Consider the following 56,235-nt stretch of genomic DNA (forward strand, 5'->3'; position numbering starts at 1 on the left):
TGCAGCGTCGTGGCGACGAGGTCCACGGTGTTGTGCGCCAACCGCAGGCCGCTGTGGCCGGACAGTCCGCCCAGGTTCTGGGCCAGGTGCGTCAGGAACTGCCCCACCATGCTGCCCAGTCCCCGGGTCCCGGAAATCCGGGTGGCGGTCAGCTGACCTGCCGAGTCCGGGGGAAGCGCCAGCCGGTGCTTGGGAAAGACCAGGATGATATTGCGGAACTTGTCGTCCAGGGACAGCGAGTACGGCTGGTCGGCGTCGTAAAAGGCCAGGTCACCGGGCTGCAGGACGGTTTCCCGGCTGCCCTGCCGCATGATGCCGGCACCGGAAAGCTGCAGATGGAGGATGTAGGTGCTACGCACCGCATTCCCGGCCAGCGGCCCGGTGCGGGCCACCTGGTGCTGGTTGGCACGCACATCGAAGACCTCGACGTCGCCCAGTCCCTTGCCGCGGATGGCGCCCCGGAACTTCTCCCCGCGGTCGCTGTCGATCCTGACCGGCGCGAACCTGTCGGAGACCATCCGCGCATACTCCCCGACATGCCCGGTGGCCACCAGTTCAACACCCTTCGAGGCACCGGTGCTCCGTTCCACCATGCACCTCCTCGGGATCCCTCCTTGGCAGGGCGGTGCCCCTGCCTGTTCCAGTCAGCAAGGGTAGGACAGGGACGGCAGCCGAACCATCAGCAGGCTTAGGGATATGCCTTCCGGCAGGCGGACTGCCGCCGCCGTCGTGCCCTGGACAGGGTCGGCTCTACGTCGCCTGGCCGCTCAGGTCCAGCACCGGACGGACCTCAACGTGGGCATACTGGGCATCGGGGATCCGGGCCGCAATCTCAACGGCCCGCTCCCGGCTGGCGCACTCAAGCAGGTAGAAACCCGCCACCTGTTCATCGGCGTCGGCGAACGGCCCGTCCGTGATGACGGTCTTCCCCTGGCGGACGGTCACGATGGTCGAGTAGGACTGGTCCAGGGCCTCGGCCATCACCAACTCGCCCGAGGCTGCCAGTTCCGCATTCAGCTCGGCATATTCGCCGAAACCCTCGCTGCGCTGGGCGTCGGAGAGTCCGGCCCATGCCTGCTGGGACTCCGCATCGCTGTAGATCAGGATCAGATACTTCATGGCCTCTCCTCCGGCAGGGAAATCCCGCTACTCATCATGTCGGACGGGGCTGCGGGTGGCTAGCTCGGCCGGTCCGGATCGGCCGGGCCGGCGTCCCTGCCGGGTTATCCATCCTGGTCCCGTGCGGCCGTCGCTTAGCTCAGGGCAGGCCGGAATAATTCACGGCACTGCCCCGTTGAACAAGATGGTCCGGAACAGCAGTCGCTGGTTCGGGCCGGACAACTACATATGGGGATGACAGGTTTCGACGATGTTTGTCGCGGCAGGAGAAGCGGGCCGAGGATGCAGAGTTATCTCGTAAACGCTCTCTGTCAAAAAAATAAGTGCCAAACCTATGCGCACTGACTTCGAACTCGCTGCCTAAGCAGTAGTTCAGTCCGTCAGCCCGGGGACGCCCTCGCCCCGGTCGCTGGCGTCGTTCAGGGGGCCACTGCCCTAAGCCGCCGCCGTAGCGGTTTAGGGGACACTCTTACGGCTGGGCCCGGATCAGCCACTGGTTTGCGTAGATGGCTGGGGCCGAGAAAATCCGACGCAAACTGCGCCCGGAGAAGTCCTGGCAACACGACATCGGACGGGGGTTCAATTCCCCCCATCTCCACGAATGTGATGTCGCGGAACATTGGTTACGGATGTCCCGCGACATCGTGAACACCCCGGTCTTCGGACCGGGGTGTTCTTCATTGCCGGGGACCTGCCCGGCACCGGCCTGCTCGAACCGGTTATTCTCCGACGCACTGTTACGCCCGCCTCGCTCACGAATGGACACCTGTCATTAGGTGAGGCTAACCTGCAGTGGTCTTTTCGGCTTCCGGCCGTTCGGTGATGTCAAGCTTAGGTGGTTCTTTTGCGCGCTCTGCTCCGGTTATCTGCAGCTGGATTCGCGGCCCTTCTCACGCTCTCGGGCTGCGGCTTCAGTGGCGGGGGTGCTCAGACCGGACAGGCCCCGGACCCTGACCAGCGGATTGTGGTGGACAACTTCCGCGCACCCGTGGCGGACTGGGCCTTGGAGAGCGACGCCGCCTACATCCTGTCCTTGTCCGGGTGCCTCGAAACCCTCACCAAGTATGACCATGCCCAGGGGAAAATCGTGCCCTCGTTGGCCACCGAGTGGAAGCAGTCCTCGACCCGCGACTGGGATTTCACCCTCCGTGACGGGGTGCGGTTCCAGGACGGCACCGACCTGACGGCGGAAGCGGTCGTCACCTCCTTGCAGAAGGTGCTGGATGCGGAAGTCCCGGCCCGGGCCTTCAACCCCACCGTCGTCAGCGGCGTGCAGGCGCTGGATGAGCACACCGTGCGCATCACGACGCCGGTCGAAAGCCCGCTGGTTCCCTATCGCCTGGCCAGTGTCAACACGGGAGTGTTGTCTCAGGCTGCCTATGAGGACGGGGCAGTGGATCCGTTCGGGCACTGCACCGGACCGTTCACTCCCGTGTCGGAAAAGCCGAAGCAGTCCCTGACCTTGGACCGGAACGAGGACTACTGGGGAGGGCCGGTACAGCTTGCCGGTGCCGAGGTCCGGTTCATTACCGACGGAGCCACCCGTGCCGCGCAGGTCCAGACCGGCGAAGCGGACGTCTCCCTCTCCGTCCCTGTCTCCAGCCTGTCCGCCTTGGACGGGCACTCCGACGTCAAGGTGCTCAAAGCTGATTCCCCGCGCACCGCGACCCTGTACATGAACAACAGCCGGGCCCCGTTCGACGACGTCAACTTCCGCAAGGCCATCCGCTCGGCCCTCGATTTGGACGCACTCGCCAGCAGCGTCTACGAAGGCGCCGCCATTCCGGCCAGCGGGCCCTTCGCCTCATCCGAACCGTGGGCGACGCAGAGCACCGGGGCTGCGCGGCAGGACGTGAAGGCAGCCAAGGATCTGCTCGCCGCCGCCGGATATACCCCCGGGCGGCCGCTGGAAATCATCGCGATCGTGGAACGGGCGGAGTTCGCCGATGTGGCCACCGTCATCCAGGAGAACCTGAAGAACGTCGGCGTTCCAGTGACTATCGAGACCAAGGAGTACGCCTCGGTGGAACCGGACCTGCTGGCGGGCGACTATGACATGGTGCTGAGCCAGCGCAACCGCCTGATCGACATCGCTGATCCGATTGGCTTCCTCACGGCGGACTACACCTGCGACGGATCGTACAATCTCAGCCATTTCTGCAACAAGGAATACGACCAGATCATCGCCAAGGCGGCCGGGACCGGCGATGCTCAGGAGCGTTACCGGCTGTACGCCGAAGCGGGGAAGATCCTCGAGGAGCAGGCCGTCAACATCTGGCTGGTCAACGAACAGGCCATCGACGCGGTCCGTTCGGATCTGCAGTCCTATGTCCAGGACCCGCTGTCCCGGTACGTGCTCACTGCTGATACCAGCAAGCCCGGCTCGTGAAGGTGAGCCGTGTGGGAAGACCGCAAGGTCGATGAAGGCGTTCCTGGCCAGGAGGACGGCCACCCTGGGGGTGGCTGTCCTCCTGGCGTCCTTCGTAGTCTTCCTGATTCCCTATGTGACGCCGGGCGACCCGGTGCGGAAAATCATCAGGTCGCGCGTGGCCGGGGACGTGATCGACGACGCCACAGTCCAAAGGCTGGCGGTTGAGCTGGGGCTGCAGGATCCGTTTTGGGTGCAGTACGTCCGGTGGCTGGCCCGGTTCTGCAGCGGTGACATGGGCCTGTCCCATGTCAGCCGGACGCCGGTGATTGACCAGGTGCTCCCTGCGCTGTCGGTCACGCTGAGCCTGGTGGTTCTGACCCTGGGAACGGCCGCCGTCGCCGCCCTGGTTTTGGGGATTACCGCCGCCCTGCAGGAGGGGCACGTGGCCGACAGGTTGATTACGACGACGACCCAGGCGTTCATTGCTATGCCGGAATACTGGCTGGCACCGGTGCTCGTGCTGGTCTTCGCGCTCAAATTGTCGGTGCTGCCTTCCGCCGGGTGGACCGGGCCGGCATCGGCGGTCCTGCCGGTCGCGGCCCTGGCCCTGCGCCCGACGAGTTACTTCACCTCGGCGGTGCGCGAGGGCGTGATCGACGCGCTGCGCGCCGAGCACATCGCCGCAGCGCGGAGCCGCGGACTCACCTACGCGCAGGCCGTCTGGAGGCATGCGGTGCCCAATGGCATGCTTCCCCTGACGACCATGGTCTCCGTGTGGTTCGCCGGCCTGCTGGGCGGGTCGGTCATCGTGGAGGTCATCTTCGCGATCCCGGGCATGGGCCGGCTGCTCTACGACGCAGTGCTCAACAGCGACATTCCCGTGGCGCAGGGCGGCGTGGCGGTGGTAGTGGGGCTGGCGGTGGTGCTGACCACGCTGGCAGACCTGGCCCACCGGCTCCTCAACCCCCGGCTGAGGGAGCATCATGCGTGACCGGTCCATATCCACCTGGTTGGCGGTGGCGGTCCTGGCGCTCATCGTGCTGTCGGTAGCCGCCTCCCCCTGGGTCGCACCGTACCCGCCCGCCGAACAGAACCTGGCCCTCAGGCTGGCCCCGCCCAGCGGGGCGCACTGGGTGGGGACGGACCATCTGGGCCGGGATATCCTGAGCCGGCTGCTCGACGGCGGACGCTTCTCGCTATCGATCGCCGCCCTGGCCACGGTGCTGGCGGGTCTGGTCGGGACCGCCATCGGGGTGCTCAGCGCCCGGCGGCGGGGCTGGGTCGACGAGTTCTTCACCCGGACCAACGACGTCCTGCTGGCCCTGCCGGAGATGGTCATCGCGCTGTTCATCGTCGCGGTGCTGGGCACCGGCTTCCCGTCCCTGCTGTTGGCGCTGATCGTGACCGGCTGGACTCCCTTTGCCCGGCTGGCCAGGGCACTGGCCTATGACGTCTCGGCCCAGGGCTTTGTCCAGGCAGCGCGCGTGCTGGGCTGCCCGCCGTCCTTCATCGTCTTCCGGCACGTCCTGCCGCATCTGGCCGCGCCGATGCTGGGCCTGGCCACGCTCCGGTTTGGACACCTGCTCATCAATGTCGGCGCCCTCTCCTACCTGGGGCTCGGGGTCCAGCCGCCGCAGTCGGATTGGGGTTCGATGCTGGCCGCCGCACAGCCCTATGCCATGAGGGCCCCGCTGACGATCCTCGCTCCGGGCCTGGCGATCTTCGCCGTCGCGCTGTGCGTCACCCTGCTTGGCCAGCGCCTGGCACACATGACCGGCAGCCAGCTGCTGCTGTCCCGGACTCCGTCACGGACGCCCGCCGATGCCTGAAGACCTGGTCATCGAGCACCTGCACGTGCGGCGCCGGACGGCCCTCCACTTCCGCGGCGCCCAGGCGGCGTCCCCGGCCGGTTCCGTTTCCCCCTCCATCCTGTCCGATGTCAGCCTTTCCGTTGCCCCGGGCGAGTTCGTCGCACTGGTCGGTGGATCCGGAAGTGGCAAGACGATGACCGCGATGTCCATCCTGCAGCTGCTTCCTCCGCAGGCGGCCGTCGATTCCGGGACGATACGCCTGGGCGGCCTGGACCTGACCAGGGCCACGGAGGCCGAACTCAACAAAGTCCGCGGGGGCCGGATCGGCATGCTTTACCAGCAGCCCAAGCGGATGTTCAATCCCCGAAAGACCATCGGCGCGCATCTTCAGGAATCGTTGAAGCTCCACCGCGGCCTGAGGGGAAGAGCCGCCGCTGTGCACGTGCTCGACCTGCTGGCCGAGGTCGGTTTCGAGAATCCGGCCTGGTGCGCCCAGGCCCGTGCACACCAGCTCTCGGGCGGCATGGCCCAGCGGGCCATGACAGCCCTCGCCCTGGCAGGACAGCCGGACATGCTTTTAGCGGACGAGCCGACGTCCGCACTGGACAAAGTGCTCGAACGGCAGATCCTGCAGTTGCTCGACAGGGAACGGCACGAACGCGGACTGGGGATCCTCTACATCACGCACAACATCGCCACGGTCTCCGCCTTCGCGGACCGCGTCGTGGTGATGGAAGCCGGCCAGGTCAGGGAATCCGGGCCTGCCGCGGCGGTACTGAACGCCCCTCAGGCGACCTACACCAAGCAGCTTCTGGAAGCAGCGGCCCTGTCCCGGGGCAAGGATCTGCCCCCCATCCAGCAGGCGCGGAACGTCCTGGCCCTGGACGGCGTCACGAAACAGTTCGGGCCGCACAAGCGGCGCAGCCGCCCGGTTTTGAAGGAGGTCTCCTTCACCCTCCGGCAGGGAGAGATCCTCGGCATCCTGGGGCAATCCGGCTCCGGGAAAAGCACCTTGGCCCGTGCGATTGTTGGCCTCGAGGTCCCGGACGGCGGAACCATCACCCGGACCCTGGCAGCGGAGCCGGGCAAGCACGCCGCAGCAGGCACGAAGGTCCAGCTCGTGTTCCAGGAACCGCACGACTCGTTCGACCCGCGCATGAAACTGCTCACCAGTCTGGAAGCGCCCCTGCGGCAGCGGCCTGACCTCACAGCCGAGGAACGGCGGCAACGCATCCTCGAGGTCATGAACGACGTGGAACTGGATTCGGGCATGCTGGACAGGTACCCGGGCCAGTGCTCGGGAGGCCAGCTCCAGAGGGCGACCATCGCCAGGGCGCTCCTGCTGGAGCCCGAGGTCCTGATCTGCGACGAGGCTACTTCCGCCTTGGACGCCTTGACCCAGCGCAAGGTCCTGGACCTGCTGCTGCGCCTGCACCGGGACCGCCGGCTGTCCCTGATCATGATCTCCCACGACCTGGACGTCATCCGCTACATGAGCCACCGGGTCGCCGTACTGTTCCAAGGCGCCCTGGTGGAGGTTGCCGAGACCCGGGATTTCTTCTTCTGTCAGCAGCACGAGCACAGCAGGAAACTGGTGTCAGCCGTCCTCCCTTTCCGAGGGCAGGCACCCCAGGACGGTCCGCGTCGTCCGGCGGCCGGCCTTCCGGGCAGGGAAGCGCCGCGGGAACAGCAGGTCACCGACCAACTGGTGCAGTGAGATGGAAGAAATAAGTGATGCCCCGCCCGTGCCGAGGCGCCAGCCCGGACGCAGGAAGCCGCTGATGCCGTTCCGCGACTACCCGCCTGAGGCGCGCACCCTGCTGGGAGCCCAGCTGGTGTTCAACCTGGGCTTCTACGCCGTGGTGCCCTTCCTGGCCGGGGCAATGCAGACGGAGTACGGGCTGGGGGCTGCGGCAATCGGGCTGGTGCTCGGGGCCCGTACCTTCAGCCAGCAGGGGATGTTCCTGCTTGGAGGCATGCTCGCCGACCGATGGGGCACCCGCCGGTCGATCCTCACCGGATGCCTGGTCCGCATTCTCGGTTACGCTACCTTGGCAGCGGCCGCCGACTTCCCCCTGTTCCTCCTTGGAGCTGTGCTCACCGGGGCCGGCGGGGCCCTGTTCTCCCCAGCCCTGCAGGCGCAGTTGTCCCATGCCGACCGGCTGGCCGCGGGCAAAGAACCGGCCGGCGGGAAACCGGGCCGGCGGTCGGTGTTCGTGTGGCTGGCGATCACCGGCGAGATCGGTGCCGTGCTGGGCCCGGTACTCGGATCGGCCCTGTGGGGGTGGGGCTTCGACGCCGCTCTGGCCGCCGGCATCGCGGTCTTCGCTGCCGTCACGGTCCTGCTCTGGTACCGGCTGCCGGCGCCAAACGCCTCCGCTCCGAAAGAACCGCGTCTGCGCAAGACCCGCACCGCACCGGTTCCGGACCACCCGGCTTTGGGTTGCCTGCGGAACCGGCGCTTCGTGGTGTTCTGCCTGCTCGCCAGCACAGACCTGCTGGCCTACAACCAGCTGTATTTCGCCATCCCGATCGAGCTGAACCGCCGGGGCCTGGAGCCGGCATGGCTTGGAGCACTGTTCCTGCTGGCCTCGGCCCTGACACTGCTTCTGCAGCTGCCGGTCTCCGCCGCGGGCAGGCGCCTCGGCACAGGCGCTTGCCTTTCAGCCGGCTTTGCGACCCTGGCCGCCGCCTTCACAGTGGCTGCCGTGTCCTCGGTGCACTCCGGGACATCCGGGGGTTCGATACTGCCGGTTATGGGCACGGTCGCGGTCCTGGTCCTGGGCCACATGCTGCTCGCCCCCACGATCCTGTCCCTGGTCCCCGAGTTCGTCCCAAACACCAGGGCCGGGACGGGCAGGGGTGCGTACTACGGACTGGTAGCAACCTGCGGCGGGATCGCAGTCCTGGCAGGCAACGCCATCATGGGGCGATTGGTCGAGCTGACCGGCCGGCACCTTTGGTGGCCTGGTGCCCCGTGGGTGCCGCTAATCCTGCTCGCCCTGCTGGCCGCCGCAGCACTGCCATGGGTGCTGCCCAGAAACTCCCCGAGTCCGTTGCCGGCCCCGGCAGGACATGCAGGATGAAGCCGGACGAGCCGGGGCATCTTCGCTTTCCGGCGTTCACTCCACGGCATACCGGGTGGCCAGCATGTCCGGCGCCAGCTGTTCTGAACTGACCAGGCTGAACCGCACTTGGGCTGCGGCCGGCGGGCAGGCTGCCAGACCGGCGCCGATGGCCGCCGGCACCACGTGCAGCTGCAGCTCGTCCACCAGCCGTTCGCGGAACAGCAGGTCGGTCAGCTGCAGGCTGCCCCAGACGATCACGTTGCCGGGTTCGCGCTCCAGAAGGCTGCGGATCCCCGCGGCGTCGCCGGAAATGATCCGGGCCTCGCCGTCGTCTCCCCACGGGGCCTTCTCCAGGGTCGAGGACACCACGTACTTGGGCAGCCGGTTGATGGGCCCGGCCACGGATTCCTCCTGCGGGTCCGCCTTGGGCCAGTAGTCGCTGAACATTCCGTAGGTGACCCGGCCGAGCAGGATGGCCGAACAGTCCTCAAGCAGCCGGCGGTTCGCGTCATTGATGGCGTGCCAGTCCTTGACCCGCCCGAAGAAGTCCAGGCTGCCGTCCGGTGCTGCGGCGAATCCGTCCATGCTGACGATCTGCTGGACCAGCAGCTTTCCCATGAGTCTGACCTCCCGTTCGGTCTGTACCGGCTATTGGACGACGTCGAACCCGGCACTCGGCGATAGCACCCCGTTGACCTGTACCTGCAGGGCGTGCCGGCCCGGGTAGTGCACCCGCGTGGTCATCGGGCGGAAGGCGTGGGACTTGCGGAACCGGCGGGTCTGTCCCGGCTCCAGGTCCGCGACGGCGAGCTTGAAGACTTTCGGGGCGAGCGCGCCGTTGGCCTTGACGTAGTGGACCAGATAGTCGACGGCCACCCGTGCCGTGTGCTCCGAGCCGTTGGTGACCTCGACGGCGAACTCCAGCTCCCCGGGCAGCTCGACCACGCTCCGGTCCAGCTCCGGGGCCGATACGGAGACCGAGCCGTTGGAAAACCCTAGCAGGGCGAGCGCGCCCGGATGGGCCTTCTTGACCAGGGTGCGCAGCCCGTGCCGCACCACCCACGCCGCGCCGTCGTCCGGGTCTTCCATCCAGCGAGCCGCCGCCGACACCACCTCGCCGGGGGCGTGGCGCGCAAGGTCGTTGAGGTGGTTGGCCACGGAGCGCCGGACCAACTGGCTCGGATCCGTGTGCAGGGCATCGAGGATCGGGAAGGTCGAGTCCGGCCGGGCGATGATCTCCGGAACGCGGATGGCCCAGGGCAAGTACGGCCTGGTCCCTTCGCTGGCCAGGCGGCGGACGTGTTCGTCCGGGTGCGCCGTCCAGTCCCGGGCTGCCGCCAGCGCCCGGTCCAGGTCCTGGATGAGCAGGCGGCGGATGGCGAATTCGGCGGTGAGCCGCGGGGTCAGTTCGGCCAGCAGGGCCAGCACGTCGTCGAAGGCCCGGGTGCTGCCGTCCCGGAGCGCGAGGTCCACGGCTGCCTCGCTGACCGGCCAGATCATCCATCCGGTGAAGGCTTCGTCGGCCAGGGCGGCGCGGAAAACCGCTGCTGCGCCGTCGTAGCCGGTTCCCAGATCCGCCGTTAGGGCTTCGGCCAGCAGGCCGGCCCGGGCACGGATTGCCAAAGGTTCGAGCTTGGCTTCCGCCGCGGCGAGCGCGGGCCAGGCCGGACGGCCGGTGACGCGCAAAAGCGAGGTCCGCAAGCCGTCAACGGCTTCCGGTCCCAGCAGGTCATTCATCACGCCCATGCGGTCCTCCGGTGGCGCCGGGCACCCGGCGCCTCACATTGAATGCTACGGCGTCCTGCCGACAATCCGGAGGCAGTCTGCGGCAGCGGCGTGAGATGCAGGCCTAGTTGGAAGAAATCCCACTCCACCGTGCCACGGAGTGGGCGAACACTCGAAGCCAGTGACCGTAGATTCGTCCGCCTACTCGTAGGCCGATTAGGGCGTTTTGATTAGCGGGTCAAGTTTCCGCCGACGCTGGCCGTACGGCGAACTCGGCATGCGCACGCCGGTCGAGTCGAGCACAGGCGCTACACTGAGGCTGAATCAGCCCACCCGGCACCCGTCGGACAGGCAAATCGATAGGAACGGCCCCAGGGCGTTTCAAGGGCTAGAAGGGGCCAATGATCGTCAAGCTTTTCAAGCGCATCGCGTTCGTGGTGGTTGGCGCGCTCGTGGCGCTGGCCGTGCTCGGTGCAGCGAACACGTTTGGGTTCAGCCCGTTCCAGTCGCGCCAGACAGACCGGAGCCAGCCCGCGCTGCTGACGTCGATCAAGGACATCAGCCAGTACCACGCCGCGGTCGGCAACTTTCAGGTGGTGCTCGACCGAGAAGACGACGACATCGCGTGGATGCCCGACATCATCGCCGGACGTCGGACGCTGTTTGTCGCGGCAGGCACCGTCAACGCCTATGTCGATCTGTCAGGTCTCGCCGAGAAGGACTTGAAGCTGTCCGCGGACGGCAAGTCGGCGACGGTACGGCTGCCCGAGCCGCAGCTCGACAAGCCCAACCTCGACCACGACCGGTCCTATGTGTTCATGCAGGACCGCGGGGTGCTCGACCGGATCGCCGACGCGATCGAGACGCCCCAGCAGGCGCAGTTCTACCGACTCGCCGAAACGAAGATGACCGCAGCCGCGGAGGAGTCGGAGCTACAGAAGAGGGCTGCCGAGAATACCAAGGCCATGCTGACCGGCATGTTCGGCTCGCTCGGAATCCAGGTCACCTTCCTCGACGACGCGTCCGGCTAGGCCGTGTTGATCAAGTCGGTAAGAAGCACCTGTGTCGTCCAGAAGACGAACTTGGTTGTCCATCTGCTTTAGGCCCCACATCAGCCCCCGCTTGTCAGCCCAGCTGGAGTCTTCCAACTAGGGTGCGTTTCTTCCAACTAGGCCTGCATCTCACAAGCGGCTAGGAACCGGTGGGGGCGCGAGGGGTCAGGACGAACAGGCTGCCCACCACGAGCGCGGCCCCCAGCCAGCCCGCTGCCGGCAGCCGTTCGCCCACGACGAGAACTGCCAGGACGGCGGCGACAACGGTTTCCACGAGGGAAAGGCCTGTCGCGGTGCTCGCGCGGACACGGGCCAGGCCCCACCCGAACAGCAGGTACCCGGCGAACATCGGCACGAGCGCCATGTACGCTCCCACCGTGAAATTCTGCCAGGAGTCCAGCAGCGGTCCGCCGGTGATGGCGAGGACGGGCATCAGCAGCAGCCCGCCCAGTCCGAAGACGGCACCCATGGCGGCCCGGGAGGGCACGCCGCTGCCGATCAGCCGGTGGGCAGCCCAGGAATAGAGGGCATAGGTGGTGCCTGCAATGAGGCCGAGGGCGATGCCCAGCGGCATGGCCGCCGAACCTGCGGCCTCCGGACCCTCCTGCCCCTCGCCGGCGAAGCACAAGAGCCCGGCGCCGGCCAGACCGACCAGCGCGCCAAGCATCCACCGACGGGTGAACTTCCTATTGTCCGCAACGCGCTCGATCACCACCGACGCCAGCGGGGCCGACCCGATCGAGACCACCGTGCCGACCGCCACGCCGGCAAGGTGCATGGAGGTGTAGAAAGCCAGCGGATACGCCGCAACTGCTGCCGCTCCCACAGCCACCAGCGGCCATTGGCCTCGCAGGGGTGCGGAAAAGTCCGCGATCGGCCGCGCCGCGGACAGGGCCTGGAGGATTCCGCCCAGGCCCATGGCCACGGCTCCGATGGCCAGCGGGCTGACGGCCGGGGCAAAGGTGGCAGCGGTTCCCGTGGTGCCCCACAGCACCGACGCTGCCACGACGAACAAGGCACCCAGGACGGGTCCGTTCACGCGTTCAAGTGCAGTGCTCACAGCTCCTCCAGCAGCCGGGCGGCGATCCGCCGTCCGTCCTGGAGGCATTTGTCGCCGCCCTCGAGGCCGGCCCGTGCCATGGAACCTTCGAGCAGGAACGCCAGATGCCGCCCAAGCTCGCCGGCACGTTCGTCCTGCCCCGGCAGCAGTTCCGCCAGATGCCCGGCCAGGAGGCCCTCGACCTCTTCCTTGTGCCGCCGCACAGCCAGCCTGCCCGGATCACCCGCCGGCAGTTCCGCCGCGGCATTAAGCAGCCCGCAGCCCCTGAACCCGTGGTCATACGCAAGGGCAGCGTGGTCGATGTAGGCATCGAAGATGGCCAGGATCCGCTCCTGCGGTGTGGCCGCAGCCGCAACGCGGGCCCGGTAGAGGCCGAGCCACTCCTCGTGCCGGGCCTCGAGATACGCTGCCACGAGCTCGGCCTTGGAGGCGAAGTTGTTGTAGAGGCTCTTCTTGGCCACGCCGGCCGTGGACGTGATGGTGTCGATTCCCGTCGCCACCACGCCGTCGGAGTAGAACAGGCGTGCGGCAGCCTCCAGCAGCAGCTCGCGGGCCGGCCGCTTCCGGGCCACTGGACTTCCCGGTGCACTCATCGAAGGCTCCTAACGCTCAGTAGGTAGACCAGTATACCTACTGAGCGAATAGCTTGCTTCACGTCACTTCGGGAGCCGGCGCCGGACACCTTGGCGCTTCATGCGCTATCCGTACTGCGCCATGATCGAATGTGCCCGAGCGGGCTGCCCCATCAACGCAGGATCTCCACCAGCGCGATCCAGGAAAACATCACGGCACTGATAATGGACAGCACACTGCCAGCTGCCACCCAGACATACCCGCCGCCTGCCCCTGTTACAAGCAGCACCGCGCCAACCGTGAACGCTGCGGGCGGCAAGGACCCTGTCAGGATCTTGATCGCCCGGAAGGCGGGGCGCTGTCCTTCCTCACGCAGGATCGCACGGGCGGCAAACACCTCGATCAACCAGACGACCGCCACCCCGACCAGCACTGCCATACCCAGCAACCACACCGGCTGGCCCGGAATCAGCGCCAGGCAGGAAGCCGCAACGGCCAGCACAAGCGCCCCGATCGAGGAGCCAGCACGCACCGGCAGCGTCACCGTTTTGAGGATCTCGACGATGTTGACCGACATCGCCACGATCAGCAGGCCTGCCAGCGCCGCGCCGGCGCCCGCGACGGCGACGTTGAAATCGGACCAGCCCACGAGCGTGCTTTCCATGGCGGCACTCTACTGGTTCCGCTGCCGCCGGAGGTACGGGAAGGCCGTCTGCGCCCGACAGACCGCCTTCCTCGTAAGCAAGAGCTGTTTCTTGTCCTCTGGTTGCAGCAATCCGCCGGTTGGAGAAATTCTGCCTGATCAGCGCCGGGTTAGTTCCCTAGCTCACTCCACACGTGCACTCCGGCCTGCAACCGGGTCATTCCCTGCATGAGTCGGCAACAGATGCAACAGACCTCGTCAGCAACCTATGTCGCTTCCTGATGCCCAGTTCGACTCCGGCGACGCCGAGTGCACATGCGGCAATGATGTCAAGGACGAGTCCCGGTCTTCCGGCTGGGCTGACCGGGCCCTGCCGTCCGTCGATGGCAGCCCGGCTCACAGCGCCTTCACCGCGCTGAGCAGCTTGTCCATGGTCTCCTTCGCGTCGCCGAAGAGCAGCGTGGTCTTCGGGTCGTACAGCAGCTCGTTTTCGATCCCGGCAAAGCCCGGCCGCATGGACCGCTTCATGAAGACGATCTGCTGGGCCTCGTCCGCCCGCAGGATCGGCATGCCGTAGATCGGGGCGCCCGGGGTCGTCTTCGCGGCCGGGTTCACCACGTCGTTCGCGCCGACCACCAGCACCACGTCGGTGTGCTTGAACCGGGGGTTGATCTCGTCCATCTCCACCAGCTGCTCGTACGGGACCTGTGCCTCGGCCAGCAGGACGTTCATGTGCCCGGGCATGCGCCCGGCCACCGGATGGATGGCATAGGCCACTTCGACGCCGCGGTCGGTGAGCACGTCGGCCAGTTCGCGCAGGGCGTGCTGGGCCTGGGCCACCGCCAGGCCGTAGCCCGGGACGATGATGACCCGGCTGGCGTAGCCGAGCATGATGGCGACGTCCTCGGGGGTGGCCGAGCGCACCGGGCGGTCGCTGGCGGTGCCGGCCCCGAGCGTCGAGCCACCCTTAAGGGCTCCGAACAGCGTATTCAGCACCGACCGCCCCATGCCCCGGGCCATCATCACGGTCAGCAGCGTGCCGGAGGCGCCGACCAGGGTGCCGGCGATCAGCAGCAGGACGTTGCCCAGGACGTACCCGCCGGCCGCGACGGTCAGCCCGGTGAAGGCATTCAGCAGGGAGATGACGATCGGTACGTCGGCTCCCCCGACGGGCAGCACCAGCAGCACGCCGGCCAGCAGTCCGAGTGCGGCCAGGATGGTGCCCGGCAGCAGGCCCGGGCCGGCCGCCGTCATCACGGCAATGGCGACGGCGGCCAGCACCGCGGCCCCGAACAGCACCGGCAGGCCGGGGAAGACCACCGGCCGGGTGGTCATCAGTCCCTGCAGTTTGGCGAAGGTAACCACGGAACCGGCGAAGCTGACCCCGCCGACGACGGCGGTGAATGCCGCCGCTGCCGCCGTCACCACCGCGGAACTGTGGGTTCCGGAGAGTCCGTGCAGTTCGACGACGGCGACGATCGCGGCGGCCGCGCCGCCGACGCCGTTGAACAGCGCGACGAGTTGGGGCATTTGCGTCATCTGCACGCGCCGGGCCCCCACGGCGCCCAGCACGGTGCCGACGCCGACCGCGGCGAGAATGGGCACGATGTTGCCAAGGGGACGCTCGAAGAAGACGGCGGCGGTGGCCACGACCGCCGCTGCGGCGCCGAGCAGGTTCCCGCGCCGCGCCGTCTTCGGCGAGGAGAGCCCTTTCAGCGCGAGGATGAAGCAGACCGCCGCGAACAGGTACGCCGCCTGCACCCAGACCGGGATCACGCGGCACCGTCCTTCTTCGCCGGTGCTTTCCCGGGCGTCTTCTTATTTGGGGCGGAGAACATTTTGAGCATCCGGTCGGTGACCACGAAGCCGCCCACGAGGTTGACCGCGGCGAGCACGGTGGCGGCCAGGCCCATGACCAGTACCGGCGCTGAATCCGCGGTCCCGGCCACGAAGATGGCGCCGATCAGGATGATGCCGTGGATGGCGTTGGTCCCGGACATCAGCGGTGTGTGCAGCGTGGAGGAGACCTTCGAGATGACCTCGATGCCCACGAAGATGCTCAGGGCCAGGATGGTCAGCCAGATAATTGCCTCGTCCATCACGCGGGCCGTTCGGCGTCCAGGGGCCCCTGCAGGAGGGCCTTGGTGGGTTCATGGCGGACCTGCCCGTCATGGGTGACGCAGGCGCCCGCGACGATCTCGTCCGCGAAGTCGGCGCTGAACCTGCCCTCGGGGCCGGTCAGCAGGCCGAGCAGGTTCACGATGTTCTGGGCCAGCAGCCGGCTGGCCGGGCCGGGCAGCTGGCCCGGAACGTTCCGGCCGCCCCAGACCCGGGCCCGGCCGATCCTGACGGTTTCCCCGGGCACGGAACCTTCCACGTTGCCGCCGGTTTCGGCCGCGAGGTCGATCACGACAGAGCCGGCCTTCATCCGGCGGACGTTGTCCGCGGTGACCAGCCGCGGGGCCTGCCGGCCGGGGACCGCCGCCGTGGTGATCAGCACGTCCGCGGCGGCAATGTACGGCTCGAGCAGTTCCTGCTGCCGGCGTGCCCGATCCGCCGTCATCTCCCGCGCATACCCGCCGCTGCCCTCCAGGGTTTCCAGGTCGAGCTCAATGGGCTTTCCGCCAACGGAGGCGATTTCCTCGGCGGCCGCCGCCCGCACGTCGTAGGCCCGGACGACGGCACCCAGGCGCCGGCAGGTGGCGATGGCCTGCAGGCCGGCGACGCCGGCACCGAGGACGAGGACCTGGGCCGGCTGCAGCGTGCCGGCGGCCGTCATGTTCAGCGGGAACATGCGCGGCAGCATGTCCGCGGCGATAATCGCGCAGCGGTAACCGGCCACGAGCGCCTGCGAGGACATAGCATCCATGGCCTGCGCCCGCGAGATCCTCGGCACCAGCTCCAGAGCGAAGGAGGTGATGCCGGCGCCGGCCAGTTGGCGGACCAGCTCCAGCGACTGGGCCGCGGGCAGGAAGGACACCGTGGCCGTGCCGCGCCGCAGCCTGGCCACCGTGTCTCCGGTCAGCGGCCGCACGGACACGGTCAGGTCCGCACGCTCGGGTCCGTCGTCGGCCAGTTCGGCGCCGGCCTGCACATACTCCGGGTCACCAAAGTCCGCCCGCTCCCCCGCGCCCGGCTCCACGAGGACGCGGTGCCCGGCGGCGGCCAGCTTGGCGACGGCATCCGGAACGAGGCCGACCCGGGTTTCCTCCGGTGCCCGTTCCCGCACCAGTGAAATCAGCACCCCTGCGACCCCTCTTTCCCACCCGTCGTGGCCGGCGGCAGTCCGGCTGCCGGGCACGACGGGAGAACCTGAAGTCAAGGTAGTCCTCGGAGGGATGCTGGTCGAGGGGTTCGGGGAATTATTTTGCGTACTCCATGCCACTGCGGAACCCGCTGTGGCAACAAGGGAAGATAGATCTACCCACATCCCTCGAAGGAGTCCCCCATGCCCCGCGGCTATTCGCACATTGTCATCGGAGCCGGAGCCATCGGCTCGGCCACCGCCTACTGGCTCGCCGCCCGGGGCGCCGAGCGCGTGCTGGTGCTGGAGCAGTTCGACCTGGTCAACACCTTTGGCTCCTCCGGGGACCATTCACGGATCATCCGGCATGCCTACCACAGCACCGCCTACACGAAGCTGACGCCTGCCATGTTCGAGGCCTGGAAGCAGGTCGAGGCCGAGTCCGGGCTGAAGCTGGTGACTACCACCGGCGGCCTGGACCTGGCCGCGCCCGGCAAGGGCGCGGCGGAGCTGGCCGGCTACCAAGCGCCAATGGACGCCGTCGGGATCCCCTACGAGAAGCTCACCGCAGACCAGATTCGCGAAGCTTGGCCGCAGTGGCGGATCGACGACGACGTGACCGGCATGTTCCAGGCCGACGGCGGCCTGCTGGACATCCGCAGGTCGGTCTCCGCGCATACCTCGCTGGCGCTGGCCCGGGGCGTTGAGTTCCGGCCGCACACCAAGGTCGAGTCCGTCTCACTCAGGGCCGGCACTGTGGAGGTGGCGACGTCGGCCGGCCGCTTCACCGCCGACCATCTGGTGGTGGCCGCGGCCTCCTGGCTGGGCGAGCTGATGCCGGACCTGGGCCTGAACTTCACGCTGGCGCTGTCCCAGGAGCAGGTCAGCTACTTCGCCTCCCGCGAGCTGGCCCGGTTCACGCCGGAGAAGTTCCCGATCTGGGTCTACCACGACACCGAGGTGCTCTACGGCTTCCCGGTCTACGGCGAAGCCGGGGTGAAGCTGGCCCGGGACATGCGCGGGCATTTCATTGCCAGCGAGGACCGGGTGTTCGAGGGCGATGACACCGAGGCGGCGATCCTGCGCGGCTTCCTGGAGAAACATCTGCCCGGGGCCGCCGGGCCGGCCCTGGCGAACAAGACCTGCATCTACGATATGGCCCCGGACCGGGACTTCGTGCTGGACGCCCTGCCGGAGCATCCGAATGTGGCGGTGTTCAACGGGGCCGGGCATGCGGGCAAGTTCGCCAGCCTGATCGGGCAGATCCTGGCGGACCTGATGCTCTCGGGCAGCACCGGGCACGATATCAAGCCGTTCAGCCTGCTCCGGCCGGCCATCACGGATCCGGAGTTCGTTCCGGTCTACCGGTTGGGAACTGCCTGAACCCTGTAAGGTATGTACACCGTTCGAGGGGTGAGGAGTTCCCGGGTGACTGGAGCAACCGTGCTGGAACCGGGCCTGCTGGTGGGCCAGCGGCCGATGGACCTGGACGAATGGGCCGTGAAAATCCGCAACTCCTTCATGCCCATGGACGTCCGCAGTGCCGATCCTTCGCTGCTGGACCGGGAATTCAGGGCCCGGATGGGCGGGGTCAGCATCGGGGACCTGCGGATATCATGCATCGATGCCGATCCGCACAGCGCGCATTCGCTGGAGCCTTCCCGGGGCGGCGTTCCCCCGTTCTACAAGTTCACGCTGCAGCTGAACGGCACCTCGATGATCATCCAGGACGGCCGCGAAACCGTGCTCCAGCCCGGCGACATGGCCATTTATGACGCGGCGCGTCCCTGTTCGCTGATTTTCACCGAGTCCTTCTCCTGCCTGCTCGTACAACTCCCGCGCCATGCCGTTGAACTGGGCCCGGCTGCCGTCCGGGAGCTGACCGCCAGGACCCTCTGTTCCGATTACGGGCCGGCCGCCCTGGCCAAACCTTTCCTGGCCAACCTTGCCGGGCAGATCGGCAACTGCCATCCCTCCGCGCTGGCGCCAATGTCCGAAGCAGCCGTCCGCCTGATCGGCTCGGTGCTCATCGAGGAACACTCCCGGCTGGGAGCCTGCACGGAACCAACCGCCGGGCTGGTCGGCCGGGTGATGCGGTACCTGGACGGGCACATCGCCGATGACACGCTCGATGCCAAAACGCTTGCGGCAGTGCACAATGTGTCGCTGCGCAGCCTCCAGCGTGCCTTCACCAAGGAGGGCCTGACCGTCAGCGCCGCGGTCCGGCTCCGCCGGCTGGAACACGCCCGCCGCGCGCTGCTGGACCCGGCCAACGCCTACCAGACGGTCGCAGGCCTGGCCGCCCGTTCCGGTTTCACCGATCCGGCCCTGTTCAGCCGGCTGTTCCGCCAGCAGTACGGCACCACGCCGTCGGACTACCGCGCCGGGAAGCGCCCGGCCTGAATGGCACAAACCGACAATAACTTGTCACCCCAGTCCAAGACGGCCCGGCAACCTGCTTGGAACGATGGAGGGAAAGCCAGAGCGGCTCCCACCCATCGAACCGGAGGTCAGTGTTGTCGGTCATTGAAAATACCGGAAGCGTAGTCCACATCCGCGCCGCCGAAGCGGACGGAAACTGGGCACCGTTCGAAGCCGGGGACCGCGTCGTCGGCGCCGCCAGCCGGCTGACCGCTGCCGCCCCCGCCGCAGCCCTGGCCAGCGCCGGCCTGTGGCGGCACGAGGCGGAACCGCCGGTCCCCTACGCCCGGCCCAACAGCCACGAATTCGTCTACCTGGTCGAAGGCCGCGCCGTGATCACGGCCTCCGACGGCACGTCCTGGACCCTCGAAGCCGGCGACATGCTCCATGTCCCCCAGGGCTTCACGGGTACATGGGAAACCCAGGAAGACGTCCTCAAATTCTCCGTGGCCTGCTGACCCCTTGTTCCTGCACGCCGGCCGTTCGAGGCCGGCCGGCTCCTCACGAAGGGAGAAAACCGTGGCCCATGCACCACGCCACATCGAAGATTCGCCCATGACGCCTTTCCTCTGGCGGGTGACCACGTTCACCGTCGGAGGCATGTTCTGCGACGGCTTCATCCTGGGCGGCATCGGCGTCGCCCTCACCCTGGCGGCCCCCGCCCTGGGACTGTCCGACGCCTGGATCGGGGCCATCGGCGCCGCGTCCCTGTTCGGCATCCTGTTCGGCAGCCTGGCCGCCGGCTACCTGTCCGACCGCTTCGGCCGGCAGAAGCTTCTGATCGCGGACCTGCTGCTCCTGCTGGCCGGTTCGCTCGCCCACCTGGTGGTCACCGACGAGGTCCAGCTGACCATCCTGCGTTTCATCATGGGCATCGCCATCGGTGCCGAATACGCCATCGGCGCCGCCCTGATGTCGGAGCTCATCCCGCGCAAGGGGCGCGGCGCACTGCTGGCCAGCCTCAATGCCGGTTGGATCCTCGGCTTCGTGGCCGCCTACGTGGTGTCGTTCCTGATGCGCGACGCCGGCGCATCGTGGCAGCTGATCCTGGCCTCCAGCGCGGTCCCGGTGGTCGCTGTGCTGCTGCTGCGCATCGGTTCCCCCGAGTCTGTCCGCTGGCTCATCACCCAGGGCCGGACCGCGGAAGCGGAGGCCATCGTCCACCGGTTCTACGGGCCGGAGTACGGGGTGCAGGGCTTGGAACCGGTTACCCGCGGCCAGCGGAACTTTAGCCGCCTGTTCAGCCCGGAGTACCGCAGCCGCGCCATTTTCGCCGGGGTCTTCTGGGCCTGCCAGGTCATCCCGCTGTTCGCCCTGACCATCTTCCTGCCCCAGGCCCTGGGCGCCCTGGGCGTCGAGGATGAGTTCGCCGCCTCCATGCTCGTCAACGGCATGCTGGTCCTGGGCGCCGCCACCGGCGTCCTGGGGGTGCAGAAGTTCAGCCGCCGCGGATTCGTCATCTGGACGTTCGTGGCCACGACGGCGGCCCTGGCTGTCGTTTCCTTCGCCGACTACATGCCGCTGGCCATCGGGCTGCTCGCCTTTGCCTTGTTCGTCCTGATCGGCAGTGCGGCGTCCAACCTGGAATACGTGTACCCGAGCGAAATCTTCCCCACCGAGATCCGCTCCTCCGGCATCGGCTTTGCCACGGCGGTCAGCCGCATCGGTTCGGCGGTGAGCACGTTCATGCTGCCGATCGCCCTGGGCGGGCTCGGCAACCAGGTGACCATGCTGCTGCTGGCGGCCGTCTCCCTGGCCGGCGTGATCGTCTCCGCGCTCTGGGCACCGGAAACCAAGAACCTGTCCCTGGCCGAATCGGCAGCCGCCGGCACGGCCCGCCGCATGCAGGACCGGACCGAGGTGGCCTCATGAGCGCTCCCCGGGTCGGCGTCGTCGGTCTGGGTGCCATCGGCAGCATGACGCTGTGGCAGCTGGCCCGCCGCGGCATCCCCGCCGTCGGCTTCGAGCAGCACTGGTCCCCCAACGATCGCTCCGCCCACGCCGGGGAAAGCAGGCTCTTCCGCAGCCTGCCGTACCTGGAAAAGGCACCGGGCGACCGGGCGATACTGCGTGCCGCCCGGGGACTGTGGCAGCAGCTGGAGCAGGAATCCGGGCACCACGTCTACTTCCAGAACGGCGGCCTGGTCATCGGGCGCGAAGACAACCCGGGGCTGCGCAACGTCGCGGCCCTGGCCGCCGGGCGCGACGGCACCGAGGCGAACATCCTCGACGCGCATGCTCTGCGCGGCCGGTTCCCGCAGTTCCGGATCAGCGACGGCGAGATGGCGGTCCTGGATGTCCACGGGGGCCTGCTGAAGCCCGAATGGGCAGTGGCGGCGGCGGTGCGCACCGCGGTGGCGCACGGGGCACAGGTCCGCACGGCCAGCCGGGTGCGTGGCTGGCGGGAAGCGAACGGACAGATCCTGGTCGAAACCGGCCAGGAGTCCGTGGCCGTGGACAAGCTCATTGTGTGTCCCGGCCCCTATGCGGGCGAACTCCTCCCGGACCTGCCGCTGAAGGCCCGGCGGCTGCTGCTGGCCTGGTTCGCCCCGGATGACGCTTCCCGGGTCCCGGCCTTCCAGGCCGAGGCGTTTCCCTCGTTCGTGCGGGAATCGGAGCTGGGATTCACCTACGGCGGGCCCTCGTTCGACAACACGTTCATCAAGCTCGGCGGGGACTTCGACTGGGGCCGGGCCGAAGAGCCTTCGTGCATGGACCGCAATATCACTGCCGAGGACCTGGCCGGGGTCCGGGCGGTGGCGGCGCAGGAACTGGTTGGCATCGATTCCTCGCCAGTCAGGGCAGAGATGTACATGGATGCCTGGTCCGATGACGGCACGGCACTGCTCGGCGCCCTGGATGCGGACGCGACGCAGATCCTGGCCGCCGGATTCACCGGCTACGGCTTCAAGATCTCCCCGGTGATCGGTTCGATCCTGGCCGACCTCGCCGGGCGCGGCGAAACGGACTTCGACATCGGGTACATGTCGCCGGCCCGTTTCCGCCGGGAGCCGGCCGCGGAGGAGTTGTTGCCCGAACGCGCCTAGCACGGACCCGGCGGGCAGGCGGTGTTCCTGCCCGCCGGGCTGCCGGCGTAGAGTTCAGCGCCGGGAATTAAGCCGGGCGATCGCCGTCGTCAGCACGGTGGCGAAGCCGCACCACAGCGCATACGGGGCCAGCGCAGCTCCCGCATGCGGCGAGACCTTGGCGGTGCGCCGGACCAGGTCCGCGCTGCTGGCAGCCAGCACCGCGCACTCCGCCGCAGCCACCCACGGCCGGCGGGAGCGGAAGAACAGCCAGCTCCAGCCGGCATTGAGCACCAGGTTGGCGGCCAACGCACGGCGGTAGCGGCGCCGCTCGGCGGCACGCGACTGCTCCTCCAGCCCACCCAGGGCAGCTGCACTGGCTGCTGCCAGATCCGCGTAGAGCGTAGTCCAGACAACAGGGAAGGCCGCCGACGGCGGCTGCCAGGCCGGTTTGCGCAGGCTGCGGTACCAGCGGCTGGACGGATCGGTGGCAATCGAACCGGCCACCGCCGTCGCCGTAGCGGCAGCGGCGGTCCAGGCCAGGGTGGCGGGGCGGATGCTCATGACGGTCCTTTACCCCTTGGCTTCGGCTTTCAAGCGTGCGAGGTTGGAAATGACATCGGAAACCTGCGACGGCAGACAGATCCGGAAGGAGCGTGGTCCCGGTGCCGAAGACCAACAAGGGTGGCAGCGCGAAGAAAAGCGAACTGCCGAGCACTTTGAAAAAGTCCGGCAAGAAGGCGCAGGACACCTTCGCCAAGGCGCACGATGCGGCGCTTGAGAGCTACGGCGAGGAGGACCGGGCCTACCGGGTGGGCTACAGCGCGCTGAAGCACACGCACGAGAAGGTCGGTGACCACTGGGAGCCCAAAGAAGAAGCCGGGCCCTCGGACAAGCAGGCCAAGGGCGGGCAGGACACCTCCCGGCCGACCGCCGGCGGCGTCGATGCCAACGCCTCGAAGCAGCACCTTTACGACCTGGCCAAGCGGCTCGAGGTGCCGAACCGGTCGAAGATGAGCAAGGACGAACTGGTGGAGGCGATCCGCAAGGCCAATGACAAGGAGACCCGGAAGAATCGGTAGGGGCCTGCCGGGTTCGGGACGGCGCGCCTTAGCTATTGCAGCTGCCCCACGCTCAGCGTCTGCAGCCCTTCAGGAACTTTGTCGTGGGCGCTGACAAGCCGGAGCCGGAAGAAGGCGCTCCAGCTCATCACCCCGGTAATGATCATGGCCAGCGCCGTGAAGGGAATGACATAGTTCAGGATCACTGCAACCCGGAGCATGAAATTCTGGTCAAAACCCCAGTAGATGCCCAGCATGAGGAACGCATAAATCAGGGCCAAATTGCCCAGGAACAGGATGGCGGTGATAGCAAAGGCATGCTGCCACCACTCCCGCCGGGCGGTCAGCCGTGACGAAATGTCATCCACATTCACCATGGCAATGTCGCTGAGGCTGTTTTCCGGATCAGGCGCCGGCTCTCCGTCGCACAGGAAACTCAGGCGCAGGTAGAAGTCGCGCTTGAGCTGGCAGGGACCGATCTCGATGACCGAGGGCTTCGGGCCCTCCTCGATCCTCACTTTGGTACCGCGTGCCGCGTGGCCCTCCCCCGGACCCAGGGTCCCCACAATCCACGTGCCTAAATCCAGGCGAATCGGATTGCCACCGTCAAAACTCGACGTCGGGATGTCTGCGCGCCCCAGCGACCGCAGGGTCAGCGTGGCGAGGTATGGTTTGTCGAGCGGCTGGCCTTCGTACTTGACCGAGAGCTTGTCCAGGCCCGGGACCTCCGAGGTCATCAGCGGGACGCCGCTGACCCTGTAGGTCAGCTGCCGCTTGGGGTGGGCCTTCCAGTACAGAATGATGGTGACCAGAACACCCAGGATCGTTGCCACCGGCCCCAGCTTGGCGATGTCCATGGTTGAGTTTAATCCCGGCATGATCAAGGGGAACAGCAACGCGGCGGCCGGGTACCCACGGGTAAACCCGGCCGCCGCCGTCGTGCTGCCGGTCAGGCTGCGGCAGTCGGGGCGATCCCCTCGTCCGCCAGCGCGGCCATGCCCTCGAGCATCGCCACGGTCAGCGAGTCCTGAAGTTCCTTGAACTTCGGCTCGCCGGCCACGTTGTTCAGTTCCTCGCGGTCCAGCACGTGGTCGTACAGTTCGGTGATGTCGGTGCCGAAGTACCTGGTCAGGCGGCCCTCCTTGGTCAGTACCGAGCGGGTGCGCACGGGCCCGGGCAGGCCGGGCAGGCCGAAGGGCTGGTCCTCCTCGATGATCAGGGCGTCCCGGACCGAGTCCGCTTCCCCCTTCAGCAGCGGCACCAGCGAAACACCCTGGATGCCGCGGTAGAACCGGGTGCCGGTCAGTTCCAGCAGGGTCGGGGCCAGGTCGGCGGTGGAGACCAGCGCGTCACTGGTGCCGGCCGGCTTGCCGGGAACCTTGACGGTCAGCGGCACATTGGTCACGGCGCGGTAGTGGCTGAAGTGCTTGAGCATCAGCCCGTGGTCACCGAACAGGTCCCCGTGGTCGCTGGTGAAGATGACGATGGTGTCCTCGGCCAGCCCGTTCTCCTCGAGCGCGGCCAGGACGCGGCCAATCTGCTCGTCCATCAGGGTGATCAGCCCGTACTGGGCGGCCAGTGCCTGGCGGAACTGGGTCTCGTCCGCGGCGAAGGTCATGGTCGGGTCTTCGTTGGGTTCGCCGCGGTGCTCTAACATGTGCCGGATGTGCGGCGGGGACTTGGCGTGGTCCTGCCAGAAGCCGACGGGCAGCTGGACCTCGTCCGGCGAGTACAGGTCCGCGTAGCCTTCCGGCGGGGAGAACGGGTGGTGCGGGTCCGGGAAGGAGACGAACATGAAGAACGGATCCTCGGCCCCGGCAAACTCCGCCAGGTGTTCGACGGCGCGTTCGCCCACGTAGCTGCTCGGGTGCAGTTCCGTGGGGATGGCGCTCTGGTAGACCTGGTCCCAGCTGTCCAGCCGCCGCGGGGCGTTGGCGGCGCCGCCAACGGCCAGCGGGTCCAGGCCGCGTTCGCGGGCCCAGTGCAGGTAGTGCCCGCCGGGCCGGTCGCCGTGGCCGATCACCAGGTCCACGTGCCGGTAGCCGTAGTAGTCCGCCGGCAGCGGGATGAACCGCTCGTTGTGGGCCTGGCTGTCCTCCCACTTGTCCCAGCCTGCCGGGCGCAGGCGGAGGCGCGCGTCGGCGGCCTGCGGGTCCAGCAGCAGCGGGTCGGTGGCCTGGATTTCGGCGCGCTGGACCGGTTCGAAGTCCCAGCCCATGTTCTGGTGGTGCAGCTTGCCCACTGCCGTGGTCAGGTAGCCTCCGCAGGAGAGGGCCCTGACCATGTTGCCGGCGTCCGGGTCCATGGTTATGCCGTTGCAGCGGGTGCCGTGCGCCGAGGGCCAGCGGCCGGTGAGCAGGCTGGCCCGGTTGGGCATGCAGGTCGGGTTGGTGACCGTGGCCTCGGTGAAGACCATGCTGCCGGCGGCGAGCCTGTCCAGGTTGGGGGTGCGCACGACCGTGTTGCCGGCGAAGCCGAGGTGGTCGGCCCGCAGTTGGTCGGCGATGAAGACCAGCACATTGGGACGCTTCGCGCCGGTCACATTGGGACGCTTCGCGCCGGTCACATCGGGCCGCTTCGCTGCTGCGCTCATGCCGGTTTCCGGATCATGGACAGCACGGTGGTGCGCTGCTCGGCGAATTCGGGCAGGGAGCGGGTGCTGATCTGGTCCCGGGGCGCGGGCAGGTCGATGCCGATGACGTCGAGCACCCGGGCCGGCTTGGAGCCGAGCACCACCACGCGGTCGGAGAGGTAGACGGCCTCGTCGATGTCGTGGGTGACCACCAGGATGGTCATGCCGAAGTCCTCGCGGATCTTCAGGCACAGGTCTTCGAGCTCGAAGCGGGTCTGCGCGTCCACGGAGGCGAAGGGCTCGTCCATGATCAGGATTTCCGGGCGGTAGGCCAGCGCGCGGGCAATCGCCACGCGCTGCTGCATGCCGCCGGAGAGCTGCCAGGGGTACTGGTTCGCGGCGTGGGCCAGGCCCACGGCTTCCAGTGCCGTGTCGATGCGCTGGTTCATTTCCTGTGTGGGCAGGTGCAGGTGGCGCAGCGGCAGGCGCACGTTCTTGCGCACGGTGAGCCAGGGCATGAGCGAGCGGCTGTAGTCCTGGAAGACCAGTGCCATCTCCGGCGGCGGCCCGGCAATGGTGCGCCCGTCGATGGCGGCGGTGCCGGAGGTGGCCGGCTGCAGGCCGGCCAGGCACTTGAGCAGGGTGGTCTTGCCGACGCCGGAGGGGCCGACGATGCAGACGACCTCGCCGGTGTTGACCGTGAAGGTCAGGTCCTCGATCACGCACTTGGCGTTCGCGCCGGAGCCGTAGGTCTTGGACAGGGCGGTGACTTCCAGCCGCGGCGGCGCGGTCGCACCGCCTGCGTTGCCGCTGGTGCTGTCCGCAGTCATGTCGGTGGTGCCGGCGGGGTTGAGGGCGGGGTTGGTGTCGGTGGTGTTCACGGGGGTCCTCCTGTGCGTCCGTGCGGGCCTGGGGCTGGCGGCGGGGCTGGCGGTCATGATTTCGCCAGCCGGCGGGAGCCGACGTACCAGGCCAGGACTTTGTTCTTGGCCAGTTCGAAGAGCATGTTGGCGCCGAAGCCGATGACGCCCAGCAGCAGGATCCCGGCCCACATGTCCGAGGTCATAAAGCTTTGCTGGGCCAGCAGCGTCATGGCGCCGATGCCCTGCGAAGCGCCGAGCATCTCGGAGGCGATCATCACGATGAACGCGACCTGGAGGGACACCTGCATGCCGGCGGCGATCTGCGGCCCGGCGGCCGGCAGGTAGACCTGGGCCAGCTTCTCGGTCCGGGTCAGCCGGTAGACGGCGCTGACATCCTTCAGCGACGGGTCCACGCTGCGGATGCCGTCCACGGTGGCGATCAAGGTCGGGAACAGCGCCGCGAGGATAATGCTGACCAGGCGCATCTCGATGCCGAAGCCGATCAGCGAGATGAAGATCGGCACCAGGGCCACCGGCGGGATGCCGCGGAAGAAGTGGATCAGCGGGTCCAGCGCCCAGCGCACCACCGGCACCAGGGCGGTGACGAAGCCCAACCCGACGCCGATGACGGTGGCCAGGGCGTAGCCCAGGGCCAGATTGCGCAGGCTCAGCAGCACGTCCGAGCCGAAGTGGTCGAACAGCCACAGCGCCTGGAAGCGTTCCAGGATGGTGGCCAGCGGCGGGAAGAAGGTGTTGGTCGAGTTCTGCGAGACCGCCCACCAGGCGGCCACCAGCAGCAGGGGCGTGCCGATGCCGAGGCCCCAGTTGATCAGTTTACGGTTCATGGGGTCAGCACCTCACGGTAGGACGCGTGCCAATGGAGCAGGCGGCGCTCGGCCAGCTGGCTGGCGCCCTGGAAGGCCAGGCCCAGCAAGCCCAGCACGACGACGTAGGCGTACAGGGTGGGATAGTCGCCGCCGGCCTGGGCCTGGTAGATGCTGCGGCCCAGGCCGGGGCCGCCGCCGAGCAGCCCGGCCACCACGGTGATGACCAGGGCGGCCGGGGCCGAGACACGCATGGCGGTGCCGATGAACGGCATGGCCGAGGGCAGGGTGACCCGGGCCAGGATTTCGGTCCGGCCCAGGCCGTAGGAGCGGGCCGTGTCCAGGGTGACCGGGTCGGCGTCGTGCACGCCGGCCACCGTCTGCACGATGATCGGCAGCACGCAGCCAAAGAACACCAGGAACCAGGACATTTCCGTAGTCGGGCCGAAGACCAGCACCACCAGCGGCAGGATGACGATCGGCGGGATCGGCTTGAGGAATTCCAGCACCGCCAGGGTGGCGTACCGGACCGGCTCGAAGCTGCCGATCAGCACGCCCAGGACCACACCGGCCACCGCCGCCGCGGCCAGCCCGGCCAGCGCGATGACCAGGGTGTCGGCCAGCGCGGTCCAGAATCCGCCGTCGGCCAGCAGCCCGGCCAGTTCGGCCAGGGTAGCCGAGACCGGAGGCAGCGGGCCGCCGGCCATCGGGCCGGTGGCGATGAACTGCCACAGGGCCAGGGCTGCGGCAATACCGCCGGCACTTACCAGCAGTTGCCTCAGATTTCTGTTCATGGGTTCAGCTCCAAACGCATCGGAAGCGGACTACTGCCCGGTGAAGATCAGGCTCGCATCGAGCGGCACTTCCTTCGCCAGGAAGCCCAGTTCCACCAGCTGCTTGTTGACCCGCTGGATGTCTTCCAGCCGGACCTCGGTGGGCCAGTAGGTCTCGGCGCCGGCCTTGACGGTCTCCAGCGGCACGCCGGTGATCTCGGCGCCCACTTCCTGGGCTTCCTCGACGTGGTTGTTGGCGTAGTCGTTGGCCTTGTGGATGACCCGGGCGAACGCGGCCATCTGCTCCGGCTTCTCCTCGACGGCCTTGGCCCCGGCCACCCACAGGCCCACCGCGCCCTGCTCGAAGAACTCGATGCCGGGGGACGCCAGGCGCTCGTGTCCCTTGCCTTCGGCCTGTGCGGTGAACGGGGAGATCAGCGTGGCGGCGTCGACGCGCTTGGAATCCAGCGACTGCAGGGCCGAGGACGGATCCAGCACCATCCAGTTGACCTTGGCCGGGTCGCCGCCGGCCTCCTTGACTGCCTTGGCGACGGTTACTTCCATCTGCGCCTTGCGGGCGGGGACGGAGACGGACTTGCCCTCCAGGTCCTTCGGGCTGGTGATGCTGCTGCCCTTGGGAATGAACAGGCCGGTGTCGTCGACCTTGCCGAGGTCCTTGCTCTGCAGCGCGTCGTCGGCGTAGCCGTCGGCGGCGGCAATGACCTTGAGCGGCACGTTCTGGCTCAGTGCGTTCAGCATCGGGATCGACGGCGAGTAGGTCAGGTCAAGCTGTCCGCTCTGCGCGGCGGCAACACCGGCGGGCGGGTTGGCCACGACGGTGGTTTCGACGTTGATGCCCTCTTCCTTGAACCAGCCCTTGTCGATGGCCATCCGGATCGCCGCGTCGGAGCCAATGCCGACGGTGCCCACCTTCAGCGTTGAGCTGTCCCCCGCCGCTGCCTGCCCCTCGGACCCGGAGCTGCTGCCGCAGCCGGCGAGGACGAGGGAGGCCGCCACGGCCAGGGCGGGGACAAGTTTCTTCATTCCCATGGTTTTTTCCTTAGGTTCTTCCAACTCGGTTTTTCAGGTGGGGTAAATCAGAGTGCTCAGGTGCGGTCCAGTCCCGCGGACACCCAGCCGGGTTCGTGCACCACGGAGCCTGCCGCGATGGTCCAGGCGACCTGCCGTTCGGCCAGCTCGTCGATGTCCGCGGCCGGCCACGCGCCGTCGAGCACGCAGATGTCCGCGGCCATTCCCGGCGCCAGCTGGCCCTTGAAGGCTTCGGCGTGGTCCTGCCAGGCCGGCAGGGAGGTCATGGCCTGCAGCGCCTGGAGGGACGTGATGCGTTCCGGGTCATCCGGGCGTCCCGGCGAGTGCACGGTGGCGCGGGTGACCGCGGCCGCCACGGTGCGGCGCCAGTCGGTGTCGGTGACCGGCGAATCCGAGGCGATGTTCAGCTTCACGCCGGCCTTCAGGGCCGAGTTCAGCGGCTGGTGGCGGTCGTACCGTTCCGGTCCCAGCAGGCGCCTGATCAGGTCGCCGGCGGCGGCACGGATGGCCGGGTTGGTGCTGTAGCCGACGTCGTGGGCGGCCAGCCGGTGCAGGGAATCGTTGCTGCTGAACGCGCCGTGGATGATGTAGTGGCGGCCTCGGCGGCCGTCGGTGGCCTGGGCCGCGATGATCGCATCGACGGCGGCTTCGGTCGCGGCGTCACCGGTGGCGTGGATGCCTGCCTGCAGGCCGGCCGCGTGGACGAGCCGGACGATCTCGTTCAGCTCGGCGGTGCGGCCGGCATCGGTGGAACCGGCGACGACCATGGAGCCGTGGCTGCACTGCTCGCCGTAGGGCTCGGTCATCCACGCGGTGCCGCTGCGGGGCGTGCCGTCGGCGAAGACCTTGACGCCGGCGATGCGCAGCAGCCGCGGGTCGATCCCCTGCTGGGTGTAGAGGTGCTGCAGCCCGGAGGCCAGTCCGTTGCCGACCATGTCAGCGGAGATGCCTCCGGTGCCGGCGAACAGCAGGAGCGTGTTGATGCGCACGGTGAGATCACCGTCAAGGGCCATCGCGCCGAGCACCTCCAGAGCATCGGTGGTGCACGCGCCGCCGAGCAGCGACTTGCCGCCCGGGCCGAGTCCCGGCTCGGTGAGCGAGGTAATGCCCTGGGCATGCAGCAGGCGCTGGAACTTCAGGGCGGCCGAGCGCAGGTCTTCGCGCGGGACCGGGGGCAGCGCTGCGGTGATCATTTCCATTGCGGCGTCCACGAACAGTCCGCTGGGTTCGCCGCTGGCGGTGCGCCCGATCACGCCGCCGGCCGGAGCGGCAGGTGCCCGGCCGATGCCGGCGGCCTCCAGGGCCGTCCGGTTGGCCAGCAGCTGGTGGCCGGTCTGGTCGAAGACGACCACCGGGGTGTCCGGCCGCAGCTCCAGCAGCACTTCGGCCCCGCCGGGTCCGAGGACAACCTCGTCCCAGCCGTGCGCACGGATCCAGCCGTCCCGGCCGGGAGCCACGGCGGCAAGGATGCCGGCCACCTCCTGCCAGCTGGAGGCGGCCGAGGCGCCGACGTCCAGGTAGCCGAACCTGGTCATGGCCGAGGCAATGAAGTGCAGGTGGGCGTCGTTGATGCCCGGGAGCAGCGCGCCGCCCTCGGCGTCGATGACCCGGGTGCCCGGGCCGACCAGGGCCAGGACGTCCTGCCCGCCGACGGCCAGGACCGCGCCGCCGGCCACCGCAACATTCACGCTGCCGGCGGTTTCGGGCAGCGTGCCGTTGATGATGACCAGCTCGGCTGCTTTCCGTTCGCCCAGGCTCATGAACGGCCCTCCTGATGTGACGTGGCTTACTGACGTGCACCAGTATGTCGCATGACTTGGTCACTTGACCATCTTTTTCTGTAAAATTTTCGTGACGGGTTCTTCACCCTCCTCCGCCGCCGCGGAAACCGGGCTCCGGAGGGACCGCAGGAACCACCCGTAGGATGGGTGCATAACCGGAGGTAGATGCATGGCCCGAGTACCCACAGCCGAGCGCAGGCTGCAGTTTGTCCGGTCGGCCGCCCGGGTGATTGCCCAGGACGGGCTGGCCGCCGCCACCACGCGGCGGATCGCTGCGGAGGCCGGCGCCCCTCTGGCCTCGCTGCACTACTGCTTCCGGAGCAAGGACGAACTGCTCCAGGAGGTCTACTACTTCCTCAGCCGGGACTATGCCCAGTCCCTGCCGCCGGTGGCCGCGGCGGACGCCGGCCTCGACGCCGTTGTGCGCGCGCACGCCAAGCGGATCTGGGAACGCATGCTCGCCGAACCACACGAGCAGGTGACCACGTTCGAGCTGCTGCTGCGCCGGTTCCGGGTCAGCGCCGAGGAGGAACCGCAGGCGCTGGCGATGAACCGGTCCATGTACGAGGGCTGGATCCGCTCCACCTGCGAGCTCTTCGAGTCCGCGGCCCGCAATGCCGGGGAGGAAGTGCCGGACAATCTGGAACTGGCCGCCCGGCTGTTCATCGCCGGCATCGACGGGATCAGCATGCAGTACCTGGCCGACCCGGACCCGCAGCGCTCCGCCGCGCTGGTGGACATGCTGGCCGCCGCCGTCGCCGGAACCTTCACCTACGCCGGGAAGAGCCAGAAAGCGGCCGCCCGCTGACCGCCGTGCTCACGCGGCGGTGCGGAAGCCGCAGTTGCTGCTGGCCGAATCCGGCCCGTTGGAGCTGCGGGCGGCCACCCGGTAGCGGTTGCAGTAGGAGTCGTGGCAGAGGAACGATCCGCCCCGCATGACCCGTCCGCGGCCGATGGTCGGCCCCTGCGGGTTTTCCGCCGGGGCCGTGCGGTAGTACTTGGGCAGGAACCAGTCGCTGCACCATTCCCAGACATTGCCGCTGACTTCGTACAGGCCGTAGCCGTTGGGCGGGAAGCTGCGCACCGGCGCGGTGGCCAGGAACCCGTCCGCCTCGGTGTTGGTGCGGGGGAACTCGCCCTGCCAGATGTTGCACAGGTGCTCCCCCGCCGGCCCGTTCAGCTCGTCGCCCCACGGGTAGCGCCTGCCGTCCAGGCCACCGCGGGCGGCGTATTCCCATTCGGCCTCGGTGGGCAGGCGCCGGCCGGCCCACCGGCAGTAGGCCTCGGCGTCGTTCCAGGACACCTGGACCACCGGATGGTCCGGAATCTGCTCCCAGTGCGAAAGCGGGCCGGCCGGATGGGCCCAGTCCGCGCCGCGGACGCTCAGCCACCACGGGGTGCCCGCTGCCGGGCCCAGGATGTCCTGCGGCGCGGCCTGCACCTGCAGGTGAAAAACGGCCGAAGTGCCGTAGCGCTCCGAATCGGTACGGTACCCGGTGGCCGCCACGAAGGCGGCGAACTGCCGGTTGGTCACCGCGGTCACGTCCATCCGGAAGGCCGGCAGGACGACGTCGTGCACCGGCCCCTCCCCGTCGGCCGGGTAACCCTCGCCGAAGGCATCGCCCATCCGGAAGCTGCCGGCCGGCAGGAGCACGTCCTCGTGCACCGGGCCGGGCATGGTCCCGGGAACGGCGCCGGCGGACGGCAGCACGGCAGGCTGCCGGCCCGGTTCGGCGGCCGGACGGGAGGGTGAACCACAACAGGACATCCATCCTCCTTACTACCGTGCACGGACCGGCGTCAAGCGGCCCTCGGCGGTTAACGCTTAACCGCCTCCCGCCACTCGCTGCGCTCGCGGCGGGGCCCTCGGCGGTTAAGCTTTGGTCAGCACCAACCGGACCAGACGAGACGGGGCCAGATGTTCGACCTTCCCAGCGCCGAGCTGCACCTGCACATCGAAGGCACGCTCGAACCCGAGCTGATCTTCGACCTCGCCGCCCGCAACGGCGTGGACCTGCCCTATGCCGGCCTGCAGGACCTGAAGGACCGCTACGAGTTCACCGACCTGCAGTCCTTCCTGGACCTCTACTACAGCAATATGCAGGTGCTGCGGACCGAAGCCGACTTTGCCGACATGACCCGCGCGTACCTGCGCCGTGCGGCCGCGGCCGGCGTGCGCCATGCGGAAATCATGATGGACCCGCAGGCGCACCTGGTGCGCGGCGTGGCGCTCGAGACCTGCGTCAACGGGGTGGCGTCCGCGCTGGCGGACAGCGAGGCCGAGTTCGGGATCAGCACCGGGCTGATTGCCGCCTTCCTGCGCGACCGCCCGGCCGAGGAAGCGCTCGAGGTGCTCGAGGCACTGCTGGCGATGGACGCGCCGATCATTGGCATCGGCCTGGATTCGGCCGAAGTGGGGCATCCGCCGAGCGGGTTCACCGCGGTCTACGAGCGGGCCCGGCAGGCAGGGCTGCGGCGCATTGCCCATGCCGGCGAGGAGGGCCCGCCGGAGTATGTCCGGGAAGCCCTGGACCTGCTGGGCGTGGAGCGGATCGACCACGGCATCCGCTGCCTGGAGGACGACGCGCTGGTGCGGCGGCTGGTGGTCGAGCAGGTGCCGCTGACGGTCTGCCCGCTCTCCAACGTGCGGCTGCGCGCGGTCGACACGCTGAAGGACCATCCGCTGCCCGCGATGCTGGAGCGGGGGCTGAACGTGTGCGTGAACTCGGACGATCCTGCCTATTTCGGCGGGTACGTGGATGACAACTTCCGGCAGCTGGAGCAGACCTTCGGGTTCTCGGCCGACCAGCTGGCCACGCTGGCGGCCAATTCCATCCGCTCGTCCTTTATCGACGGCGGGCGGCGCGACGCGCTGCTGGCCGAGGTGGCGGAATGGCGCTCGGCGCAGCGCTGAGGTGTGCCCGCTGACCCCTGCCCAGCGCAGGCTGCTCGACGAATGGCTCGGCAGCTGGCAGCTGGTCGAGGAGATGTCCTGGCAGCTGCAGGACATCACGGTGCTGCGGCTGCACACTGCCGCCGGGGACGTGGTGGCCAAGGCCAGCGGCACCAGCCACCACATTGACCGCGAGATCCGCGCCTACCGGCAGATGACCGCACCGCTGGCCGGCCGGACCCCGGAACTGCTCCATGCCGACGCCGCCGCGCAGCTGCTGGTGGCCTCGTACCTGCCCGGCCGGCTGGTCGAAGGCAGCGGGCAGGAGAAGGACCCGGAGCTGTTCCGCCAGGCCGGCGGGCTGCTGGCCCGGCTGCACCAGCCGGGGCAGCAGAACAACGGCTACGACCGCGCGGTGCTGCACAAGATCGGGGACTTTGCCGACCGGGCCGCCAGCCTGGTCCCGGCGGCCCAGCTCGCTGCCGTCCGCCGTCTGGCTGCCGCCCACCGGCCGGCGCCGCGGCTGCTGTACGCCACGCACGGGGACTACCAGCCACGCAACTGGCTGGTCCACGAAAACCGGCTGGCCGTGATCGATTACGGCCGCGCCGGATACCGGCCGTGGGTGAGCGACCTGGTGCGCCTGGAGCACGGCTGGTTCGGGCACGACTCGGGGCTGCGCGGCGCGTTCTACGCCGGCTACGGCAGGACGCCGGACGAGGAGCCGGAGGCCTGGCTGCTGGACAACCTGCTGCAGTCGCTGGGCACGGTGGTCTGGGCGCACGACGTCGGCGACGCCGGCTTCGAGGCCGAGGGCCGGCGGATGGTCGGGCGGGTCCTGGAGCGCTGGGGCTGAGCGCACCGGCGGACTGCCGGGGTTAGATTTGGTCTAAGGAACCGTCAAGGAAATGGCGGACGAAGATGCGGAACACCCGGCGGCGCCATCCTCTGGCCTGGCTGCTGGCCGCCTGCCTCCTGGCCGGGGCCGGTGCGCCGGGGGCCGTTCCGGCCCCGGTGCGGGAGCCGCAGACCCCGGAGCCGCCGGCGCAGGAACAGTCCCTGGCCGCCGTGGATGCCTATCTGGAGGACCAACTGGCGGCCATGGGAATCCCGGGGGCGGCCCTCGTCGTCGTCAGCAACGGCCGCCAGGTGCACGCTGCCGCGTTCGGCCGCGCCGACGCTTCCGGACGGCCGATGAGCATCCGCACGCCGGTGCTCCTGGCCTCCACCAGCAAGTCGCTGACCGCCATCGCGGTGCTGCAGCAGGTGGAGGCCGGGCGGCTGGCGCTGGACGAACCCGTGCTGACGTACCTGCCGTGGTTCAGGCTGCGGGATCCGCGCTACCCGTCGATCACGGTGCGCCACCTCCTGCACCAGAGCAGCGGGCTGTCCACCGCCGGCAGCACGGCGTTCGAGGCCTTCGACTCGGAGGCGCCCGGCGCCCTCGAACAGGGGGTGCGGGATCTGGCCGGCGTCGGGCTCACGGGCCCGCCCGGGGAATCGTTTTCGTACTCCAATGCCAACTACAACATCCTGGGCCTGCTGGTGCAGACGGTGTCCGGCCAGCCCTTCGGGGAGTACATGCGGGAGCACGTCTTCACGCCTTTGGACATGGAGCACAGCCACACGGACCGGGCCGCAGCGCGGGCGGACGGCCTGGCCACCGGCCATACCCTCTGGTTCGGTGCGTCCTGGCACGAAACCGCCACGCCTGCGCCCGCCGCGGGGACGCCCTCGATCAGGATGTACGCCTCCGCGCAGGACCTCGGCCAGGAGCTGACCGCGCTGCTGGAGGGGGGACGCTACCGGGACCGGCGCCTCCTCGGACAGGAGAGCGTGGAGACGATGCTGGCGCCGGCCATTGCGGTGGATGAATCCAAGGACTATGCGATGGCCTGGTTTGCCCGGCCGCTGCAGGAGGCCGCGGATCCTTCGCTGCCGCCCGAGGCGGTGCAGCTGCCCCGGCTGCTGGAGCACCAGGGCGAATGGGGCAACACGCACACCTACAAGGCAATGGTGCCGGCCTCCGGACTGGGCGTCGCCCTGGTCATCAATGGCAACGATCCGTCCGCGCCGTCGCGGCTGAAGGAGCTGGACTACAACGTCCTGCGGATCCTCCACGGGCAGGCCCCGCAGCCGGTGCGGGAACAGGAAGACTGGCTGCAGCGCTCCGGGTGGGCGCTCGCGCTGGTGCTCCTGCTGGCGGAGCTGGCCAGCCTGGCGCTGTCGCTGGTGCTCCTGGTCCGGAAGCCTGCAGCAGTGACCGGCCGAAGCCGGCTGCTGTACCTGTGGGCCGCGGCGGCGCTGGCCCTCGACGGGCTGCTGGTATGGCTCTGCCTGGTCCACGCCCCGGCCCGGTTCGCCGTCGATCTGGCCGTGTTCGTGCGCCAGCTTCCCGACGTCGGCGTCACGCTGCTTCCGGCGCTGGCGCTGGCGGTGCTGTGGCCGCTGCCCAGGACCATTTGGCTGCTGGCCAGGGCGCGGAGGCAGGCCCTGTTGTCCCGTGAGTGACCGGGTTTTTCCGGTCGGATGTCAGGGGGAGGTGCTGACGTAGCCGCGGGCCTTGTCGACCTGGTTGGCCAAGGGTTCGCCGGAGATCCAGCGGTCCAGGTTGGCCAGGAACTGGTCCGCGAGCGCGTCCCGCCAGCCGGCCACGTCGCCGGACATGTGCGCGGAGACGTGGACGTTCTCCAGCTCCCAGAACGGGTGCCCGGGGGTAAGCGGCTCCTGCTCGAAGACGTCCAGCGAGGCCGCGGCCAGCTCTCCGGCGCGCAGGGCCTGGATCAGGGCCGCCTCGTCCACCAGCGCGCCGCGGCCGACATTGACCAGGTGCGCGGAGGGCTTCATCGCAGCCAGCACCCGGGCATCGGCCAGGTGGTGCGTCTGCGCGGTGAGCGGGGCGGCCAGCACCAGGTGGTCGGCCCAGCCGGCGTGCGCGGCCAGCTGCGCGCTGGGTACCACGGTGCCGAAGTCGCCGTCGTGGTCCCGGGCAGTGCGGCCGGCGCCGCGCACCTGCAGCCCGGCCGCGCGCAGCAGCCGGGCGGTGGCCCGGCCGATGCCGCCGGTGCCGACCACCAGCGCGCATGAGCCGGCCGTGCGGGTGAGTTCGCGGTGCTGCCAGCGGCCCTGCCGCTGCAGGCTCTTGCTGACGTGCAGCTGCTTGTCGTGGGCCAGGATGCTGGCGAGCACGAACTCGGCGATGGGGACGTCGAAGACGCCGTGGGCGTTCGTGACCGCCACGTCCGAGGTGCGCAGTTCGTCGAACATCACCGCGTCCACCCCGGCGGCGGCCACGTGGACCCAGCGCAGTACATCCGCTGCCGGCCAGGCCGTGCGCAGCGCCGGGGAGAAGAAGTCCCAGAGGAAGAGCACCTCCGCCCCGGGAAGGGCCGCCGGCAGGCCGGCGGCGTCGGCGAGGACGACATCGGCGCGCGCCCTGATCCGGTCCAGATTGTGCGGCAGGGGCTGGCCCTCGGCGGTGAGGACGACGACGCGGGGGCGGGGGTGCGCTGCGGGCTCTGTCACCCCACCACGGTACGCGTCCCCAAGCGCAGTTGCCGAGCACCGGCCTGCCTGCGCACGATGGTGGGCATGACAAGCCCGCGTCCCGCCCCCGCCCAGCCGGCCGTGCTGGCACGCCTGGCCGCCGCCGGCCTGGAGGCGGACACCTCGCCGCGCCGGCTGGCGGAATATTCCTACGATGCCTCCAACTACCGGGTGCCGCCGCTGGCGGTGGTGTTCCCGCGCAGCCCCGGCGACGTCGTAGCCGCGGTGGCGGCCTGCCGGGACACCGGCACGCCGCTGACCGGCCGCGGCGGCGGCACGTCCATGGCCGGCAATGCCGTGGGCCCGGGCCTGGTGCTGGACTTCTCCCGGCACATGAACCGCATCCACGGCATCGACGAGGCCGCCGGCACGGTCTCCGTGGATCCGGGCGTGGTGCTGTCCGTGCTCTCGCGCGAAGTGGAGCGCACCACCCGGGGCCGGTTCACCTTTGCCCCGGACCCGTCCTCAAGGACCCGGGCCACGGTCGGCGGCGCGGTGGGCAACGACGCCTGCGGCAACCATTCGGTGCGCTACGGGCGCACCTCCGACCACGTGGTGGAGCTCGACGTCGTCACCGCCGACGGCGCCCGGCTCACCGCCGCCGCCGGGCAGCTGCGGGCCACCGACCCCGCCGACTCCGCCTCGGCCGCCCGCGCCGCCGAACTGACGCAGGGCCTGAAGGAGCTGGCGCAGGCCAACCTGGCCGCGTTCCGCACCGAGCTGGGCCGGATCCAGCGCCAGGTCTCCGGCTACCATCTGGGGCACCTGCTGCCGGAGCACGGCTTCGACGTGGCCCGCGCGCTGGTGGGGTCCGAGGGCACCTGCGCGATCGTCACCGGGGCCCGGATGAAGCTGGTGCCCAGGCCGGCCAGCGCCCTGCTGGTCTGCCTGGGCTACGCGGACGTGGTGGAGGCGGCCCGGGACATCACCACCATCCTCGGCTTCTCCCCCGCCGCGGTGGAAGGCATCGACGAGGCCATCGTGGAAACCATGCGCTTCCGCCGCGGTGCCGGCGCAGTGCGCGGCCTGCCCGCAGGCAAGGCCTGGCTGTATGTGGACCTGGACGGCGACGACCCGGACGCGGTGGCCGCCGAGGCCCGGAAGCTGCTGGCCCGGCTGCGGACCAACGGCCGGCTGGTGGACGGACGCGCCGTCCCGGACCCGGCCGAACGGGCCTCGCTCTGGCGGGTCCGCGAGGACGGCGCCGGGCTGTCCTCCCGGCTGGCCGGCGGCGGCGAATCCTGGCCCGGGTGGGAGGACTCCGCCGTCGCCCCGGAAAACCTCGCGGACTACCTGGCGGACTTCCGCACCCTGCTGGACCGGCACGGGCTGACCGGGGTGATGTACGGGCACTTCGGAGCCGGCTGCATGCACATCCGGATCACCTACGACCTGCGCACCGAGGCCGGCCGGGCGGTCTTCCGCGCCTTCTCCCGGGAGGCCGCCGAACTGGTGGTCCGGCACGGCGGCTCGCTCTCGGGCGAGCACGGGGACGGGCGCGCCCGGTCGGAGCTGCTGCCGGTGATGTACTCCCCCGCCCTGCTCGCCGCCTTCGCAGAGTACCGCCGGCTGTGGGACCCGGCAGCCCTGCTGAACCCCGGCTCGCTCACCGACCCGGACCCGATCGATGCCCAGCTGGCCCTCGCGGGCGTGCCGGAACGGCAGTGGCGGACCAGCTTCGACCTGCGCCCGGTGCACGCCGGCGGCCACGCCCTGGCCGAGACCGACGACCCGGCCACCGGCAGCCGGGTGGACCCGTGGGTGCATGCCGTGCAGGGCTGCATCGGTGTCGGCCGCTGCCGCACCGGCAGCGGCGGCGTGATGTGCCCAAGCTACCGGGCCACCCGCGACGAGAAGGACTCCACCCGCGGCCGCGCCCGCGTGCTGCAGGAGATGGTCCGCGGCGCCCGCACCGTCGAAGAAGGCTGGAAGTCGGCGGAGGTCCGCGAGGTCCTGGACCTGTGCCTGGCCTGCAAGGCCTGCTCGAGCGACTGCCCGACCGGCGTGGACATGGCCACCTACAAGGCCGAGTTCTTCCACCACTACTACCGGCACCGGCTGCGCCCGTTGGCGCACTTCTCGCTCGGCTGGCTGCCGCGCTGGCTGAAGGTCACCGGCCAGGTGGCGCCGCTGGTCAACGCGGTGCTGTCCACGCCGCTGGCCAGGGCCGCCGCGGTCCTGGGCGGGCTGACCACCCGCCGCGCGCTGCCGCGCTTCGCCGCCGCCGGCGAATGGCGCCGCCAGGTGGCCGCCGCCGGCACCGCACCGGCCACGGACGGCGGCGGGACGGTCCTGTTCGTGGATACCTTCACCCGCGGCTTCCGCCCCGAGGTCGCCGGCGCCGCGGCCCGGGTGCTGGCCGCCGCCGGCCGGCCGGCCGAATGCGCTGCCGATGCCTGCTGCGGGCTGACCTGGATCTCCACCGGCCAGCTGGACACCGCACGGAAGAAGCTGGCCCATGCCGCCGGCGTCCTCGACGACGGCACGGACCGGCCGATCGTCGTCGTCGAACCCAGCTGCGCGGCCGCCCTGCGCAAGGACCTGCCCGAACTGGTGCACACCGAGCAGGCCCGGCGGGTGGCCGCCCGGGTACGCAGCTTCGCCGCACACATCGGCGAGCTCGCCGCCACCGGCTGGCAGCCCGCCCCGGCCGAACCGCTGCCGGAGCACGTAATCCTGCAGACGCACTGCCACGAATACTCCGTCTTCGGCGCCGCCACCCAGCGGCAGGCACTGGCCGCCGCCGGCATCGGCACGGTCACCGACGCCACCGGCTGCTGCGGGGTGGCCGGCAACTTCGGCTTCGAAAAGGACCACTACGAGGTCAGCATGCAGGTCGCCGAGCAAGCCCTGGCCCCGGCCCTGCGCACGGCCGCCGGCGCGGTGGTGCTGACCGACGGCTTCTCCTGCGCCATGCAGGTCAAGCAGCTCGACGCCGCCAGAGCCGGGAAACACCTGGCACAACTGCTGGATCCGGATCCGCCCGGGGCCCCTCGGCGGCCAGGCTTAGGCTGAAGCCATGGACCTGGAGAGTGCGGCGCGGGAACTGTATGCGCTGCTGCCCGGCGAGTTCACCGCGGCCCGGAATGCCAAGGCCAAGGCGGCGGCGCAGGACGGCAACAAAGAGCTGGCCCGGCAGATCAAGGAGCTGCCGAAACCGCCGGCGGCGGCGTGGCTGGTGAACATGCTGGCGCTGCACCACCCGGACCGCATTGACGACCTCGTCCGGCTGGGCCAGGCACTCGGCGAGGCGCAGGAGCAGCTGGACCCGCAGCGGCTGCAGCAGCTGGGCCGCCAGCGCCGCGAGCTGCTCGCCGCCCTGGCGGAGCAGGGCCGCGAGCTGGCCGAGGAGCTGGGGAACCCGGTGGGCGCAGCCGCGGCCACCGACGTGGAGCAGACGCTGCATGCGGCGATGGCCGATCCTGCTGCCGCGGCAGCAGTGGCCAGCGGGCTGCTGACCGGCCCGCTCTCGTCCAACGGCCTGGACCCTGTGGACCTGGGAGGCAAGGTCGCCGTGCCCGGGGCCGTGGAAGCTGTCCCGGCCGCCGGCCGGCTGCCGGGCAGACGGCAGCCGCCTGCGGGCGGGCCGCCGGGGCGGGGTGCCAGGCGGGCGGAACAGCACGCCCGCCGTGAACCGGTGGAGGCCGGACGGCGCCGGCGGGCCGAGGCAGAGGTGGACCGTGCCGGGGAGCGGCTGGAGGACGCTGAGGAAAAGCAGCAGCGGATCCGGGACCGGCTGGACGAACTGACGGACCGGCGCGAGGAACTCGAAGACCAGATTGCCGGGCTTAAGCACCGGCTGGCCGGACTGGAGCGCGAGGTGTCCGGCGTCGAGCAGCAGGAGGCGGCAGCCGGGAAGGACTTCGAGGCCGCGGCCAAGGCCACCGCCCGGGCGAAGGAGGCGCTCCGGCAGGCGCGGAAACAGCTGGAGGCTTTGTCCTGACGCCGCGGCCTCCCCGGCCCGCGGCGCGCCGCCGCCGGGAGCCGGGTTCCCGGGTGGATGCGGCGGCCCGGCTTAGGATGTGTCCTGTTGCCGGCCGGCAGCAGGCACGGCGCTCGCCCCGCCGTCGAGGACCATCCACCCGGGGGATTTCCATGCGGAAACCGAATACTTTGCTGCGCGGTGCCACCGCCGTCGCCGCCGCACTCGCACTCCTTGCCGGCGGGACACCGCCGGCCCACGCCGCCGAACGCGAAGTCGATGTCACCGGCTTCGCGGTCCAGGACATCGTCTTCGACGGGTTCGGCTGCCAGAACCTTCCCGTCACGGTCGAGGGGACGGTGCGGGAGGATGTAGCCCCCGGAGACCTCTGGATGTCCGCGGACATTTACCGGTCCCGCTACCTGGTCAGCACGGCGGACTTCCCCTTCGGCGAAACCGAAACCCGCACGTTCATCTGTTCCTGGTACGGCCTGGGAAAGTACAAGATCGGCCCCACCACGGTCGGCGGCTTAACCGCCGATGACGTCTTCGAACTGACCGACCCGACCAGCACGTCCTTCCATGTCCGCGGCAAGGCACGGGCCAGCCTCGGGGCCAAGCGCAGCGGGAACAAGGTAACGCTGACGGCCAGGGCCACCTACTACCGGCCGGAGAGCCTCGGGTACCGGAACCATTCGCCCAAGGGCGCTGAGTTCCAGGTGAAAAGCAGGACCGGGTGGAGGACCGTCACGACGGTCGATTTCGTCCAGGGCAAGGCCAGCCACACCGTCAGCAGGTCCGCCAAGGGGACCTACCGGGTGGTCCTGCCGCAGACCACCTCGGTCACCGCGGCCACCTCCCCGGCCGTCAGGAAGTAGGTCCGGCCACACATTGTTGACGGCGGCACCGGAGGGCACAAACGCCCGCCCCGGTGCCGCCGCCGGCTTTAGGTCCTCAGGAGCGACAGGTCCTCAGGAGAGTTTGGCGGCGACCAGTTCGGCCAGATCCACCAGCCGGTTGGAGTAGCCCCACTCGTTGTCGTACCAGGAGACCACCTTGACCTGGTTGCCGATGGCCCGGGTCAGGCCGGCGTCGAAGATCGAGGAGGCGGGATCGGTGACGATGTCGGAGGAGACGATCGGGTCCTCGGTGTAGACCAGGATGCCGGCCCACTGCGGATCCGCGGCAGCGGCCCGGTAGGCGGCGTTGACCTCCTCGGCGGTGACCTCGCGGGAGACGGTGACGGTCAGGTCCGTGGCCGAGCCGGTGGGCACCGGCACGCGCAGCGCGAAGCCGTCCAGCTTGCCCTTCAGCTCCGGCAGAACCAGACCGATCGCCTTGGCCGCCCCGGTGGAGGTGGGGACGATGTTCAGCGCGGCGGCGCGGGCCCGGCGCAGGTCCTTGTGCGGGCCGTCCTGCAGGTTCTGGTCGGCGGTGTAGGCGTGCACGGTGGTCATCAGGCCGCGCTCGATGCCGAAGTTGTCATGGAGCACCTTGGCCAGCGGGGCCAGGCAGTTGGTGGTGCACGAGGCGTTGGAGATGATCCGGTGCGCGGCGTCGTCGTAGAGGTGGTCGTTGACGCCCATCACGATGGTGATGTCCTCGTTCGTGGCCGGGGCGGAGATCAGCACCTTCTTCGCGCCGGCGACCAGGTGCTTCTCGGCAGCGGCGGCGTCGGTGAAGAAGCCGGTGGACTCGATGACGATGTCCACGCCCAGGGCCTTCCACGGCAGGTTCCCGGGGTCCCGCTCGGCAAGGACCTTGATGTGCCGGCCGCCGACCACCAGGCCGGATCCGTCGACCTGCACGTCCGTACCCAGCCGCCCGGTGATGCTGTCGTACTTGAGCAGGTGGGCCAGGGTTTCGGGGCTGGTCAGGTCATTGACGGCCACGATTTCCAAATCGGCCCCCTGGGCCAGCACGGCCCGGAAGAAGTTGCGGCCGATCCGGCCGAATCCGTTGATGCCAACGCGAACAGTCATGTGAATCCGTTTCCTAACTGAGGACCTTCTGCGGGAGCTGCCTTGCGGCCGGAACCTTTTAGTGGTGGTCTTTATTTAGTCTCTAAATTTATGCTCCATTAGTATTATCGGAACCAGAACCGCCCGACGTCAAGAGGTTTTTCGTGGACAAGACCGCCACCACCCCGCAGGTGCTGCGCCGGGCCAATCTCGCCGCTGTGCTCGAGGTCATGCGGGCGTCGTCGGCAGTGACCGGCACGGACCTGATCGAGGCGACCGGGCTGACCCGCGCCACGGTGATTGCCGTCTGCGATGACCTGATCCGCCGCGGCTGGGTGCGCGAACTCCAGGCCCCCAAGGGGCCGGGCCCGCAGAAGGGCCGGCCGGCCCGGTACTTCGCCTTCAACGACGCCGCCGGCTGCGTGCTCGGGCTGGACGTCGGCATGGCCACCGTCACGGTACTGGTGGCCGACCTGAAGGGGCGCGTGCTGGCCAGGACCTCGAAGCGCTTCGCCAAGGAGCCGGCCACGGCGGCGCAGCGGCGGGCCACCATTACCCACGCCGTCGACCAGGCGCTGGCATCGGCCGGGCTCGGGCACCCGGCCGTGCTGGCCGCCGGGATTGGCGTCTCCACCGTCGTCGACCGGCACGGCAACGTGGCGCCGGGCCACCGGCTGGCCCCCTATTTCGACCTCGGCCTGCAGACCGAGGTGTGGAAGGAGTACGGCTGGCCGGTCCTGCTGGAGAACGACGCCAACCTGGCAGCGCTGGCCGAACACTGGTGCGGCGCAGGGGCCGGGGTGGACGACCTGGTGGTCATGCTGGCCGGCGAGAGGATCGGCACGGGCCTGATCGAGTCCGGGCGGCTGCTGCACGGCAGCAGCGGCGGCGCAGGCGAAGTCGGCACGCTGGAACTGGTCGACGGCGTCGGCAGCCATGACGGCATCGCCCGGCTGGCCCGGCGCTGGGGTACCGAACTGCTGGCCTCCGGAGAACCCACCCTGATCCGCGACCTGGTGGGGCCCGGAACCACCAGGGTGTCCGCGCGGTTCGTCTTCGAGGCGGCAGCCGCCGGGGACGCCGCGGCGGCGGACATCCTGGAGCGGATCGGCCGCCGGATGGCACGGATCATTGCCCTGCTGGGCACGTTCCTCAACCCCGAACTGGTGGTGATCGGCGGCGCGGTGGCTTCCTCAGCCGCCATGCTGCTGCCCACCATCACCGCCGAGCTGCCCCGGCTGAGCGGGACGCCGCCGCAGGTGGCCGTTTCCGGCCTGGGCGATGCGATCGTGGCCACCGGGGCCGTGCGGCTGGCGCTGGACTATGTGGAGCAGAACGCGCTCGGGCTCACGCCGGCCCAGCCGCAGCAGGACCCGCGCGCCCTATCCTAGAGCCAGGCCCGCCGTCGTCCGCCGACTGCCAACCGGTATCCGTAAGGAGCACAGCATGAAGATCAACGCACTGGTCGTCCAGGAAAAGAACGCGCCGTTCGTGGCGGAGGAGCTTCAGCTGGATGCCCCGGGTCCCGGCGAGGTGCTGGTGAAGATCACGGCCACCGGCGTGTGCCACACGGACGCCATCACCCAGGCCGGGGACCTGCCGCTACCGCTGCCCGGGGTGCTCGGGCACGAGGGCTCGGGTGTGGTGGCGGCCGTGGGCGAGGGCGTGCACAACGTGGCCGCGGGCGACCATGTGATTATCGGCTGGCCGTTCTGCGGCGAATGCCGCAACTGCGAGCGCGGCGAGCACCGCTACTGCCTCCGGCTGGGCGAGGCGCTGGTCTCCGGCGCCCGGTTCAAGGGCCCGAAGGCCGGCACCTCGGCCTACACGCGCGCAGACGGCTCGGCCGTTTCCGGCCACTTCTTCGGCCAGTCCTCCTTCGCCGACCACTCCCTGGCGCTGGCCTCCTCCGTGGTGAAGGTGGACCCGGACGTGCCGCTGGAACTCGTGGGCCCGCTGGCCTGCGGCATCACCACCGGCGCCGGCGCGGTGTTCAATACCGCCAGGCCGCAGCCGGGCGAATCGCTGGTGGTCTACGGCGCCGGCGCTGTTGGCCTGGCCGCTGTGATGGCGGCGAAGAACACCCCGGCCACCACCATTATTGCCATCGACCTGCACGATTCCCGGCTCCAGCTGGCCCGGGAGCTCGGGGCCACCCACACGATCAACCCCACCCAAGCTGATACCTTGGCGGAGATCCGCCGGAGCTGCGGCGGGACGGCGGACTACGTGCTCGAATGCACCGGCTCGATCCGCGTGGTGGAGGAAGCTGCCGAAGCCGTCGGCATGCTCGGCACGCTCATCCTGATCGGCGGTGCCCCGGCGGAGGCCAGGTTCTCCCTCGACCACCTGCGCACTCTCTGGGGCAAGCGCGTTGTCGGCACCCTCGGCGGTTCCAGCACCTCCAACCGGCTGATCCCGGCACTGATTGGGCTGTACCGGCAGGGCCGCTTCCCGTTCGACCGGCTGGTGCGGTACTACGGCATCGACCAGATCGAGACGGCAATGGCGGACAGCAAGTCGGGCGAAACGATCAAGCCGGTGCTGCGGCTCGAATAAATTCCATGATGCAATAAAGAAATTTCAGAAAAGGTGTGGCTTCGGTCACCTCCGGCTGTTAGAGTTTTTCTTGCCAAAGGCGGGCACCCGTTCAACGGGGGCTATCTACCGGGCGCTACCAACCTAAACAGCAATCGCCGAAGCTGAGGTCACTGCCGCCCGCGCCGTTGAGCGCCTGGGGCCTGTGGCCCGCTTCCGATGACAGGGAGCCGCCACCATGAGTGCCACCACAACCAGCCAGCAATACCTGGCCATGGCCGTTGACCTCGCCTCGAGGAATGTCCTCAATGCCGGTGGGCCGTTCGGCGCCATCGTCGTCTGGCCGGACGGCCAGGTCTTCGAAGGCGTCAACCGGGTGACCGCCAACAACGACCCGACGGCCCATGCCGAGGTCGTGGCCATCCGCACCGCCGCCGCCTCGCTGGGCACCTTCGACCTGACCGGAGCCGTCCTCTACAGCAGCTGCGAGCCCTGCCCGATGTGCCTGGCCTCGGCGCTGTGGGCCCGGATCAGCCGCGTGGTGTTCGCGGCGGACCGCGACGACGCCGCCCGGGCGGGCTTCGATGACGCCCTCTTCTACAACTACTTCGAGGGCACGGACAAGAGCCTGATGCCGGTAGTGCGCGACGGCCACCAGGAGACGGACTACCTGCAACCGTTCCGGCTCTGGGACGGGCTCGAAACCAGGATCGACTACTGAGGCAGGCCGTCATGGCGATGACGATCCCTCCCCGGTTCCGCCGCGACACCGCGCAGCCGCAGGGCAGCACCACCGCACCGGCCGGCCGGCCGGGCCCGGCAGCAGCCCTGCTGGACCACTACTTCCAGATCACCGCCCGCGGCTCCAGCCTGGGCCGCGAATTCCGCGGCGGCCTGGTCACCTTCTTCACGATGGCCTACATCGTGATCCTCAATCCACTGATCCTGGGCGGCTTCGGGTCGGATTCGGCACCGACGGACGTGGCCGGGAACTGGCTGCCGGCCGCGCAGGTCGGGGCCGTGACCGGACTGACCGCCGGCGTGATGACCATCCTCTTCGGCCTGGTCGCCAACCTGCCCTTCGGCCTGGCCGCCGGGCTGGGCATCAACTCCTTCCTGGCCGTCGCCGTCATCCAGGACGTCACCTGGCCCGAAGCCATGGGGCTGGTGGTCATCAACGGCGTCCTGATCGTCATCTTCGGCATGACCGGGGCCCGGACCGCCATTTTCCGGGCCATCCCGAAGGACCTCAAAGCCGCCATCACGGTGGGCATCGGGCTGTTCATCACGTTCATCGGCTTCGTGGACTCCGGCTTCGTCCGCGCCACCGAGGCCGGCCCGCCCGTGCAGCTGGGCGACAACGGCTCGATTACCTCGGTGCCGACCCTGGTGTTCGTCGCCGGGCTGCTCATCATGGGCGGCCTGGTGGCCCGCAAGGTCCAGGGCGGGCTGCTGATCGGCATCGTGGCCACCACCGTGCTGGCCGCCATCCTCGAGGCGGTGCTCACGCTGGGCCCGGCCTCGCCGGAGAACCCCGGCGGCTGGCACCTGAACACCCCGGTGCTCGCCGGGCAGATCCTCGCGGTGCCGGACCTGAGTCTGGTCGGCCAGTTCGACCTGCTGGGCTCGTTCAGCCGGATCGGCGTACTGGCCGCGACCATGCTGGTCTTCACGCTGGTCTTCACCAACTTCTTCGACGCCATGGGCACCATGACCGGGCTGGCCAAGAGCGCCGGGCTGGCGCACGCGGACGGCACCTTCCCGCGGCTGAAGTCCGCCTTCATTGTCGAGGGCTTCGGCGCGGTGGCCGGCGGCGCGAGCTCCGGCTCCTCGAACACGGTGTACGTCGACTCGGCCGCCGGCATTGGCGAAGGCGCCCGGACCGGGCTGGCCTCGGTGGTCACCGGCGCGCTCTTCCTCGGGGCCATGTTCCTGACCCCGCTGACGTCCGTGGTGCCGATCGAGGTGGCCGCCTCCGCACTGGTGGTCGTCGGCACGCTGATGAGCGCGCAGATCCGCGAGATCAACTTCAAGAAGTTCACCGTGGGCATGCCGGCCTTCCTGACCCTGATCACCATGCCGCTGACCTACTCCATCGCCAACGGCATCGGCGTCGGGTTCATCGTCTGGGTGCTGGTGCACACCGCCGCAGGCAAGGCACGGAAGATCCATCCGCTCATGTGGCTGGTGGCCGCGGGCTTCCTGGTCTACTTCGCCCGCGGACCCATCGGCGCGCTGCTGGGCGGATAGCAGGCATCGGGCGGCACCGGAGCCCGAAGGGTTCCGGTGCCGCCCCCTGAAAGGAATCATCATGTTGAATCTGGGTTCATCCCTGCCCGGCTGGCTGGAAGCCGCCGGCGGCCGCTGCGCCGCGGCCACGATCATCGGCGCGTCCGGCTCGGTGCCGCGGCCGGTGGGAACCTCCATGCTGGTCGCCGAATCCGGCGAGGTCCTCGGCTCGCTGTCCGGCGGCTGCGTGGAAGGCGCCGTCGTCGCCGCGGCACTGGAGGCCCTCGAGGACGGCAGGCCCCGCCGCGAGCACTTCGGCTTCAGCCGCGAGGACGCCCTCGCCGCCGGGCTCACCTGCGGCGGGGAACTGGACGTGCACATCGAGCCGCTCGACGGCGAGGGCGGCGGACTGCCGCCGCGCCTGCTCGCCCTGCTGGCCGGCTTCGGTCCGCAGGAGCCGCTGGCCTTGGTCCGCCGGATCGACCCCGGCGGCAGCGGGGCCCTGCTGGTGCCCGGCCCGCAGCGTTTCCGCGCCGCAGACTACCTGGCGCAGCTGCAGGCCCTGGCCGGGTCCGCCACCGCCGCCCGGTCCGCGGCGGCACAGCTGTCCGTGCTGCTGCCCGCCGGACACACCGGCCTGCTGCGGCTTGGCGGCGAGGCGGACTGCGCAGCGGGTGACGGCGGCGAACCGCCCGCCCTGCTGGTCCAGACCCGGCTGCTGCCGCCGCGGATGCTGGTGTTCGGTGCCAATGACTTCAGCGAGGCCCTGCTGCCGGCCGCGAAGCTGCTCGGCTACCGGGTGACGCTCTGCGATGCGCGTCCGGCCTTTGCCCGCCAGCTGCGCTTCGGCACCGCCGACGACGTCGTCACCGACTGGCCGCACCGCTACCTGGCCGCCGAAGCCGCCGCCGGCCGGATCGATGCGCGCACCGTGGCCTGTGTGCTCACCCATGACCCGAAGTTCGACCTTCCGCTGCTGCAGACCGCGCTCGGCCTGGACCTGGCCTACCTCGGAGCCATGGGCTCGCAGCGCAGCCACCGCCGGCGGGTGCAGGAACTGCTGGCGGCCGGCGTCGAACCGGCGGCCCTGGCCCGGCTGCGCTCGCCCATCGGCCTGGACCTTCAGGCCGCCACCCCGGCCGAGGTGGCGGTATCGATCACGGCGGAGATCATCGCCGGCCGGAACCCCGCCGCCACCGGCCGGCCGCTCTCGGCCTGCGCCGGCCCCATCCACGCCGCCGCAGGATCCGCACCGGCCGCCGCGGACCTGGCCCCGGCCCGCACCGGAGGAGAACCCGCATGGACCTGAACACGATCGAGGCGGTGGTACCCACCGCGGACCCCGCCCGGTGGCGTCCCGGCGATGCCTGGCTGGCCGGCGGCACCGTGCTCTTCTCCTACGGCAGCGATACGCTGCGCCGGCTGCTGGACCTGGGCCGGGCCGGCTGGGAACCGGTCACCGTCAGCGACGACGGCATCGACCTGGCCGCCACCTGCACCATTGCCACGCTCTACCGGCTGCCGGACTCCCCCGGCCTGGCCGGCCGCTGGCCGGCCCTGGAGCTGGTCCGTCCGTGCTGCGATTCCTTCGTCGCCTCCTTCAAGATCTGGAACATGTCCACGGTGGGCGGCAACATCTGCACCTCGCTGCCGGCCGGGCCGATGACCTCGCTCTGCGCCGGCCTGGACGGGGTGGCCGCCATCCTGTCCCCGGACGGCACGCGCCGCGCCCTGCCGGTCGCCCAGCTGGTCACCGGGGACGGCAGCAACGTGCTGGAGCCGGGCGAACTGCTGCGCAGCATCCGCCTGCCGGCCCATGCCTTGGCCGCGCGCACGGCGTTCCGGCGGTTGTCGCTGAGCAACCTCGGGCGCTCCGGCGTCCTGCTCATCGGCAGGCTCGACGCCGGCGGCGGTTTCGTACTGACGGTCACCGCATCCACCAAGCGCCCGGTGCAGCTGCGCTTCGGCGCCGCTGCCGCCCCCGGCCCGCGGGACCTGGCCGAGGCCCTGGACGCGGCCATCGAACCGGCGCTGTACCACGACGACATCCACGGCCTGCCCGCATGGCGCCGGGACATGACCTACCGGCTGGCCGAGGAAATCCGCGCCGAGCTGCTGAGCGAAAGGAGCGCCTGAGATGGCGATGGAGATCAACGGGGAACTGCACGCCAACGCCCCGCGGCCGGGCCAGTGCCTGCGCACCTTCCTGCGCGAGGAGGGCATGCTGGGCGTCAAGAAGGGCTGCGACGGCGGCGACTGCGGCGCCTGCACCGTGCACGTGGACGGCGAGCCGGTGCACAGCTGCATCTACCCCGCGGTGCGCGCCGACGGCCGTTCCGTCACCACCATCGAGGGGCTGGCCGGGACTGTTCCCGGCCAGGAGGGCCTGCACCCGGTGCAGCAGCAGTTCCTGGACGCCCAGGGCTTCCAGTGCGGCTTTTGCTCCGCCGGGATGATCATGACCGCCGCCACCTTCAGCGAGGAGCAGAAGCAGGATCTGCCGCGGAACCTGAAGGGCAACCTTTGCCGCTGCACCGGCTACCGTGCCATCGAGGACGCGGTGCTGGGCCGCGACGGCGGCGGCTGCTCACATCCGGCCGACGCCGCCTGCGCCCTGGATCCAGAGCCCGGCGCGCAGTCCGGGCCCCGCGCCGCAGGGGCCGACACCCCGGCCCCGGCCGCGCCCGCCGTCGTCACCGGCACCGCGCGCTACACCCTGGACGTGCCGGCGGAGCAGCTGCCCGGGCTGCTGCACCTGAAGCTGGCCCGCTCGCCGCACGCCCATGCCCGGATCCGCGCCATCGACACGAGCGCTGCGCTGGCGGTGCCCGGCGTCGTCGCCGTCTTCACCCACCGGGACGCACCGGCACAGCTGTTCTCCACCGCCCAGCACGAGCTGTACACGGACGACCCGGACGATACCCGGGTGCTCGACGACGTGGTGCGGTTCAAGGGGCAGCGGGTGGCAGCCGTCGTGGCCGGGACGGTGGCGGCCGCCGAGGCCGGCGTGCGCGCGCTCAAGGTGGACTACGAGGTGCTGCCGGCGGTCTTCGCTCCGGAAGCCGCGCTGGCCCCCGGCGCCCCGCTGCTGCACGCGGACAAGCCTGCCGCCTCCCGGATCGCGGCCCCGGAGCGCAACATCGTGGCCGAGGTGCACACCGAAATCGGCGATGTGGCCGCCGCCCTGGCCGCCGCCGACGTCGTCCACGAACAGACCTACACCACCCAGCGGGTGCAGCACGTGGCCCTGGAGACGCACGCGGCCATTGCCTGGACGGAACCGGACGGCACGCTCACCGTGCGCTCCTCCACCCAGGTCCCGTTCCTGGTCCGGCGCAGCCTGGCCCGGATCTTCGACCTGCCCGCGGGACAGGTGCGTGTCACCGCCGGACGGGTCGGCGGCGGATTCGGCGGCAAGCAGGAGGTGCTCACCGAGGACATTGTGGCCCTGGCGGCGCTGAAGCTGGGCCGGCCGGTACAGCTGGAGCTGACCCGCAGCGAGCAGTTCCGGGCCACCACCACCCGCCACCCGTTCAGCATCCGGGTCAGGGCCGGCGCCCGCCGCGACGGCACCCTGGCTGCGCTCGCGGTGGAGGTCACGGCCAACACCGGGGCCTACGGCAACCACGGCCCGGGCGTGATGTTCCACGGCTGCGGTGAATCGATCGCGGTCTACCGCTGCCCGGCCAAGAAGGTGGACGCGCGCAGCGTCTACACCAATACCGTGCCGGCCGGCGCGTTCCGCGGCTACGGGCTGAGCCAGATGATCTTCGCGGTGGAGTCGGCCCTGGACGAGCTGGCCCGCCGGCTGGACCTGGACCCGCTGGAGTTCAAGCGCCGGAACATGGTCGGCGACGGCGATGCGATGCTCTCCCTGCACGCCGAACCGGAGGCGGACGTGCACTACGGCAGCTACGGACTCGACCAGTGCGTGGAGCTGGTCCGCACGGCGCTGGAGCGCGGCCGCGAGCGCGGCGCGGACGGCCGGGAGCTGGGCCCGGACTGGCTGATCGGCGAGGGCACGGCGCTGTCGATGATCGACACCGTCCCGCCGCGCGGCCACTTTGCGCACAGCATCATCGCCCTGGTGCCGGAGGGCTACCGGCTGGACGTGGGGACGGCCGAATTCGGCAACGGCACCACCACCGTGCACACCCAGCTCGCCGCCGAGGCGCTGGGCACCTCTCCGGCCGCGGTGCAGGTGCGCCAGTCCGACACCGCGCTCACCGAACATGACTCCGGCGCCTTCGGATCCACCGGAACCGTGGTCGCGGGCAAGGCCACGCTCCTTGCCGCGCAGGAGCTGGCGGCGCTGCTGCGCTCGTTCGCGTCCGAGGTCAGCGGCGTGCCCGCGGAGCAGTGCGTACCGTCGGAGGCCGGGGTGGACTGCGCCGGCAACCTGCTGGACTTCGGCCGGCTGGCCGCCGCTGCCGCGGAGCGCGGCACGCAGCTGGCGGCCGAGGGCCGCTGGGGCGGCACGCCGCGCTCGGTGGCGTTCAACGTCCACGGGTTCCGGGTGGCGGTGCATTCCGGCACCGGCGAGCTGGCCATCCTGCAGAGCGTGCAGGCCGCCGACGCCGGCGTCGTGGTCAACCCGCGCCAGTGCCGCGGGCAGATCGAAGGCGGCATCGCCCAGGCGCTCGGCGCGGCGCTGTACGAGGAGGTGCTGATCGACGACGGCGGGACGGTCACCACCGATATCCTGCGCCAGTACCACATCCCCACCTTCGCGGACGTGCCGCGCAGCGAGGTGTACTTTGCGCGCACCTCGGACTCGCTCGGACCGCTGGGCGCCAAGTCCATGAGCGAAAGTCCGTTCAACCCGGTGGCACCGGCCCTGGCGAATGCGCTGCGGGACGCGACCGGAATCCGCTTCAGCACGCTGCCGCTGGCCCGGGACCGGATCTACCTGGCGCTGAAGGCCGCCGGGCGCGTCCCGGAGCCGCTATCCCTGGTAGCCTCCGAGGCGGAACAGGTCCGCGGGTGTGTCGATGTCCCCGCCGTCTGACAGATCCGAGCAGTCCACCACGTCGACCAGCCCGGGATGGGCGGCCAGGAAATCCCGGGCCCCGGCGTCGCCGCTGGCCTGCCGGGCCGCCGCGGCGGCGGGCCCGGGGGCAAAGAGCACCGGATGCCCGCGCCGCAACGCCCCGCCGGGAGCGCGGTAGCCGGCGGCGGTCACCCGTCCGGGCTGGTGCGCCGCGATGAGCCGGCGCACCAGCGGCGCTGTCACCCCCGGCTGGTCCACGAGGGCGACCAGGACAGCATGCCCGGCGGGCGCGGCGTTGACGCCGAGCCGGAAGGAACCGCCCATGCCGGCGGCCCAGTCCGGGTTCTCCAGCACCGTGCAGCCGGACAGGTCCGCGGCCTGCCGGACGCGGGCGGCCTCGGCACCGAGCACCACGCACACGTCCGTGCAGCCGCCGTCGGCCAGCACGGCGGCCATTTTCTGCACCAGCGGAATTCCTCCTGCCGGCAGCAGCGCCTTCGGCCCGCGGCCCAGCCGCGTGCCCGCCCCGGCGGCCAGCAGGACGGCACTGACCGGGGTCCGGAGGGTGGAAGCCATGCGGCCACTATAGGCCGCCGGCAGTACCAAAGGTCACGGGGCATAAGGAACGGCGGCGCCGGAAACCGGGCGCCGCCGTCGTCCGCTGCCGGTCGTCAGGTGGCGGACTTCTCCACGACGAAGTCACCGCCGGGGAAAACGACAGACTCGTGCCCGTCGTCGAACCGGACAAAATACGGCGGTGCCCCGCCTTCGCCCCGGACCTCGAGGATCTCCCCGTGCCGGTCCGGGGACTCCACCGTCCGGCCCCGGATGATGATCCGGTCACCTTTCGCTGCGTTCATGGCCTATCACCTCCTCTGTCCCCAAGCGTACGGATCCGCACCGTCCGGGGGAACAGCCTACCGGCGTGTCCTGCCGCCCGGCCGGGGAACGGCGACGGCGGCGTCCGGGCAGGCCAACCGGCCCAACCGGGCACCGCCGTCGTGCGGAGCCGCGTCCGGCTCCTGGCAGGCGTCAGTGCTTCCGCAGATGCGCCACCGGATCGGCGGGAGCGCCACCGGTGGCCTTGGCGCGCTTTTCCGCCCGTTTTTGCTTGATCGTCAGCCCCTTGGACTGCTTTTTCTGCTCATGCCGATGCGGCGACTTGTCACGCATGGTGTACTCCCTCACGGAGGGCCCGGGCGGGCCGGAATCCTTACGCTGTGTCCCCCACCTTCGTACGATACGCCCGTTGCGCCCGGATGCAAGGGGGCATGAAGCGGCAGGCCAGGGTGGACTCCCGGACCACCTTTTCACTCAGGCGGCGGCTTCGGGCACGGGCTCGCGCTCGGGTTCCGGAGCCCGCCGCAGCGCCAGCAGCGAGAGCGCGGCCAGCCCGCACAGCACGGCGGCGGAGACCCAGGCCAGCAGATAGCTGCCGGTGGACTCGCGGATCCAGCCGGCGGCCGCGGCGGCCACGCCGGCACCGACCATGTGCGAGGCGAAGACCCAGCCGAAGACGATCCCGGCCCGTTCGAGGCCGAAGTGGATCCGGCACAGCGCCACGGTCGGCGGCACGGTGGCCACCCAGTCCAACCCGTAGAACACGATGAACAGCCACAGCGGGGGCTCGATGCCGGGCCCGAGCAGGGAATTGACGAAGACCAGGGACAGCCCGCGCAGGCCGTAATAGGCGACCAGCAGCAGCGCGGGGTTGAAGCGGTCGGTCAGCCAGCCGGAGGCCACGGTGCCGGCAATGTCGAACACGCCGATCAGGGCCAGCAGTCCGGCCGCCGTGGCAGCGGGCATGCCGTGGTCGTGCGCGGCCGGGATGAAATGTGTCTGGATCAACCCGTTGGTTGACCAGCCGCAGACCCAGAAGGTGAAGACCAGGATCCAGAAGGCCCGGGAGGAGAGGCTGTCCCGGAGCACCGTCAGCGCCAGCCGTCCGGCGGAGATTTTCGCGGGGCCAGGCGCGGGCACGGGCTGCGCCGGGTCCTCACCGAACGGCCGGCGCCCGATGGCCTGCGGGCTGTCGGCGAAGAAGAGCGCCATGAAGGGGATGATGGCGGCGGCCACCAGCGCGCTGGCCAGGGCGGCTGCCCGCCACCCCGGATGGTGCGTCAGGGCGACGATCAGCGGCAGGAAGACCAGCTGCCCGCAGGCGTTGGCTCCGGAGAAGAAGCCCATCACCAGCCCGCGCCGGGTGGCGAACCAGCGGTTGGCCACGATCGAGCCGAACACCAGTGCCATGACGCCGGTGCCGGTGCCGACGAACAGGCCCCAGAGGAGCCACAGCTGCCACAGCTCGGTCATCACCACGGTCAGACCGCTGCCCAGCGCGGTCAGCGCCAGGCCTGCGATGACCACCCGCTTGACGCCCAGCCGCTCCATGGCCGCGGCGGCAAAGGGCGCCGTCAGTCCGTAGACAACCAGGTTCAGCGTGACGGCGCCGCTGGTGCCGGTGCGGGTCCCGCCGAACTCGGATTCGAGCGGCTCGAACAGCGCCCCGGTCGTAGATCGGAAGGCCGCCCCGGCCACCAACGCGAGCAAGGTCAGGACTGCGATGATCCACGCCGGGTGGACTGCTCTCAGGTTCCGGACAAGCACCCGTCGATTCTAGGGCAACCCGCCGGCAGCCCGGGACGGCGGGGCAGGCCGCCGGCGGCCCCGCCGCCAGGCCCGCGCCGCCGCGGCCGGACGCACTGCTCAGCCGCCCGCGCCGCCGGCGTCGGGCATCTGCGGCTTGATCACGGCGAACACCTCGCCTTGGGCGCCGGCCAGGATGGACATGCGCCCATAGGGGCTGTCCGTCGGCGGGAACAGGGCCTGGGCGCCCAGGTCCTGCGCCTTGGCAACCGAGGCATCCACGTCCTCGACGGCGAACCAGGCCAGCCAGTAGTTCGGCGCGCCCGCCGGAATGCTGCGGTCATCGTAGAAGCCGCCGGCGGCCTCGCCGTCGGCCCGCTTGAACGTGGCGTAGCGAAACTCGTCGGTATCGCCCAGGTCCTCGTAGCTGTAGCCGAAGACCTTGGCGTAGAAGTCCCTGGCGGCCTGGTACTCCCGGGTGTGCAGCTCGCTCCAGACCAGGGTGCCGGGCTCACCGTAGCGGCCGACGCCGT

52 protein-coding genes and 1 other RNA gene (2 of these 53 running past the window's edge) are annotated in these 56,235 nt (G+C 69.7%); 27 read left to right on the forward strand and 26 right to left on the reverse strand.

All coding sequences use genetic code 11. From position 1 onward, the window contains the following. Window positions 1-593: the 5' portion of an AraC-like ligand-binding domain-containing protein gene (locus HGG74_RS06640; protein ID WP_168485567.1), read on the reverse strand. It extends 394 nt beyond the left edge of the window; only the first 593 of its 987 coding nucleotides appear in the window; its start codon is at window positions 591-593; the stop codon falls past the left edge of the window. Between the two features lie 157 nt (window positions 594-750). Then, a complete protein-coding gene (locus HGG74_RS06645) occupies window positions 751-1,119 on the reverse strand; it encodes a YciI family protein (RefSeq protein ID WP_168485568.1) in 369 nt (122 codons plus the stop codon). 230 nt (window positions 1,120-1,349) lie between these two features. On the opposite strand from HGG74_RS06645, the gene ssrA reads away from it, so the two are divergent. The 6 genes from ssrA (at window position 1,350) to HGG74_RS06675 (ending at window position 8,387) form a co-directional block, all read left to right on the forward strand. Next, window positions 1,350-1,720: a transfer-messenger RNA gene (gene ssrA / locus HGG74_RS06650) on the forward strand. 363 nt (window positions 1,721-2,083) lie between these two features. Further along, entirely contained in the window at window positions 2,084-3,508 is a 1,425-nt protein-coding gene (locus tag HGG74_RS06655) for an ABC transporter substrate-binding protein (protein WP_376766122.1), read from the forward strand. 31 nt (window positions 3,509-3,539) lie between these two features. Continuing rightward, window positions 3,540-4,481 (forward strand): ABC transporter permease, encoded by a 942-nt coding sequence (locus HGG74_RS06660; RefSeq protein ID WP_168485570.1) that lies wholly within the window; start codon window positions 3,540-3,542, stop codon window positions 4,479-4,481. Next, the gene (locus tag HGG74_RS06665) at window positions 4,474-5,319 is read left to right on the forward strand and encodes an ABC transporter permease (protein ID WP_168485571.1); all 846 of its coding nucleotides are present in this window, start codon (window positions 4,474-4,476) and stop codon (window positions 5,317-5,319) included. Before HGG74_RS06660 ends, HGG74_RS06665 begins: the two co-directional genes overlap by 8 nt. Next, a complete protein-coding gene (locus HGG74_RS06670; RefSeq protein WP_168485572.1) occupies window positions 5,312-7,018 on the forward strand; it encodes an ATP-binding cassette domain-containing protein in 1,707 nt (568 codons plus the stop codon). The genes HGG74_RS06665 and HGG74_RS06670 overlap by 8 nt, the downstream gene beginning before the upstream one ends. A 64-nt stretch (window positions 7,019-7,082) precedes the next feature. Then, window positions 7,083-8,387 carry an MFS transporter gene (locus HGG74_RS06675; protein WP_168485573.1) on the forward strand — a complete coding sequence of 435 codons (1,305 nt, stop codon included), beginning with the start codon at window positions 7,083-7,085 and terminating at the stop codon, window positions 8,385-8,387. A gap of 36 nt (window positions 8,388-8,423) precedes the next feature. On the opposite strand, the gene HGG74_RS06680 is transcribed toward HGG74_RS06675, so the two are convergent. Both HGG74_RS06680 and HGG74_RS06685 read right to left on the reverse strand, forming a co-directional pair. Next, on the reverse strand, window positions 8,424-8,987 hold the full coding sequence (locus HGG74_RS06680) for a dihydrofolate reductase family protein (RefSeq protein WP_168485574.1): 564 nt from the start codon (window positions 8,985-8,987) through the stop codon (window positions 8,424-8,426). A 30-nt stretch (window positions 8,988-9,017) separates the two neighbouring features. Continuing rightward, window positions 9,018-10,115: a DNA alkylation repair protein gene (locus HGG74_RS06685; RefSeq protein WP_168485575.1), complete on the reverse strand. Its 1,098-nt coding sequence runs from the start codon at window positions 10,113-10,115 to the stop codon at window positions 9,018-9,020. Window positions 10,116-10,495: 380 nt separating this feature from the next. Between HGG74_RS06685 and HGG74_RS06690 the strand changes: the two genes are divergently transcribed. Then, entirely contained in the window at window positions 10,496-11,125 is a 630-nt protein-coding gene (locus HGG74_RS06690) for a DUF4230 domain-containing protein (protein ID WP_168485576.1), read from the forward strand. Between the two features lie 160 nt (window positions 11,126-11,285). Here the strand turns inward: HGG74_RS06690 and HGG74_RS06695 are convergent, their stop codons facing one another. The 6 genes from HGG74_RS06695 to HGG74_RS06720 form a co-directional block, all read right to left on the reverse strand. Continuing rightward, window positions 11,286-12,206, reverse strand: a complete 921-nt coding sequence (locus HGG74_RS06695; RefSeq protein WP_312856768.1) for a DMT family transporter — start codon at window positions 12,204-12,206, stop codon at window positions 11,286-11,288. Beyond that, a complete protein-coding gene (locus HGG74_RS06700) occupies window positions 12,203-12,799 on the reverse strand; it encodes a TetR/AcrR family transcriptional regulator (RefSeq protein WP_168485578.1) in 597 nt (198 codons plus the stop codon). The genes HGG74_RS06695 and HGG74_RS06700 overlap by 4 nt, the downstream gene beginning before the upstream one ends. Window positions 12,800-12,951: 152 nt before the next feature. Continuing rightward, entirely contained in the window at window positions 12,952-13,443 is a 492-nt protein-coding gene (locus HGG74_RS06705) for a hypothetical protein (protein ID WP_168485579.1), read from the reverse strand. A gap of 375 nt (window positions 13,444-13,818) precedes the next feature. Then, entirely contained in the window at window positions 13,819-15,198 is a 1,380-nt protein-coding gene (locus tag HGG74_RS06710) for an NAD(P)(+) transhydrogenase (Re/Si-specific) subunit beta (protein ID WP_168485580.1), read from the reverse strand. Beyond that, window positions 15,195-15,521 (reverse strand): NAD(P) transhydrogenase subunit alpha part 2, encoded by a 327-nt coding sequence (locus HGG74_RS06715; protein WP_168485581.1) that lies wholly within the window; start codon window positions 15,519-15,521, stop codon window positions 15,195-15,197. Before HGG74_RS06715 ends, HGG74_RS06710 begins: the two co-directional genes overlap by 4 nt. Further along, window positions 15,521-16,666 carry an NAD(P) transhydrogenase subunit alpha gene (locus tag HGG74_RS06720; RefSeq protein ID WP_168485582.1) on the reverse strand — a complete coding sequence of 382 codons (1,146 nt, stop codon included), beginning with the start codon at window positions 16,664-16,666 and terminating at the stop codon, window positions 15,521-15,523. The genes HGG74_RS06715 and HGG74_RS06720 overlap by 1 nt, the downstream gene beginning before the upstream one ends. A 204-nt stretch (window positions 16,667-16,870) precedes the next feature. Here HGG74_RS06720 and solA point away from each other — a divergent pair, with 204 nt between their 5' ends. The 5 genes from solA (at window position 16,871) to HGG74_RS06745 (ending at window position 22,134) form a co-directional block, all read left to right on the forward strand. Further along, entirely contained in the window at window positions 16,871-18,049 is a 1,179-nt protein-coding gene (gene solA, locus HGG74_RS06725) for an N-methyl-L-tryptophan oxidase (protein ID WP_168485583.1), read from the forward strand. 45 nt (window positions 18,050-18,094) lie between these two features. Continuing rightward, window positions 18,095-19,069, forward strand: a complete 975-nt coding sequence (locus HGG74_RS06730) for an AraC-like ligand-binding domain-containing protein (protein ID WP_168485584.1) — start codon at window positions 18,095-18,097, stop codon at window positions 19,067-19,069. Between the two features lie 113 nt (window positions 19,070-19,182). Continuing rightward, window positions 19,183-19,545 (forward strand): cupin domain-containing protein, encoded by a 363-nt coding sequence (locus HGG74_RS06735; RefSeq protein ID WP_168485585.1) that lies wholly within the window; start codon window positions 19,183-19,185, stop codon window positions 19,543-19,545. 97 nt (window positions 19,546-19,642) lie between these two features. Next, window positions 19,643-20,959: an MFS transporter gene (locus HGG74_RS06740; RefSeq protein ID WP_168485586.1), complete on the forward strand. Its 1,317-nt coding sequence runs from the start codon at window positions 19,643-19,645 to the stop codon at window positions 20,957-20,959. After that, window positions 20,956-22,134 (forward strand): FAD-dependent oxidoreductase, encoded by a 1,179-nt coding sequence (locus HGG74_RS06745; protein WP_168485587.1) that lies wholly within the window; start codon window positions 20,956-20,958, stop codon window positions 22,132-22,134. The genes HGG74_RS06740 and HGG74_RS06745 overlap by 4 nt, the downstream gene beginning before the upstream one ends. Window positions 22,135-22,188: 54 nt before the next feature. Here the strand turns inward: HGG74_RS06745 and HGG74_RS06750 are convergent, their stop codons facing one another. Further along, on the reverse strand, window positions 22,189-22,677 hold the full coding sequence (locus tag HGG74_RS06750; protein ID WP_168485588.1) for a TspO/MBR family protein: 489 nt from the start codon (window positions 22,675-22,677) through the stop codon (window positions 22,189-22,191). A 101-nt stretch (window positions 22,678-22,778) separates the two neighbouring features. Here HGG74_RS06750 and HGG74_RS06755 point away from each other — a divergent pair, with 101 nt between their 5' ends. Then, window positions 22,779-23,195, forward strand: coding sequence for a ChaB family protein (locus HGG74_RS06755; RefSeq protein ID WP_168485589.1), 417 nt, complete (start codon window positions 22,779-22,781; stop codon window positions 23,193-23,195). A 32-nt stretch (window positions 23,196-23,227) separates the two neighbouring features. Here HGG74_RS06755 and HGG74_RS06760 read toward each other — a convergent pair whose 3' ends face one another. The 7 genes from HGG74_RS06760 to HGG74_RS06790 all read right to left on the reverse strand — a co-directional run bounded on the left by HGG74_RS06760 (window position 23,228) and on the right by HGG74_RS06790 (window position 31,016). Then, window positions 23,228-24,031 (reverse strand): hypothetical protein, encoded by an 804-nt coding sequence (locus HGG74_RS06760; RefSeq protein WP_168485590.1) that lies wholly within the window; start codon window positions 24,029-24,031, stop codon window positions 23,228-23,230. Window positions 24,032-24,123: 92 nt separating this feature from the next. Next, window positions 24,124-25,767 (reverse strand): sulfatase-like hydrolase/transferase, encoded by a 1,644-nt coding sequence (locus HGG74_RS06765; RefSeq protein WP_168485591.1) that lies wholly within the window; start codon window positions 25,765-25,767, stop codon window positions 24,124-24,126. Further along, on the reverse strand, window positions 25,764-26,576 hold the full coding sequence (locus HGG74_RS06770) for an ABC transporter ATP-binding protein (RefSeq protein WP_168485655.1): 813 nt from the start codon (window positions 26,574-26,576) through the stop codon (window positions 25,764-25,766). Before HGG74_RS06770 ends, HGG74_RS06765 begins: the two co-directional genes overlap by 4 nt. Before the next feature lie 104 nt (window positions 26,577-26,680). Then, window positions 26,681-27,454 (reverse strand): ABC transporter permease, encoded by a 774-nt coding sequence (locus HGG74_RS06775; protein ID WP_168485592.1) that lies wholly within the window; start codon window positions 27,452-27,454, stop codon window positions 26,681-26,683. Further along, on the reverse strand, window positions 27,451-28,227 hold the full coding sequence (locus tag HGG74_RS06780; RefSeq protein ID WP_168485593.1) for an ABC transporter permease: 777 nt from the start codon (window positions 28,225-28,227) through the stop codon (window positions 27,451-27,453). Before HGG74_RS06780 ends, HGG74_RS06775 begins: the two co-directional genes overlap by 4 nt. 30 nt (window positions 28,228-28,257) lie before the next feature. After that, window positions 28,258-29,256 (reverse strand): ABC transporter substrate-binding protein, encoded by a 999-nt coding sequence (locus tag HGG74_RS06785; RefSeq protein ID WP_246262704.1) that lies wholly within the window; start codon window positions 29,254-29,256, stop codon window positions 28,258-28,260. Between the two features lie 56 nt (window positions 29,257-29,312). Next, a complete protein-coding gene (locus HGG74_RS06790; protein WP_168485594.1) occupies window positions 29,313-31,016 on the reverse strand; it encodes an amidohydrolase in 1,704 nt (567 codons plus the stop codon). A 190-nt stretch (window positions 31,017-31,206) separates the two neighbouring features. Between HGG74_RS06790 and HGG74_RS06795 the strand changes: the two genes are divergently transcribed. After that, on the forward strand, window positions 31,207-31,845 hold the full coding sequence (locus HGG74_RS06795) for a TetR/AcrR family transcriptional regulator (protein ID WP_168485595.1): 639 nt from the start codon (window positions 31,207-31,209) through the stop codon (window positions 31,843-31,845). Window positions 31,846-31,854: 9 nt separating this feature from the next. Here the strand turns inward: HGG74_RS06795 and HGG74_RS06800 are convergent, their stop codons facing one another. After that, a complete protein-coding gene (locus HGG74_RS06800) occupies window positions 31,855-32,715 on the reverse strand; it encodes a formylglycine-generating enzyme family protein (RefSeq protein WP_246262717.1) in 861 nt (286 codons plus the stop codon). A gap of 240 nt (window positions 32,716-32,955) precedes the next feature. On the opposite strand from HGG74_RS06800, the gene HGG74_RS06805 reads away from it, so the two are divergent. From HGG74_RS06805 to HGG74_RS06815, 3 genes are all read left to right on the forward strand, one after another. Continuing rightward, window positions 32,956-33,951, forward strand: a complete 996-nt coding sequence (locus HGG74_RS06805) for an adenosine deaminase (RefSeq protein WP_168485597.1) — start codon at window positions 32,956-32,958, stop codon at window positions 33,949-33,951. 1 nt (window position 33,952) lies between these two features. After that, the gene (locus tag HGG74_RS06810) at window positions 33,953-34,786 is read left to right on the forward strand and encodes a phosphotransferase (RefSeq protein WP_168485598.1); all 834 of its coding nucleotides are present in this window, start codon (window positions 33,953-33,955) and stop codon (window positions 34,784-34,786) included. 65 nt (window positions 34,787-34,851) lie between these two features. After that, on the forward strand, window positions 34,852-36,441 hold the full coding sequence (locus tag HGG74_RS06815) for a serine hydrolase domain-containing protein (RefSeq protein WP_168485599.1): 1,590 nt from the start codon (window positions 34,852-34,854) through the stop codon (window positions 36,439-36,441). Between the two features lie 21 nt (window positions 36,442-36,462). Here the strand turns inward: HGG74_RS06815 and HGG74_RS06820 are convergent, their stop codons facing one another. Then, a complete protein-coding gene (locus HGG74_RS06820; protein ID WP_168485600.1) occupies window positions 36,463-37,455 on the reverse strand; it encodes a D-2-hydroxyacid dehydrogenase in 993 nt (330 codons plus the stop codon). Window positions 37,456-37,521: 66 nt separating this feature from the next. On the opposite strand from HGG74_RS06820, the gene HGG74_RS06825 reads away from it, so the two are divergent. The 3 genes from HGG74_RS06825 (at window position 37,522) to HGG74_RS06835 (ending at window position 42,276) form a co-directional block, all read left to right on the forward strand. Continuing rightward, window positions 37,522-40,491 (forward strand): FAD-binding and (Fe-S)-binding domain-containing protein, encoded by a 2,970-nt coding sequence (locus tag HGG74_RS06825; RefSeq protein ID WP_205761504.1) that lies wholly within the window; start codon window positions 37,522-37,524, stop codon window positions 40,489-40,491. A gap of 4 nt (window positions 40,492-40,495) precedes the next feature. Next, entirely contained in the window at window positions 40,496-41,419 is a 924-nt protein-coding gene (locus tag HGG74_RS06830; protein ID WP_168485602.1) for a hypothetical protein, read from the forward strand. A gap of 152 nt (window positions 41,420-41,571) precedes the next feature. Beyond that, a complete protein-coding gene (locus tag HGG74_RS06835) occupies window positions 41,572-42,276 on the forward strand; it encodes a hypothetical protein (RefSeq protein WP_168485603.1) in 705 nt (234 codons plus the stop codon). 93 nt (window positions 42,277-42,369) lie between these two features. Here the strand turns inward: HGG74_RS06835 and gap are convergent, their stop codons facing one another. Further along, window positions 42,370-43,380, reverse strand: a complete 1,011-nt coding sequence (gene gap / locus HGG74_RS06840) for a type I glyceraldehyde-3-phosphate dehydrogenase (RefSeq protein ID WP_168485604.1) — start codon at window positions 43,378-43,380, stop codon at window positions 42,370-42,372. 143 nt (window positions 43,381-43,523) lie between these two features. On the opposite strand from gap, the gene HGG74_RS06845 reads away from it, so the two are divergent. The 7 genes from HGG74_RS06845 (at window position 43,524) to HGG74_RS06875 (ending at window position 53,134) form a co-directional block, all read left to right on the forward strand. Beyond that, window positions 43,524-44,750: an ROK family transcriptional regulator gene (locus HGG74_RS06845; protein WP_312856769.1), complete on the forward strand. Its 1,227-nt coding sequence runs from the start codon at window positions 43,524-43,526 to the stop codon at window positions 44,748-44,750. Window positions 44,751-44,805: 55 nt separating this feature from the next. After that, window positions 44,806-45,918, forward strand: coding sequence for an NAD(P)-dependent alcohol dehydrogenase (locus HGG74_RS06850; RefSeq protein ID WP_168485605.1), 1,113 nt, complete (start codon window positions 44,806-44,808; stop codon window positions 45,916-45,918). A gap of 217 nt (window positions 45,919-46,135) precedes the next feature. Next, complete coding sequence (locus HGG74_RS06855; protein ID WP_168485606.1) at window positions 46,136-46,618, forward strand: nucleoside deaminase; 483 nt, start codon at window positions 46,136-46,138, stop codon at window positions 46,616-46,618. Between the two features lie 17 nt (window positions 46,619-46,635). After that, complete coding sequence (locus tag HGG74_RS06860) at window positions 46,636-48,147, forward strand: NCS2 family permease (RefSeq protein WP_168485658.1); 1,512 nt, start codon at window positions 46,636-46,638, stop codon at window positions 48,145-48,147. 61 nt (window positions 48,148-48,208) lie between these two features. Then, a complete protein-coding gene (locus HGG74_RS06865) occupies window positions 48,209-49,435 on the forward strand; it encodes an XdhC family protein (protein ID WP_168485607.1) in 1,227 nt (408 codons plus the stop codon). Next, window positions 49,426-50,262: an FAD binding domain-containing protein gene (locus HGG74_RS06870; RefSeq protein WP_168485608.1), complete on the forward strand. Its 837-nt coding sequence runs from the start codon at window positions 49,426-49,428 to the stop codon at window positions 50,260-50,262. The genes HGG74_RS06865 and HGG74_RS06870 overlap by 10 nt, the downstream gene beginning before the upstream one ends. A gap of 1 nt (window position 50,263) precedes the next feature. Continuing rightward, window positions 50,264-53,134, forward strand: a complete 2,871-nt coding sequence (locus tag HGG74_RS06875) for a molybdopterin-dependent oxidoreductase (protein ID WP_168485609.1) — start codon at window positions 50,264-50,266, stop codon at window positions 53,132-53,134. Here the strand turns inward: HGG74_RS06875 and nboR are convergent. The 5 genes from nboR to HGG74_RS06900 form a co-directional block, all read right to left on the reverse strand. Beyond that, window positions 53,072-53,692, reverse strand: a complete 621-nt coding sequence (nboR, locus tag HGG74_RS06880; protein ID WP_168485610.1) for a nicotine blue oxidoreductase — start codon at window positions 53,690-53,692, stop codon at window positions 53,072-53,074. The genes HGG74_RS06875 and nboR overlap by 63 nt on opposite strands. A gap of 95 nt (window positions 53,693-53,787) precedes the next feature. Further along, window positions 53,788-53,976, reverse strand: a complete 189-nt coding sequence (locus tag HGG74_RS06885; protein WP_168485611.1) for a DUF1918 domain-containing protein — start codon at window positions 53,974-53,976, stop codon at window positions 53,788-53,790. 172 nt (window positions 53,977-54,148) lie between these two features. Further along, complete coding sequence (locus HGG74_RS06890) at window positions 54,149-54,289, reverse strand: hypothetical protein (protein WP_168485612.1); 141 nt, start codon at window positions 54,287-54,289, stop codon at window positions 54,149-54,151. A 141-nt stretch (window positions 54,290-54,430) separates the two neighbouring features. Next, window positions 54,431-55,723: an MFS transporter gene (locus HGG74_RS06895; RefSeq protein ID WP_168485613.1), complete on the reverse strand. Its 1,293-nt coding sequence runs from the start codon at window positions 55,721-55,723 to the stop codon at window positions 54,431-54,433. Window positions 55,724-55,822: 99 nt separating this feature from the next. Continuing rightward, window positions 55,823-56,235 carry the 3' portion of a VOC family protein gene (locus HGG74_RS06900; RefSeq protein WP_168485614.1) on the reverse strand. Its footprint extends 391 nt past the window's final position, so only the last 413 of its 804 coding nucleotides appear in the window; its start codon lies beyond the right edge, outside the window — the gene reads right to left on this strand; it ends in the stop codon at window positions 55,823-55,825.

The organism is Arthrobacter mobilis, assembly GCF_012395835.1.
In the GTDB taxonomy this organism is placed as follows: Bacteria; Actinomycetota; Actinomycetes; order Actinomycetales; family Micrococcaceae; genus Crystallibacter; species Crystallibacter mobilis.

Bases quoted from the DNA above. Each gene is read 5' to 3' on its own strand.
- HGG74_RS06645 (WP_168485568.1), bottom strand. From the start codon at position 1,119: ATGAAGTATCTGATCCTGATCTACAGCGATGCGGAGTCCCAGCAGGCA.
- HGG74_RS06660 (WP_168485570.1), top strand. From the start codon at position 3,540: ATGAAGGCGTTCCTGGCCAGGAGGACGGCCACCCTGGGGGTGGCTGTC.
- HGG74_RS06665 (WP_168485571.1), top strand. From the start codon at position 4,474: ATGCGTGACCGGTCCATATCCACCTGGTTGGCGGTGGCGGTCCTGGCG.
- HGG74_RS06670 (WP_168485572.1), top strand. From the start codon at position 5,312: ATGCCTGAAGACCTGGTCATCGAGCACCTGCACGTGCGGCGCCGGACG.
- HGG74_RS06675 (WP_168485573.1), top strand. From the start codon at position 7,083: ATGCCGTTCCGCGACTACCCGCCTGAGGCGCGCACCCTGCTGGGAGCC.
- HGG74_RS06680 (WP_168485574.1), bottom strand. From the start codon at position 8,987: ATGGGAAAGCTGCTGGTCCAGCAGATCGTCAGCATGGACGGATTCGCC.
- HGG74_RS06685 (WP_168485575.1), bottom strand. From the start codon at position 10,115: ATGGGCGTGATGAATGACCTGCTGGGACCGGAAGCCGTTGACGGCTTG.
- HGG74_RS06690 (WP_168485576.1), top strand. From the start codon at position 10,496: ATGATCGTCAAGCTTTTCAAGCGCATCGCGTTCGTGGTGGTTGGCGCG.
- HGG74_RS06700 (WP_168485578.1), bottom strand. From the start codon at position 12,799: ATGAGTGCACCGGGAAGTCCAGTGGCCCGGAAGCGGCCGGCCCGCGAG.
- HGG74_RS06705 (WP_168485579.1), bottom strand. From the start codon at position 13,443: ATGGAAAGCACGCTCGTGGGCTGGTCCGATTTCAACGTCGCCGTCGCG.
- HGG74_RS06715 (WP_168485581.1), bottom strand. From the start codon at position 15,521: ATGGACGAGGCAATTATCTGGCTGACCATCCTGGCCCTGAGCATCTTC.
- solA (WP_168485583.1), top strand. From the start codon at position 16,871: ATGCCCCGCGGCTATTCGCACATTGTCATCGGAGCCGGAGCCATCGGC.
- HGG74_RS06740 (WP_168485586.1), top strand. From the start codon at position 19,643: ATGACGCCTTTCCTCTGGCGGGTGACCACGTTCACCGTCGGAGGCATG.
- HGG74_RS06745 (WP_168485587.1), top strand. From the start codon at position 20,956: ATGAGCGCTCCCCGGGTCGGCGTCGTCGGTCTGGGTGCCATCGGCAGC.
- HGG74_RS06750 (WP_168485588.1), bottom strand. From the start codon at position 22,677: ATGAGCATCCGCCCCGCCACCCTGGCCTGGACCGCCGCTGCCGCTACG.
- HGG74_RS06760 (WP_168485590.1), bottom strand. From the start codon at position 24,031: ATGGACATCGCCAAGCTGGGGCCGGTGGCAACGATCCTGGGTGTTCTG.
- HGG74_RS06765 (WP_168485591.1), bottom strand. From the start codon at position 25,767: ATGAGCGCAGCAGCGAAGCGGCCCGATGTGACCGGCGCGAAGCGTCCC.
- HGG74_RS06770 (WP_168485655.1), bottom strand. From the start codon at position 26,576: ATGACTGCGGACAGCACCAGCGGCAACGCAGGCGGTGCGACCGCGCCG.
- HGG74_RS06775 (WP_168485592.1), bottom strand. From the start codon at position 27,454: ATGAACCGTAAACTGATCAACTGGGGCCTCGGCATCGGCACGCCCCTG.
- HGG74_RS06780 (WP_168485593.1), bottom strand. From the start codon at position 28,227: ATGAACAGAAATCTGAGGCAACTGCTGGTAAGTGCCGGCGGTATTGCC.
- HGG74_RS06785 (WP_246262704.1), bottom strand. From the start codon at position 29,256: ATGGGAATGAAGAAACTTGTCCCCGCCCTGGCCGTGGCGGCCTCCCTC.
- HGG74_RS06790 (WP_168485594.1), bottom strand. From the start codon at position 31,016: ATGAGCCTGGGCGAACGGAAAGCAGCCGAGCTGGTCATCATCAACGGC.
- HGG74_RS06795 (WP_168485595.1), top strand. From the start codon at position 31,207: ATGGCCCGAGTACCCACAGCCGAGCGCAGGCTGCAGTTTGTCCGGTCG.
- HGG74_RS06800 (WP_246262717.1), bottom strand. From the start codon at position 32,715: ATGCCCGGCCCGGTGCACGAGGACGTGCTCCTGCCGGCCGGCAGCTTC.
- HGG74_RS06805 (WP_168485597.1), top strand. From the start codon at position 32,956: ATGTTCGACCTTCCCAGCGCCGAGCTGCACCTGCACATCGAAGGCACG.
- HGG74_RS06815 (WP_168485599.1), top strand. From the start codon at position 34,852: ATGCGGAACACCCGGCGGCGCCATCCTCTGGCCTGGCTGCTGGCCGCC.
- HGG74_RS06825 (WP_205761504.1), top strand. From the start codon at position 37,522: ATGACAAGCCCGCGTCCCGCCCCCGCCCAGCCGGCCGTGCTGGCACGC.
- HGG74_RS06830 (WP_168485602.1), top strand. From the start codon at position 40,496: ATGGACCTGGAGAGTGCGGCGCGGGAACTGTATGCGCTGCTGCCCGGC.
- HGG74_RS06835 (WP_168485603.1), top strand. From the start codon at position 41,572: ATGCGGAAACCGAATACTTTGCTGCGCGGTGCCACCGCCGTCGCCGCC.
- gap (WP_168485604.1), bottom strand. From the start codon at position 43,380: ATGACTGTTCGCGTTGGCATCAACGGATTCGGCCGGATCGGCCGCAAC.
- HGG74_RS06850 (WP_168485605.1), top strand. From the start codon at position 44,806: ATGAAGATCAACGCACTGGTCGTCCAGGAAAAGAACGCGCCGTTCGTG.
- HGG74_RS06855 (WP_168485606.1), top strand. From the start codon at position 46,136: ATGAGTGCCACCACAACCAGCCAGCAATACCTGGCCATGGCCGTTGAC.
- HGG74_RS06860 (WP_168485658.1), top strand. From the start codon at position 46,636: ATGACGATCCCTCCCCGGTTCCGCCGCGACACCGCGCAGCCGCAGGGC.
- HGG74_RS06865 (WP_168485607.1), top strand. From the start codon at position 48,209: ATGTTGAATCTGGGTTCATCCCTGCCCGGCTGGCTGGAAGCCGCCGGC.
- HGG74_RS06870 (WP_168485608.1), top strand. From the start codon at position 49,426: ATGGACCTGAACACGATCGAGGCGGTGGTACCCACCGCGGACCCCGCC.
- HGG74_RS06875 (WP_168485609.1), top strand. From the start codon at position 50,264: ATGGCGATGGAGATCAACGGGGAACTGCACGCCAACGCCCCGCGGCCG.
- nboR (WP_168485610.1), bottom strand. From the start codon at position 53,692: ATGGCTTCCACCCTCCGGACCCCGGTCAGTGCCGTCCTGCTGGCCGCC.
- HGG74_RS06885 (WP_168485611.1), bottom strand. From the start codon at position 53,976: ATGAACGCAGCGAAAGGTGACCGGATCATCATCCGGGGCCGGACGGTG.
- HGG74_RS06890 (WP_168485612.1), bottom strand. From the start codon at position 54,289: ATGCGTGACAAGTCGCCGCATCGGCATGAGCAGAAAAAGCAGTCCAAG.